Source organism: Acetobacter thailandicus, assembly GCF_011516655.1.
In the GTDB taxonomy this organism is placed as follows: Bacteria; Pseudomonadota; Alphaproteobacteria; order Acetobacterales; family Acetobacteraceae; genus Acetobacter; species Acetobacter thailandicus.
Window position 1 is genome coordinate 517,159 of sequence record NZ_WOSV01000001.1, and the last position, 57,671, is coordinate 574,829.

At 50.8% G+C, this 57,671-nt stretch carries 50 protein-coding genes, 2 tRNA genes and 2 pseudogenes (1 of these 54 running past the window's edge); 24 read left to right on the plus strand and 30 right to left on the minus strand.

Annotated elements, in window-relative coordinates; translation table 11 throughout:
- Positions 1-474: 474 nt before the first annotated feature.
- The 7 genes from pal (at position 475) to thiD (ending at position 8,801) form a co-directional block, all read left to right on the plus strand.
- Positions 475-960 carry a peptidoglycan-associated lipoprotein Pal gene (pal, locus tag GOB58_RS02350; protein WP_086553816.1) on the plus strand — a complete coding sequence of 162 codons (486 nt, stop codon included), beginning with the start codon at positions 475-477 and terminating at the stop codon, positions 958-960.
- A gap of 132 nt (positions 961-1,092) precedes the next feature.
- On the plus strand, positions 1,093-1,959 hold the full coding sequence (locus GOB58_RS02355; RefSeq protein WP_173559213.1) for a tol-pal system YbgF family protein: 867 nt from the start codon (positions 1,093-1,095) through the stop codon (positions 1,957-1,959).
- A gap of 62 nt (positions 1,960-2,021) precedes the next feature.
- Complete coding sequence (gene tilS / locus GOB58_RS02360; RefSeq protein ID WP_173559214.1) at positions 2,022-3,239, plus strand: tRNA lysidine(34) synthetase TilS; 1,218 nt, start codon at positions 2,022-2,024, stop codon at positions 3,237-3,239.
- Positions 3,240-3,460: 221 nt separating this feature from the next.
- Complete coding sequence (ftsH, locus tag GOB58_RS02365; RefSeq protein WP_086553818.1) at positions 3,461-5,392, plus strand: ATP-dependent zinc metalloprotease FtsH; 1,932 nt, start codon at positions 3,461-3,463, stop codon at positions 5,390-5,392.
- A gap of 50 nt (positions 5,393-5,442) precedes the next feature.
- On the plus strand, positions 5,443-6,504 hold the full coding sequence (folP, locus tag GOB58_RS02370) for a dihydropteroate synthase (protein WP_242005185.1): 1,062 nt from the start codon (positions 5,443-5,445) through the stop codon (positions 6,502-6,504).
- A 116-nt stretch (positions 6,505-6,620) separates the two neighbouring features.
- Positions 6,621-7,970, plus strand: coding sequence for a phosphoglucosamine mutase (gene glmM / locus GOB58_RS02375; protein ID WP_173559215.1), 1,350 nt, complete (start codon positions 6,621-6,623; stop codon positions 7,968-7,970).
- Between the two features lie 33 nt (positions 7,971-8,003).
- Positions 8,004-8,801: a bifunctional hydroxymethylpyrimidine kinase/phosphomethylpyrimidine kinase gene (thiD, locus tag GOB58_RS02380; protein ID WP_265792811.1), complete on the plus strand. Its 798-nt coding sequence runs from the start codon at positions 8,004-8,006 to the stop codon at positions 8,799-8,801.
- On the opposite strand, the gene GOB58_RS02385 is transcribed toward thiD, so the two are convergent.
- The gene (locus tag GOB58_RS02385; RefSeq protein WP_086553821.1) at positions 8,791-9,528 is read right to left on the minus strand and encodes a response regulator transcription factor; all 738 of its coding nucleotides are present in this window, start codon (positions 9,526-9,528) and stop codon (positions 8,791-8,793) included. The genes thiD and GOB58_RS02385 overlap by 11 nt on opposite strands.
- A 528-nt stretch (positions 9,529-10,056) precedes the next feature.
- On the opposite strand from GOB58_RS02385, the gene tsaE reads away from it, so the two are divergent.
- The 6 genes from tsaE to GOB58_RS02415 all read left to right on the plus strand — a co-directional run bounded on the left by tsaE (position 10,057) and on the right by GOB58_RS02415 (position 20,401).
- Positions 10,057-10,527 (plus strand): tRNA (adenosine(37)-N6)-threonylcarbamoyltransferase complex ATPase subunit type 1 TsaE, encoded by a 471-nt coding sequence (gene tsaE / locus GOB58_RS02390; protein ID WP_086635955.1) that lies wholly within the window; start codon positions 10,057-10,059, stop codon positions 10,525-10,527.
- A gap of 3 nt (positions 10,528-10,530) precedes the next feature.
- Positions 10,531-13,674, plus strand: a complete 3,144-nt coding sequence (gene addB, locus GOB58_RS02395; protein ID WP_173559217.1) for a double-strand break repair protein AddB — start codon at positions 10,531-10,533, stop codon at positions 13,672-13,674.
- Positions 13,671-17,237, plus strand: a complete 3,567-nt coding sequence (addA, locus tag GOB58_RS02400) for a double-strand break repair helicase AddA (RefSeq protein WP_173559218.1) — start codon at positions 13,671-13,673, stop codon at positions 17,235-17,237. The genes addB and addA overlap by 4 nt, the downstream gene beginning before the upstream one ends.
- A gap of 252 nt (positions 17,238-17,489) precedes the next feature.
- Positions 17,490-17,816, plus strand: coding sequence for a thioredoxin TrxA (gene trxA, locus GOB58_RS02405; RefSeq protein ID WP_086553825.1), 327 nt, complete (start codon positions 17,490-17,492; stop codon positions 17,814-17,816).
- 297 nt (positions 17,817-18,113) lie between these two features.
- Positions 18,114-19,049, plus strand: coding sequence for an acetyl-CoA carboxylase, carboxyltransferase subunit beta (accD, locus tag GOB58_RS02410; protein WP_086553826.1), 936 nt, complete (start codon positions 18,114-18,116; stop codon positions 19,047-19,049).
- 44 nt (positions 19,050-19,093) lie between these two features.
- Entirely contained in the window at positions 19,094-20,401 is a 1,308-nt protein-coding gene (locus GOB58_RS02415) for a bifunctional folylpolyglutamate synthase/dihydrofolate synthase (protein WP_194299605.1), read from the plus strand.
- A gap of 64 nt (positions 20,402-20,465) precedes the next feature.
- On the opposite strand, the gene GOB58_RS02420 is transcribed toward GOB58_RS02415, so the two are convergent.
- From GOB58_RS02420 to GOB58_RS02445, 6 genes are all read right to left on the minus strand, one after another.
- Positions 20,466-21,557: a glycosyltransferase family 4 protein gene (locus tag GOB58_RS02420; protein WP_265792816.1), complete on the minus strand. Its 1,092-nt coding sequence runs from the start codon at positions 21,555-21,557 to the stop codon at positions 20,466-20,468.
- A 21-nt stretch (positions 21,558-21,578) separates the two neighbouring features.
- A complete protein-coding gene (locus tag GOB58_RS02425; protein WP_173559220.1) occupies positions 21,579-22,250 on the minus strand; it encodes a glutathione S-transferase family protein in 672 nt (223 codons plus the stop codon).
- 12 nt (positions 22,251-22,262) lie between these two features.
- Positions 22,263-23,345, minus strand: a complete 1,083-nt coding sequence (gene mnmA / locus GOB58_RS02430) for a tRNA 2-thiouridine(34) synthase MnmA (protein ID WP_086553829.1) — start codon at positions 23,343-23,345, stop codon at positions 22,263-22,265.
- A 36-nt stretch (positions 23,346-23,381) separates the two neighbouring features.
- Positions 23,382-23,696 (minus strand): ferredoxin family 2Fe-2S iron-sulfur cluster binding protein, encoded by a 315-nt coding sequence (locus GOB58_RS02435; RefSeq protein ID WP_086553830.1) that lies wholly within the window; start codon positions 23,694-23,696, stop codon positions 23,382-23,384.
- Positions 23,697-23,762: 66 nt separating this feature from the next.
- The gene (locus GOB58_RS02440) at positions 23,763-24,929 is read right to left on the minus strand and encodes a cysteine desulfurase family protein (protein ID WP_173559221.1); all 1,167 of its coding nucleotides are present in this window, start codon (positions 24,927-24,929) and stop codon (positions 23,763-23,765) included.
- A 35-nt stretch (positions 24,930-24,964) separates the two neighbouring features.
- Positions 24,965-26,122 carry a cysteine desulfurase family protein gene (locus tag GOB58_RS02445; RefSeq protein ID WP_173559222.1) on the minus strand — a complete coding sequence of 386 codons (1,158 nt, stop codon included), beginning with the start codon at positions 26,120-26,122 and terminating at the stop codon, positions 24,965-24,967.
- Between the two features lie 206 nt (positions 26,123-26,328).
- Between GOB58_RS02445 and GOB58_RS02450 the strand changes: the two genes are divergently transcribed.
- Both GOB58_RS02450 and GOB58_RS02455 read left to right on the plus strand, forming a co-directional pair.
- Positions 26,329-26,469 carry a hypothetical protein gene (locus tag GOB58_RS02450; RefSeq protein WP_173559223.1) on the plus strand — a complete coding sequence of 47 codons (141 nt, stop codon included), beginning with the start codon at positions 26,329-26,331 and terminating at the stop codon, positions 26,467-26,469.
- Positions 26,470-26,584: 115 nt separating this feature from the next.
- Positions 26,585-27,250: an alpha/beta hydrolase gene (locus GOB58_RS02455; RefSeq protein WP_086553833.1), complete on the plus strand. Its 666-nt coding sequence runs from the start codon at positions 26,585-26,587 to the stop codon at positions 27,248-27,250.
- 53 nt (positions 27,251-27,303) lie between these two features.
- Here GOB58_RS02455 and GOB58_RS02460 read toward each other — a convergent pair whose 3' ends face one another.
- Both GOB58_RS02460 and cysS read right to left on the minus strand, forming a co-directional pair.
- Positions 27,304-28,080 (minus strand): RNA methyltransferase, encoded by a 777-nt coding sequence (locus tag GOB58_RS02460; protein ID WP_173559224.1) that lies wholly within the window; start codon positions 28,078-28,080, stop codon positions 27,304-27,306.
- Positions 28,077-29,423, minus strand: a complete 1,347-nt coding sequence (cysS, locus tag GOB58_RS02465) for a cysteine--tRNA ligase (RefSeq protein ID WP_242005186.1) — start codon at positions 29,421-29,423, stop codon at positions 28,077-28,079. The genes GOB58_RS02460 and cysS overlap by 4 nt, the downstream gene beginning before the upstream one ends.
- Positions 29,424-29,578: 155 nt before the next feature.
- On the opposite strand from cysS, the gene GOB58_RS02470 reads away from it, so the two are divergent.
- Positions 29,579-29,653: transfer RNA gene (locus tag GOB58_RS02470), tRNA-Thr, on the plus strand.
- 173 nt (positions 29,654-29,826) lie between these two features.
- Here GOB58_RS02470 and GOB58_RS13025 read toward each other — a convergent pair.
- From GOB58_RS13025 to GOB58_RS02490, 5 genes and pseudogenes are all read right to left on the minus strand, one after another.
- A pseudogene (locus GOB58_RS13025) lies at positions 29,827-30,004 on the minus strand (IS5/IS1182 family transposase); the annotation flags it as partial.
- A gap of 100 nt (positions 30,005-30,104) precedes the next feature.
- Complete coding sequence (locus tag GOB58_RS13315) at positions 30,105-30,362, minus strand: T6SS immunity protein Tdi1 domain-containing protein (RefSeq protein WP_173559276.1); 258 nt, start codon at positions 30,360-30,362, stop codon at positions 30,105-30,107.
- Positions 30,358-30,804 carry a GAD-like domain-containing protein gene (locus GOB58_RS02480; RefSeq protein ID WP_173559226.1) on the minus strand — a complete coding sequence of 149 codons (447 nt, stop codon included), beginning with the start codon at positions 30,802-30,804 and terminating at the stop codon, positions 30,358-30,360. Before GOB58_RS02480 ends, GOB58_RS13315 begins: the two co-directional genes overlap by 5 nt.
- Before the next feature lie 901 nt (positions 30,805-31,705).
- Positions 31,706-32,023 (minus strand): annotated as a pseudogene (locus tag GOB58_RS02485) (IS481 family transposase); the annotation flags it as partial.
- A gap of 350 nt (positions 32,024-32,373) precedes the next feature.
- Positions 32,374-32,538 (minus strand): hypothetical protein, encoded by a 165-nt coding sequence (locus GOB58_RS02490; RefSeq protein WP_173559227.1) that lies wholly within the window; start codon positions 32,536-32,538, stop codon positions 32,374-32,376.
- A 368-nt stretch (positions 32,539-32,906) separates the two neighbouring features.
- On the opposite strand from GOB58_RS02490, the gene GOB58_RS13030 reads away from it, so the two are divergent.
- The 3 genes from GOB58_RS13030 (at position 32,907) to GOB58_RS02500 (ending at position 34,432) form a co-directional block, all read left to right on the plus strand.
- Positions 32,907-33,254: a MobA/MobL family protein gene (locus GOB58_RS13030; RefSeq protein WP_265792825.1), complete on the plus strand. Its 348-nt coding sequence runs from the start codon at positions 32,907-32,909 to the stop codon at positions 33,252-33,254.
- Positions 33,255-33,384: 130 nt separating this feature from the next.
- Positions 33,385-33,618 carry a MobA/MobL family protein gene (locus GOB58_RS13320; protein ID WP_242005188.1) on the plus strand — a complete coding sequence of 78 codons (234 nt, stop codon included), beginning with the start codon at positions 33,385-33,387 and terminating at the stop codon, positions 33,616-33,618.
- 676 nt (positions 33,619-34,294) lie between these two features.
- Complete coding sequence (locus GOB58_RS02500) at positions 34,295-34,432, plus strand: hypothetical protein (protein ID WP_173558961.1); 138 nt, start codon at positions 34,295-34,297, stop codon at positions 34,430-34,432.
- Between the two features lie 109 nt (positions 34,433-34,541).
- Here GOB58_RS02500 and GOB58_RS02505 read toward each other — a convergent pair whose 3' ends face one another.
- The 16 genes from GOB58_RS02505 to GOB58_RS13190 all read right to left on the minus strand — a co-directional run bounded on the left by GOB58_RS02505 (position 34,542) and on the right by GOB58_RS13190 (position 49,681).
- Complete coding sequence (locus tag GOB58_RS02505) at positions 34,542-35,354, minus strand: glycosyltransferase family 2 protein (RefSeq protein ID WP_173559228.1); 813 nt, start codon at positions 35,352-35,354, stop codon at positions 34,542-34,544.
- Between the two features lie 365 nt (positions 35,355-35,719).
- On the minus strand, positions 35,720-36,397 hold the full coding sequence (locus GOB58_RS02510) for an RluA family pseudouridine synthase (RefSeq protein WP_173559229.1): 678 nt from the start codon (positions 36,395-36,397) through the stop codon (positions 35,720-35,722).
- A complete protein-coding gene (locus GOB58_RS02515; protein ID WP_173559230.1) occupies positions 36,394-38,988 on the minus strand; it encodes an FtsK/SpoIIIE family DNA translocase in 2,595 nt (864 codons plus the stop codon). Before GOB58_RS02515 ends, GOB58_RS02510 begins: the two co-directional genes overlap by 4 nt.
- 122 nt (positions 38,989-39,110) lie before the next feature.
- Positions 39,111-40,118 carry a glycosyltransferase family 2 protein gene (locus GOB58_RS02520; protein ID WP_173559277.1) on the minus strand — a complete coding sequence of 336 codons (1,008 nt, stop codon included), beginning with the start codon at positions 40,116-40,118 and terminating at the stop codon, positions 39,111-39,113.
- Between the two features lie 96 nt (positions 40,119-40,214).
- Positions 40,215-41,114 (minus strand): dTDP-4-dehydrorhamnose reductase, encoded by a 900-nt coding sequence (gene rfbD / locus GOB58_RS02525; RefSeq protein WP_173559231.1) that lies wholly within the window; start codon positions 41,112-41,114, stop codon positions 40,215-40,217.
- An 11-nt stretch (positions 41,115-41,125) separates the two neighbouring features.
- The gene (gene rfbC / locus GOB58_RS02530; protein ID WP_086635943.1) at positions 41,126-41,683 is read right to left on the minus strand and encodes a dTDP-4-dehydrorhamnose 3,5-epimerase; all 558 of its coding nucleotides are present in this window, start codon (positions 41,681-41,683) and stop codon (positions 41,126-41,128) included.
- Between the two features lie 43 nt (positions 41,684-41,726).
- Positions 41,727-42,608, minus strand: a complete 882-nt coding sequence (rfbA, locus tag GOB58_RS02535) for a glucose-1-phosphate thymidylyltransferase RfbA (protein WP_173559278.1) — start codon at positions 42,606-42,608, stop codon at positions 41,727-41,729.
- A gap of 23 nt (positions 42,609-42,631) precedes the next feature.
- Entirely contained in the window at positions 42,632-43,687 is a 1,056-nt protein-coding gene (rfbB, locus tag GOB58_RS02540; protein ID WP_173559232.1) for a dTDP-glucose 4,6-dehydratase, read from the minus strand.
- Positions 43,688-43,971: 284 nt separating this feature from the next.
- A tRNA-Thr gene (locus GOB58_RS02545) sits at positions 43,972-44,046 on the minus strand.
- A gap of 66 nt (positions 44,047-44,112) precedes the next feature.
- Positions 44,113-44,526 (minus strand): RNA polymerase-binding protein DksA, encoded by a 414-nt coding sequence (dksA, locus tag GOB58_RS02550; protein WP_086553842.1) that lies wholly within the window; start codon positions 44,524-44,526, stop codon positions 44,113-44,115.
- Positions 44,527-44,704: 178 nt separating this feature from the next.
- The gene (locus GOB58_RS02555) at positions 44,705-46,012 is read right to left on the minus strand and encodes an O-antigen ligase family protein (protein WP_173559233.1); all 1,308 of its coding nucleotides are present in this window, start codon (positions 46,010-46,012) and stop codon (positions 44,705-44,707) included.
- Between the two features lie 53 nt (positions 46,013-46,065).
- The gene (gene ssb / locus GOB58_RS02560) at positions 46,066-46,602 is read right to left on the minus strand and encodes a single-stranded DNA-binding protein (RefSeq protein ID WP_086553844.1); all 537 of its coding nucleotides are present in this window, start codon (positions 46,600-46,602) and stop codon (positions 46,066-46,068) included.
- A gap of 117 nt (positions 46,603-46,719) precedes the next feature.
- Positions 46,720-47,319 carry a 16S rRNA (guanine(966)-N(2))-methyltransferase RsmD gene (gene rsmD, locus GOB58_RS02565; protein ID WP_173559234.1) on the minus strand — a complete coding sequence of 200 codons (600 nt, stop codon included), beginning with the start codon at positions 47,317-47,319 and terminating at the stop codon, positions 46,720-46,722.
- Positions 47,320-47,321: 2 nt separating this feature from the next.
- The gene (locus tag GOB58_RS02570; RefSeq protein ID WP_173559235.1) at positions 47,322-48,092 is read right to left on the minus strand and encodes a pseudouridine synthase; all 771 of its coding nucleotides are present in this window, start codon (positions 48,090-48,092) and stop codon (positions 47,322-47,324) included.
- 127 nt (positions 48,093-48,219) lie between these two features.
- Positions 48,220-49,146, minus strand: a complete 927-nt coding sequence (gene yddG / locus GOB58_RS02575; RefSeq protein ID WP_086635959.1) for an aromatic amino acid DMT transporter YddG — start codon at positions 49,144-49,146, stop codon at positions 48,220-48,222.
- Positions 49,147-49,546: 400 nt separating this feature from the next.
- Positions 49,547-49,681 (minus strand): hypothetical protein, encoded by a 135-nt coding sequence (locus tag GOB58_RS13190; protein ID WP_255375959.1) that lies wholly within the window; start codon positions 49,679-49,681, stop codon positions 49,547-49,549.
- Positions 49,682-49,927: 246 nt separating this feature from the next.
- Here GOB58_RS13190 and GOB58_RS02580 point away from each other — a divergent pair, with 246 nt between their 5' ends.
- The 5 genes from GOB58_RS02580 to GOB58_RS02600 form a co-directional block, all read left to right on the plus strand.
- Complete coding sequence (locus GOB58_RS02580; RefSeq protein ID WP_173559279.1) at positions 49,928-50,362, plus strand: nucleoside deaminase; 435 nt, start codon at positions 49,928-49,930, stop codon at positions 50,360-50,362.
- Positions 50,363-50,554: 192 nt separating this feature from the next.
- Positions 50,555-52,123 carry a Do family serine endopeptidase gene (locus tag GOB58_RS02585; protein WP_086553848.1) on the plus strand — a complete coding sequence of 523 codons (1,569 nt, stop codon included), beginning with the start codon at positions 50,555-50,557 and terminating at the stop codon, positions 52,121-52,123.
- A 262-nt stretch (positions 52,124-52,385) separates the two neighbouring features.
- The gene (locus GOB58_RS02590; protein ID WP_173559236.1) at positions 52,386-53,498 is read left to right on the plus strand and encodes an efflux RND transporter periplasmic adaptor subunit; all 1,113 of its coding nucleotides are present in this window, start codon (positions 52,386-52,388) and stop codon (positions 53,496-53,498) included.
- Positions 53,491-56,580, plus strand: coding sequence for an efflux RND transporter permease subunit (locus tag GOB58_RS02595; protein ID WP_173559237.1), 3,090 nt, complete (start codon positions 53,491-53,493; stop codon positions 56,578-56,580). The genes GOB58_RS02590 and GOB58_RS02595 overlap by 8 nt, the downstream gene beginning before the upstream one ends.
- A protein-coding gene (locus GOB58_RS02600; protein WP_242005189.1) for an efflux transporter outer membrane subunit crosses the window boundary here: on the plus strand, positions 56,577-57,671 show its 5' portion. Its footprint extends 447 nt past the window's final position; only the first 1,095 of its 1,542 coding nucleotides appear in the window; it begins with the start codon at positions 56,577-56,579; its stop codon lies beyond the right edge, outside the window. The genes GOB58_RS02595 and GOB58_RS02600 overlap by 4 nt, the downstream gene beginning before the upstream one ends.

Genomic DNA, 57,671 nt, shown 5'->3' on the forward strand with positions numbered 1-57,671 from the left:
TTAGTAAATATAATTTTATTATATAATAAATAAGGATATTTATCTGTTTTTTATTGTAAATATAAAGAAAAAATTTATAATAAAACAAAACATCTTACCATAAAATATAAATTAATATATTATTTTAATATCGTGATGTTTTTTGTTTTTTTTGATACTGTTGCGATTGAATTTTTCTAATATTTTTATTGTTTTTTTTTGAAATACTCAGCCTTGTATCGGTGTTTTTCCTGCGGTTTATGACATGATTGTGCCATTTTCGTATGTTCTGCGAAGATGGCAGCGCTTGACCGCTTACTGGAGTTATGGCTAACGCAATGTTAGTCTCCATACGGTTGTCGACTCTTCAGGGGTATCTCAAATGAAGGGTGGAAAAATACGCGGAGATGTACAACAATATTCTGTGTATCTACTTCGACACTGTGTTTGATTAACACAGTTCCCGCAGGGAACGACAGTTCAGGATCCGAAATAATGAGACTACACCTTGTTGCTGCATTGAGCGCTATGACCTTCCTCACGGCGTGTGCCCATAAAAAGGTTGATACGGGTGCTTCTACCGGAGACGCAACACTCATTGCACCGCAGACAAGCGGTCCGGTGCCAGGTAGCGAGGCTGATCTGGTTGCGAGTGTGGGTGACCGCGTACTCTTCCCGTTCAATCAGAGCGGTCTGACACAGGATGCGCAGGCAACCCTGCTGAAACAGGCAGCCTGGCTGGCAAAATATCCTCAGGTTAATATCGAAATTGCAGGTAACTGCGATGATCGTGGTACCGAGGAATACAACATTGCTCTTGGTCAGCGTCGTGCAAATGCTGCACGCGACTTCCTGGTGGCTCATGGTGTAGCATCATCGCGCATTACGACCATTTCTTACGGTAAAGATCGTCCGACCGATCCGGGTGATGACGAAAGTGCATGGGCGCAGAATCGTAACGCAATTACTTCTGTCAAATAATTTTGACATTTAGTATTTGACGTAACAGAGCGGGTTCGGAGATAATCTTCCGGCCCGTTTTTGTTATTGTGGTCGTTTTTCTTTCAGTTCATGTGTAAAGTCTGACAGATTTTCAGCAAGGTGAGGTATCTCATGATACGCCGTTTTATACGTTCTGTTTCTGCTTGCGGGCGTATCGCTGTTCTGGGGGCTATGTTGCCTGTTGCGGGCGTGTCTGCCGTGTCCTGCACTGCCTATGCGCAGGATGCTGAGATGAGCAGAGAAGGGCTTGCCCTTCACAATCAGATTCTGGCGCTTCAGCAGCAGGTATCAGCGCTTAAGCAACAGATGGCCAGTTCGGGGGAAAGTGGCAGCACTCTTGCTCCGCCGTCTTCAACTCCGGCGACCTCATCATCTGGCAGCAATGACCTGACAGCACAGCTGCTTGATCGTGTCAGCACACTTGAGCAGCAGCAGCGTGACATGCGGGGCGAGCTTGACCAGCAGGTTAACTCTCTGCAGCAGCAGGTAGCAACTTTGTCAAAACAGCTGGCTGATGCTCAGTTTGCCGCTCAGAATGGCGGCGGTGGTTCTGTCAGCGCAGCTGCTCCGGCAAAAACAGCTGAAGCAGCCCCTTCTACACCAGATGCATTACTTGCTGCTGGTAAGGCTGCTTTGCAAAAGCGTGATTATACGACAGCGCATGATAATGCTGAGGCCGCGCTGAAAAATGCCAGAGGCAGCTTTAAAGTTGATGCTCAGTTTTTGCTGGCTCAGTCTCTGGCCGGGCAGAAACAGTTCAGGCAGTCAGCTATTGCCTATTATGATGCTTATCGTCAGTCTCCTAAAAGCGCCCGTGCGCCAGATGCGTTGCTTGGGGTAACGGCATCTTTGCTGGCTATGGGAGATAAAAAGCCAGCCTGTCAGGCACTGGCAAAACTGAAGCAGGAGTTTCCGTCTCCTGCTGAACGTGTTTCTCATGCAGCAGCAATTTATACGGCCCGGGGTGGCTGTTCATAATTTCTGATCTGGCTGATCCTTTTTCGGTTGCTGCAATAACGCCTGCACAGTTTTGTGCTGTTATGGAGCGCCTTGGCCCGTGGGTGCCTGACCGCGCGGGTATGAGCCCGGTCGCTCTGGCTGTTTCCGGTGGTGGCGACAGCCTCTGCCTTGCCTGGCTTGCCTCGTTATGGCGTAAAAATCTGCTGGCTTTGATTGTTGACCACGGGCTTCGCAAAGACTCGGCAGAGGAAGCCAGGCTGACCGCCCGCCGGTTGCAGGCTCTTCATATTCCATCACGGATTATTACGCTGACTCATCTGAGTAAGGGCAGTGGTATCGCAGAGCGTGCGCGTTCTGCGCGTTATGTGGCACTTCGTCAGGCCTGTTATGAGGCGGGGTGTACTGATTTGTTACTTGGCCACCAGGCAGATGACCAGGCTGAGACAGTAGCTATGCGTCAGCGCGCCGGGAGTGGTTGTGATGGTCTTGCTGGCATGGCTTCAGTCACAGCTTTGCCTGAGGTGCGCCTGGTAAGGCCGTTGCTTGGTTTTTCGCGTGACGCTTTGCGGCAGACATTGAGAGAGCAGCAGATTGAGTGGGTCGACGACCCCTCTAATGAAGATCTGACAGCTGAGCGTGTCAGAGTGCGCACGGCATTTCGTCGCGATAGTACCAGTCGTACAGCAGGCTGGGTGCAGGCAGCGCAGCAGGGCAGTTTGCGTATGGTGCGTGAGACTGAACGAATTGCAGCACTGGCACAGCAGAGCGCTCTGTTGCCTTATGGCTGGGCCATTGCCGGTGAAACTTTACCTCAGCCTGAAAATTTGTCGTTGCTGATCCGCGCTGTTGGGGGCCTTATTTACCCACCTTCTGTTGCTGCTGTTGAGCAGCTGTATCTGCGTCATTGTGAAGCCACGCTCGCTGGTGTGCAGCTGGTACGCCATAAGACACAGTGGTTTTTGATCAGAGAGGCTGCCGCGCAGCAGGGGCCTGTTGCCCTGGCCGACCGTGCAGTGTGGGATAATCGTTTTAGGGTTAGTCTTCCTGCCGGGCTGGATGGAGGGGAGATTACAGTAGCGGCTGCGGGTTTCGGGCTTGCCCGTGAGCAGCGTTGCGGGTGGCCTGCGCGTTTTTGCGCAACATTACCGGCTTTGTGGCGCGGCGGGCAGCGGATTGCGGTTCCGCATATTGGGTTATGTGATGATCCGGTATTACAAAATATCAGGCTGATATTTGCTCCGCCTGTACCGGCAGGGGGCAGAACGGTGTACGATCCTGTTTGTCCGGTCAGTCCTTAAATATTGCGTATGGCAGCTATGAGTTCTTTTCGTATCGCCTTACTTTTTTCAAAACAAAGACATTCTCTGTGCAGAAAAGCGGATTATCCCCTAGGAATGTGCAGATGATCACCCTATTTATAATCTGAATAAGTTGCAATTTTCGGCATCTGCTGCACAGATGATATTTTTACAGGACCTTTCTGGCGCTTTGCCAAGACGAGTATGGAAACACAGCCACTATGAATAATTTAGGCCGTAATCTGGCTCTGTGGGTTGGCATCATTGTGCTGTTACTCTTTCTGGTGAATGTTTTTCAGCCAGGAAGCACACAGCATGCCTCCCAGCAGCTTGCCTATTCTGATTTTGTTACTGATGTCGATACAGATCATGTCAGGTCTGTCGTCGTGCAGGAGCACAATATCTCTGGTGTGCTTAAAGATGGCACATCCTTTGAAACATATGCCCCCGATGACCCAAATCTGATTCCTAAAATGGTCAGTAAGGGCGTGCAGGTCAGTGCAAAACCGCTTGATCGTGATGGCAGCCCGCTGCTGCGTTATTTCCTTAATGCGCTGCCTATTATCATTATGATCGCAGCCTGGCTGTTCGTAATGCGCCAGATGCAGGGTGGTGCCGGCCGTGGTGCAATGGGCTTTGGTAAGTCCCGCGCTAAAATGCTGACAGAAAAGCATGGTCGCGTTACGTTTGATGATGTCGCCGGTATTGATGAGGCAAAGGGTGAGTTACAGGAGATTGTTGATTTCCTGAAAGACCCGCAGAAATTTACCCGGCTGGGTGGTAAAATCCCCAAAGGTGTTCTGCTGGTTGGCCCCCCCGGTACAGGTAAAACCCTGCTGGCCCGTGCTATTGCAGGTGAAGCCAATGTGCCTTTCTTCACCATTTCCGGTTCTGACTTTGTCGAGATGTTTGTCGGTGTTGGTGCGTCACGTGTTCGTGATATGTTTGAGCAGGGTAAAAAAGCAGCTCCCTGCATTATCTTCATTGATGAGATCGACGCAGTCGGGCGTCATCGTGGCGCCGGTCTTGGTGGCGGCAATGATGAGCGCGAGCAGACCCTGAACCAGATGCTGGTTGAGATGGATGGTTTTGAGAGCAGTGAAGGGGTAATCCTTATTGCTGCAACAAACCGCCCTGATGTGCTCGACCCCGCATTGCTGCGCCCTGGTCGTTTTGACCGTCAGGTTGTTGTGTCAAACCCTGATGTTGCAGGTCGTGAAAAGATTTTGCGTGTGCATATGCGCAAAGTGCCACTGGCCTCTGACGTTGACCCACGTATTATTGCCCGCGGCACTCCTGGTTTCTCTGGTGCTGATCTTGCCAATCTGGTGAATGAAGCAGCCCTTGCTGCTGCGCGTCAGGGCAAGCGTACAGTTGCTATGCGTGAGTTTGAAGACGCCAAAGATAAAGTGCTTATGGGTGCTGAGCGCCGTTCACTCGTCATGCATGAGGATGAGAAGAAGCGCACGGCTTATCATGAAGCCGGCCATGCCGTGACAGCTGTTCTGGTCCCTGAGAGTGAGCCTATTCATAAAGCAACGATCATTCCGCGTGGCCGTGCTCTGGGTATGGTGATGCGTCTGCCAGAAGGCGATCGTCTTTCTATGAGTCGCAAAAACTGCATTGCCCACCTTGTTGTGGCAATGGGTGGTCGTGTGGCTGAAGAGGTTATCTACGGCAAAGATAATATCTGTAATGGCGCTATGGGCGACATTCAGATGGCAACCAGAGTTGCCCGCAGCATGGTTACCGAATGGGGAATGAGCGACAAAGTTGGTATGATCGCTTATGCCGGTGACGATAATGGCAGCGCAGGTATGTTTGGCAGTGCGAAGAACTTCTCTGAGCATACAGCTATGGAGATTGATTCGGAAATCAAACGCCTGATTGATGAAGCCTATGAGCAGGCCCGTGACTATATGCATGGCAATATTGATGCTCTGCACAGGATTGCTGAAGGTCTGCTGGAGTTTGAAACGCTGACGGGCGAAGAAATTCGCCAGCTTATGAGAGGTCAGCCGATCGAGCGTAAAGAAGACGATGATTCCGGGCCGGTGAATCGTCGGGCTTCTGTTCCGCAGGTTATTGAAGCAGAAGTGAAGCCCTCAGGCAGTGATGATGGGCCTTCAGTTCCGGCGCCTCAGCTGAGCTAACGCTGCTGGTGACTGAACAGCTTTAAGATTAAGAACGGGGCGGCAGTTTTATGCCGCCCTTTTTTATTGTGGATGAGATGATGGATTTTACGCGTTTAGCTGAACCTTCAGGGCTTATTTATGGTTCCGTAGCGAGGGAGGCAGTGCGGGCTGGTCATGCCTTACCCCTTGCTGGCGGGCCTGCCGCTTTTACACTGGTTGATCTGATTGATGGTTATACGCGTAGCGGGTTTATGCCTGTTTCGTCTGTGCCAGCCGGGTGGCAGCCGCAACTTGAGCGTATTTCACGTGCGCCTGTCAGCGATGTTGTGTCATTGAACAAGCAGGTTATGGGTATTGTTAATCTCACACCTGATAGTTTTAGCAGTGATGGTCATGCAGGTAATGCTGAGCATGCAGTTGCAGCCAGCAGGCAGAGTGTTGAGCAGGGTGCGCGTATTCTCGATATTGGTGGAGAAAGTACACGTCCTGGCTCAGCGGTGATTACCCCCCGGGAGGAATGGCAGCGAATTGGAGAGACGGTTTCTGCGTTACGAGAGCATTTACCCGATACGATTTTGTCAGTGGATACGCGTCATAGCTTCGTTATGGAGCAGGCTCTGGAAGCTGGCGTTCATATTATTAACGATATTTCAGCGCTCGATGACCCCGATGCTTTGCCGTTGCTTGCGCAACATACCTGTGGCGTTGTGCTGATGCATATGCGCGGAACTCCCCAGACTATGGGAGCGTATACTGATTATCAGGATATTGGGTACGATACGGTACGTGAACTTGGCGAACGGTTAAAATATGCTGTTGAGGGGGGGATAAAGCCTGGGCGTATTATTATTGACCCAGGTTTTGGTTTTGCAAAAACAACAGAGCAGAACATGCAGCTGCTGGCGCGTGTGGCACTGTTTACTAATCTGGGGTGTCCGATTCTGGTCGGTGTGTCGCGTAAGCGTATGATCGGTACGGTAACAGGTGTTACTTCAGCTGCGCAGCGGGATGCTGGTACACACACAGCGTCACTGGCAGGACTTACTGCGGGCGGTTGTATCGCGCGGGTGCATGATGTCGCTGGTATGATGCAGTCTCTTAATACCTGGCAGGCGTTACAGAATTTTTAAAACGTCTGAGTTTATAACAGATACATGGTTTCGCGCTGAGGTAAATCGCTCTAGAACACAAAGGTCATTGTGCAGCATACGATGGCCGAAGAAAACCGGAATGCAGGAGAGCTGGGATGATACGTCAGAAACGTCTGTTTGGTACAGATGGCATTCGGGGTACAGCTAATCAGACCCCGATGACCGTAGAAACAGCTCAGCGTCTGGGTCAGGCTGCAGGTCTGCGCTTTACGCGCGGTGACCATCGTCATAGCGTACTGGTTGGCAAAGATACGCGTTTGTCAGGGTATATGATTGAAAGTGCCATGGTTTCTGGCTTTCTCTCAGCTGGTATGGATGTAACCTTTGTCGGGCCGCTGCCAACACCTGCTATTGCGATGCTGACCCGCTCTTTGCGTGCTGACCTTGGGGTGATGATTTCAGCCTCTCATAATCCCTTTGAGGATAACGGCATTAAACTATTTGGTCCTGATGGTTTTAAACTCTCGGATGCTGATGAGCACGAGATTGAAGACCTGATGGAATCTGACCTGACAGGTCGCCTTGCCGCCCCCGATAAAATCGGAAGAGCCTCTCGCCTGAATGACGCAGCCGGGCGTTATATTGAACATGCCAAGGCTTCTTTCCCGCGTAAAATACGCCTTGATGGTATGAAAATCGTCATTGATTGTGCCAATGGTTCGGCTTACCGGGTGGCCCCGACAGCCCTGTGGGAGCTGGGTGCGGAAGTTATTCGTATTGGTTGCACACCTGATGGTGTGAATATTAATGAGCAATGTGGGTCGACTTACTCTGAAACATTATGTGCTGCGGTCAGGCAACATAAAGCGCACCTGGGTATTGCTCTTGATGGTGATGCTGATCGTGTTCTGATTGCAGACGAAACAGGTCATCTGATTGATGGTGATCAGATTCTTGCATTAATTGCACAGTCCTGGAATCGTGAGCATCGCCTTGAAGGGGGAGGGATTGTTGCGACTGTAATGTCGAACATGGGGCTTGAGCGTTTTCTTAATGATCTGAATATCGGTCTTGAACGCACATCAGTGGGTGATCGCTATGTCGTTGAGAGAATGCGCGAACGCGGCATAAATATTGGTGGCGAACAGTCAGGCCATATGGTGCTGACTGATTTTGGTACCACCGGAGATGGTCTTATCGCGGCACTGCAAATTCTGGCATTTCTTGTTGAAGATGGCCGTCCCGCCAGTCAGGTGTGTCGTTTGTTTAAGCCTTTCCCACAGAAATTGCAGAATATACGTTTTACAGGGGTAAGCCCGCTTGAGCGTGAGAGCGTTAAGGAAAAGCAGGCAGAAATAGAGAAACAACTAGCTGGCCGTGGCCGTCTGGTTTTGCGTAAAAGTGGTACAGAGCCTTTGATACGTGTGATGGTTGAAGCTGAGGATTCTCTCCTTGTTGAACAGGCCGTTTCAGACATGTGTGGTGTTATAGAAGCCACCGAATAAGAGAAGAAGATGCAGAAAACGGAGCAGCCGGTCGTGCGTGTTCTCTCCATTGCGGGGAGTGATTCCGGCGGCGGGGCCGGTATACAGGCTGACATTAAGACCATAACGACCCTGCAGGGCTATGCCATGACGGCGATCACAGCCCTGACCGCACAGAACACGCATGGTGTTGATAGTATTTTGCCTGTTCCACCTGAGTTTTTACGGCAGCAGATTCATGCTGTCCTTAATGACCTGGGGACGGATGCTTTTAAAACCGGTATGGTTGGAGGAGCTGCAGAAATACGCGTGGTGGCTGAAGAGATACAGCATTATGTCTCGCGTTTTCCTGATGTGCCGGTTGTGGTTGACCCTGTTATGGTAGCAAAAGGTGGTGCAGCACTTCTGGCTGAGGAAGTGCTCGATACGTTACAGAACGTGTTATTACCACAGGCAACAGTTATTACGCCTAATATTCCTGAAGCGATTTGCCTGGTAAAGCAGGATATCACAACAGTAAACGAGATGCGTCAGGCAGCTCGCAGATTGTATAATGCAACCGGTGCAGCTGTTGTGGTGAAAGGCGGGCACCTGACAGATGATACACTGGTTGATGTTTTATTTGATGGCGTTAATTTCAGTGAGTTCTCTGATACGCGTATTAATACGCGTCATACACATGGCACAGGCTGTACACTGGCCAGTGCGCTGGCAACACGACTGGCACAGGGTTACTCTCTTTTTGACGCTGTTCATCAGGCCAGAGCATATGTCAGGCAAGCTATTGTAATGGCTCCTGGTTTAGGGGGGGGAGCCGGCCCTTTGTGGCATCAGGTCGCTTTTATGCGATAGCCTGCTGAGCATTTATCGAAGAATATGCAGGGACTGCCCCCTGTTCGCTTATAGCCATCGGGGTTTTAAGAATATAGCCTCTTCCCCAGATGGTAGTAATAAGTTTTCTGGCACCGGCATCAGCCAGTTTTTTACGAAGTTTGCAGATAAAGACATCAATTATTTTGATGTCTGGCTGATCTTGTCCATTATAGAGGTTATCGAGAAGAATCTCTTTGGTAAGAGTAATATTTTTACGCATCATAAGAAGTTTGAGAGTAGAGAACTCTTTGTTTGTCAGATGAACGGGACGCCCGGATACTGTAACGGTCTGTGAGTTCATATCCATGGTCAGGTCACCAATCTGCGTCACAGAACTTGCAAAGCCGCCTGAACGACGCAGAATAGCCTGAATGCGGGCAATAAGCTCATTTATGTCGCATGGCGTTGCAATATAATCATCAGCTCCATTAGCAAAAGCTTTTATTTTTGTATGGGGTTTATCGATATCAGATAAAATAATAATCGGGGTTTCCAGCCTTGTTGAGCGTGCTGTGTTAATAATATCAAACCCATCCATATCTGGCAGCATCAGCTCAATAATTGCCAGACCATAATTATAGTTACGCATCATTTCGAGTGCATCATGCCCCGATGAGCACACGTCAGTAATGAAGCCAATGCTGTTAAGTTTAGTTACAATTTCTTCCGTAAGAGACTGGTTATCCTGAGCAAAAAGAATGCGCATATTGTTTTCTCCGTGGAAGGAGCAAAATTACGCCCCTGGGTTGTATTAACAATCTTATAATATACTTTTAGGTGTTTTTATATAAAATAAACACAAATAAAACATTAAATTAATTGCATATAAAATAAATATTTTAAGGTTATTTTTATATTTATTGTATTTTATACAATAAAAACAATAGGAAAAAAAATTCTATTATTTTTTAAAATTGATATTTTTTATATATACATAAAATATATATGATTATTAAGTATTTAATTATTTTACTTTAATTTGATATTTAATGTTATTTTAATATGATTATTATTTTATTAAAATAATATCTATTGTACATTTTTCTTTAGATAATTCAGTGGGTTCACATTGTATGTGCGTAGTTAGCAGGGGGTATAATTTTACCTTTGTTATTGGTAATATGCTCATTTTAATATTATATTTTAGTAAATTGTGTAATTGCTGTGTGCCTTGCAATATCTTCTTAGATATCAGACCTTAAAACAGAAGACTGTCAGAGAAAGCGATTGCAGAATGAGTGCTCAGACTGGCCTTATTACTCTTGGTGATGAAAATGCTACCGGCCGTCTGGCGTGCATTCTGGCTGCTCAGGCACGCCCAGGCGACGCTCTTTTACTGTCTGGTCCACTCGGCGCCGGAAAAAGTGTGTTCTCCAGAGCGTTTTTGCGGGCTGCCTGCCGTGATGAGGCGCTTGAGGTGCCGAGTCCTACCTACACTCTTGTTCAGGCCTATCAGGCCCCTGATTATGTTGTGTCGCATTTTGATCTCTGGCGACTGGGGAGCGCTGATGAGCTTGAAGAGCTCGGCTGGGATGATGCGCGTGAGGGTGTTGTTCTTGTCGAGTGGCCCGATAAGCTTGAAGAGTTTCTGCCAGATAATGCCTTGCATCTGACGTTGTCTGTTCAGGCTGACGGTACGCGAATGGTGTCTGTGCAGGGGTGGGAAGAGCGTCTTTCTCCAGGCTGGCACAGGGCAGGAGGCTGAAACATGGCGCAGGGGAATGTGTCAGGTCAGGCACGGCTGGCAACGGTTCCGGCGCATCTGCCCTTTCTTGATCAGGTAGCATTACGCTGGTTGCACACTGCGCATTGGGACCCTGAAAAAATGGGAGAGGGCACTATCGTGCTGCCCGGTCGTCGTGCTGCCCGTGGGCTGACAGAAGCTTTTATGCGTCATATGGACGGCAAGCCGATGCTGCTGCCACGTATTTTGCCGGTTAGTGCGCTTGATGAGGCAGAACTTGGTTTGTCTGGCGGTGTTGGCGGCGGCGAGGGGCTTCTTCTTCCTCCGGCTGTTGATGGCATGACACGTCTTACGGTTCTGACACGTCTTATTTTGCAGGCTGATCAGGCTTTTGGCACCCGCCCGTTGCTTGATCAGGCCTGGCCGCTCGCAAAAGCCCTGGCCGAGCTGATGGATGAAGCTGAGTGGGCTGATGTTAACCTGACTGAGCGCCTGCCGGATGCCGTGCAGGAGGGTTTTGCTGAGCACTGGCAGAAGATACTGCAATTTCTCGATATTGTTACGGCTGCCTGGCCTGCATGGTTGCAGGCGCAGGGGGTTATGAACCCGGTTGCCCGTCAGGTTGCTTTGCTGCGTGCACAGGCGGCATTATGGCGAAAAAAAGCAGCGGCTGATGAGCAGACGCCTTTATGGGCAGCAGGCTTTACAAATATTATGCCCGCAACAGCTGAGGCGTTGCAGGCTATTCTCGCCAGCCCTCAGGGGTGTGTGGTTGTGTCTGGCCTTGATACAGATATGCCTGATGAAATTTTTGCGACCTTACCTGATAGCCATCCACAGGCCGGGCTGAGTTGTCTGCTGAAAGATCTGGAGGTCAGGCGGAGTGATGTGCAGATCTGGCAGGGTGAGGGAGGGTATCCTGAACGAACGCAGACTCTGGCCCGTGCGCTGTTACCTGCCGCAGCTCTGGAGGACTGGGTTAAGCCTGGACCATCAGCTTTACAGCAGGTTGTTCGTCTTGAAACAGCCGGGCAGCAGGAGGAAGCAGTCGCTGTCGCCATGATTATGCGTGACGTTGTTGCTCAGCCCGGCAAACGTGCCGCCCTTATCACGCCAGACCGCGCTCTGGCTGCCCGTGTCGTGACGGAGCTGAGCAGATGGGGTATTCTGGCGGATGACAGTGCCGGGGCGTCTCTTATCGGTACACCGGGCGGCGTGCTTTTGCGTCACATTGCCCGCCTGGTTGAGAGCCGCTATTCCCCCGTGGCGCTTCTGACACTTCTCAAGCACCCTCTGGTTGCCTGCGGTCTTCCGCCCGGGGTGTGTCGCGCATCGGCCCGTTTACTCGAGCGTTCTGTGCTGCGCGGGCCCGCACCTCCTCCCGGTTTTGCAGCTTTGCGCCATGCTGTTGAGGTCTCCGTTGCTGACTGGGAGCGTAAGGAGCAAAAAGCTGGCAAAATCAGTGCCGGTAATGATGCCGACCGTCCCTTTGGTCCCGAACCTCTGCTGAAATTTATGGATCGGCTGGCCCGTTGTCTTGAACCTGTTATGGCCTGGCCGGACGAAAATGCGGAAGAAACACAGTCTGATGGCCCTGCGCCTGCTCCCTCCTGCGGGTTTAAGGCATCTGTTCCTGACCTGCTGACAGCTCTGGTGCAAACAGTGGAGCGTCTGGTCGCAACGGACACGGAGGAGGCCCCTCAGCGTTTGTGGCGCGGAGAGGAAGGAAATCTTCTGGCGCGTAAGCTCACAGATCTGATTATGGCGAGTGATATTTTGCCGCATCAGCCTCCGGCTGTGCTTGACGGTCTGTTGTGTGCCGTGCTGGCCGAAGAGCGTGTTGCCAGTCGTTACGGGGGTGACCCTGCAGCGTTGCATCCGCGTGTGTTGATATGGGGTTTGTTTGAAGCGCGTTTGCAAACGGCTGATACAGTCATTCTGGGCAGCCTGGTGGAAGGGGTCTGGCCCCCTGTGCCTGATGCCGGCCCGTGGATGAGCCGTCCGATGCGACAAAAAGCTGGCCTGCCTTCACCTGAGCAGGAAATCGGGCAGGCGGCACATGACTTTTTCTCCTGTGTTGCTGCGGGGGGAGAGGTAATTTTATCCTGTCCCCGGCGGCGTGAAGGTGTGCCGGTTGTTCCTGCACGCTGGCTCACCAGGCTGAATGCGTTTCTGGCAGGGCGTCAGATGCACCTGCCTTTTCACCCGGCGGCCCGCTGGCTCGAAGCACTTGATCAGCCCGAAGGTGCTGCTCGCCCTGTGCGTCCACCCGAGCCAAAGCCACCTGTTGCATTGCGCCCGCGTCGTCTGAGTGTGACGGAAATTGAGACATGGAACCGTGACCCTTATGCTCTTTATGCCCGCCATGTTCTGAAGCTGGACGTGTTGCCTGAGCTTGAAGAGGCTGCCGATGCTTCAGATTATGGTGTCATTGTGCATGCTGCTCTTGAGCAATGGTTCAGAAAATATGGGGTATCTTGGCCTGTAAACGCTGAAGCCGGGCTTAAGGCGATTTTTCGTGATGTGTTGTATGCGCATATTTTGCGCCCGGCGTTGCGTGCCTGGTGGGAGCCGCGTCTGATGCGTATTGCCTCCTGGGTGGTGCAGGCTGAGGAAGCTCGCCGTGAAGCGGAGGGGAACCCGCAGCGCATCAGTACAGAGCTGCGTGGTAAGGTTGTCATCCCTGATGCGCCGGCCGGTGCTTTCTCGCTCGTGGGGCGTGCTGATCGTATTGACCTTGATGCGCAGGGCCGGGTGCTGGTGAGTGATTATAAAACCGGTACACTTCCAACTAAAAATGAGGTGTTGTCAGGCTGGAGCCCTCAGCTCCCCCTTGAGGCAGCAATGGTGCTGCGTGGTGGTTTTTCTGGTTTTGCACTGGAAGCTGATAAGGCCTCTCCTGAAATAGGCGGGCTGGTGTACTGGCAGCTGACCGGTGGTGCCGAGCCAGGCAAAGAAGTTCTGGTTACAGCCCCTAAAGATGAGTCTCTGACAGATGTTGCTGAGCAGATATGGGAAAAACTGCGTGAGCGCGTTTTTGCCTATGATGACCCTGAACAGCCTTATCTCTCGCACCCGCACCCGGGTAAGGAACCACGTTTTGCTGATTATGCCCGCCTGGCCAGAGTGCCGGAATGGGGGGTTGCCAGCCTGGATGAAGAAGAATGAGTGGCTCTTATAGTATCGCAGAGGTTATCGCTCAGGCAAATGCCCAGCAGGGGCTGGCCTCTGACCCGGCGGCTTCAGTCTTTGTGTCTGCTTCTGCAGGGAGTGGTAAAACAAAACTACTGATCGACCGCCTGTTGCGTCTCATGTTGCCGCGCGAGCTGGAGACTGGTGAGATCGTACCTGGTAGCCCTCCTGCCCGTATTTTGTGTCTGACTTTCACCAGGGCTGCTGCGGCTGAAATGGCTATTCGTCTGCAGCATCGTCTCGGGCAGTGGGTTACGTATTCTGACGAGGCTCTTAATAAAGACCTTGCCGCTCTTTTTGTGCCGTGCACACAGCAGACACGTCAGCAGGCCCGTGCGTTATTTGCTGAGGTGCTTGATCTGCCTGGTGGAATGCGCATTGGCACCATTCATGCGTTTTGCCAGTCGCTGCTCAGGTCGTTTCCGCTCGAAGCCGCGATGAACCCTTACTTTACCGTCCTGGAGGAGACTGATGCCGCCCTGGCGCTGAACGGATGTGTGGAAACTGTGCTGAGTGGACAGAATACCGCCCTGCTTGCCCCGCTGGCCGGAATTATGCGCGCAACAGATTTTGTCGGGCTGGCAGCGTCTTTACGCCGGGATGAAAAAAGCAAAAATCTTTTTCAGTGGGTCTCAAAAAACCCTGACGGTATCCGGTCTGTTTTTGCACGGGTTTTGCGGCTGCCGCCTGAGGCTGTGCAGGGCTCTGATACCGATCAGCTGGAAAAAGCCTGCACCGGTTTTGCCGGTGAAGAAAACCTGCGCTCTTTTCTTGGTGTTTTGTCTGAGGAGGGTACAGAGGCTGTCAGACGTAATACTGTGCAGCTGCTTGACTGGCTTTCACTTTCTGCCAGGCAGAGGGCAGAGCAGTGGGATGTATGGCGTAATGGTTTTCTGACCAGGCAAAATAAGCCGCGTAGTACCGGGCTGATTACGAAAAAGCTGAGTGAAAAATATCCGCAGCAGGCTGAATATCTGTTGCGCGAGGCAGAGCGTATCCTCGCTGTTGATGATGTTATGCTCGGCCGTGAGCTGGTGTCGCTGGGGGCGGCTCTCGTGCAGATGGTCGCTCCGGTTTCTGCCCTTTATACCGAGCGTAAAACCCGTCGTGGACTGGTTGAATATGAAGACCTGATTCATAACACATTGCAGTTGCTGCGTGAGCCCGGCGCCGCATGGGTTATGTATAAGCTTGATGGTGGTATCGACCATCTTTTGCTTGATGAGGTGCAGGACACCTCAGCTGAGCAATGGCGTATAGCCGGTGATCTGACAGAGGAGTTTTTTGCAGGTCAGGGCGCGCGTGAGGAGGAGGCTGGCCCGCGTACCGTGTTTGCCGTGGGGGATTATAAACAGTCAATTTATGGGTTTCAGGGGGCTGACCCCGAATCTTTTCGTACTTGGCGTGAGCGGTTTCAGCAGCGGGCTGAAGGAGCAGGACAAACCTGGTATGACCCGGCACTGACGGTTTCTTTTCGTTCAACCTTGCCGGTATTAAAGCTGGTTGACGCTGTTTTTTCTGTGCCAGAGGCTGCTCGTGGCGTGGTTGATGAAGGTGCGCCTCCCATGCAGCATCTGAGCGCCCGGGTGGGGCAGCCCGGGCGTGTGGAGTTATGGCCGCTGACTGAATCCGTGCGTGAAGATGAGGATGAGGTCACCACCCCCTGGGATAAGGTGGACAGAAATACGACACGCCAGAATGCCCGGCAGAAGCTGGCTGATACCCTGGCTCGTCATATTGCTCATGAGCTGGCATCTCCCCCCGCGCCAGGTGAAGAACCTCTGACACCAGGGGATATTCTTATTCTTGTCCCGCGTCGTTCGCCTTTTGTGACAGCACTGATCCGCGCACTGAAAATTCAGAATATTCCGGTCATGACCCTGGTGAGTACAGGACTGGCTGATCAGCTGGCGGTGCAGGACCTTGTTGCGCTGTGTTCGGCGCTGCTTTTGCCGCAGGATGATCTGACGCTGGCATGTGTGCTGACATCTCCTCTTGGCGGTGTGTCAGATGACAGCCTGATGGCTCTGGCTACCGGGCGTAAACCGGGGGAGCCTTTATGGTCTGCCCTGCGTGAGCGCCATGCGCAAAGACCAGACTGGTCACGGGCATGGGCGTTACTCGACAGCCTTTTTCACCGGGTTGATTATCTGACACCGCATGAGCTGCTGTCTGAAGCGCTCGGTCGTGGCGGAGGGCGGGCGCGTCTGCTTGCACGCCTGGGGCCTGAAGCGGCTGAAGCGATTGACGAGCTGCTCTCTGCGGCCCTGCGTTATCAGGAGATGCACCCGCCGTCCTTACAGGGCTTTGTGTTCTGGATTCAGAATTCGCAGGAGAGTGTTAAGCGCATTGCTGAGGCCGGTAGTCAGTCTGTCAGGGTAATGACGGCACATGGTGCGAAAGGGTTACAGGCGCGCCTGGTGATTTTGCCTGATACTGTGAGTAAGCCACGTTATGAAGAGCGGGTTTTGTGGAGCAAAGACAAGCAGACAGGTGTCGATGTGCCGCTTTATGTGCCGCGTAGTGCTCTCTCTACAACTGTGACTCGGTCATTGCGCGCCCGTGCTCAGGCTAAGGCCATTGAGGAATATAACCGCCTTTTATATGTGGCACTGACCCGTGCGGCTGAGAGGCTGATTGTCTGTGGCTGGATGCCAGCACATTCCGTCCCTGCTGAAAGCTGGTATGAGCGGTGTCGCCAGGGGTTTGAAGCTGCCGGAGCCATTTCTCTCCCCTGTGAATCAGGCGACCAGGGCGGTGAAATGCTTGTGATAGAAGAGAGCAGTGCAAAGGGTCAGGAAGACTCTTTAGCTGTCGTTTCCGTTCCCCCCTCTCTGCCGCATAAAGCTGAGGCTCCGGTTTTGCCTGGCTGGATGGGCAGTGCCCCTGACTGGAAGCCAGTTTTGCCTGAGGCTGAGTCAGCTTTGTCACGACCATTAGCTCCCAGCCGTCCTGATGATGTCATGCTGGGGCCGTTGCCCGCGACAACCTCGCCTCTGGATATCACTGGTATTACTCCCGCACAGGCGCGTGAGGCTGCTTTTGCCCGTGGGCGATTAGTACATTCTTTACTGCAGTATCTGCCTGAGCATCCGCAGGAGCAGTGGATGGCTCTGGCAATGAAATGGCTGAAGCGTCCTGTTGCAGCCGGCGGGCAGCCGGATGAGGCCGATACGCTTGCTCGTCAGGTGATAGAGGTGCTGTCTATGCCTGAGCTTGCCCCTTTATTTTCCGGGCAGGCCCGTGTTGAGCAGAGGCTTGCCGGTGTGGCCGGTGGTCAGGTGATTGTAGGGCAGGTAGACCGGATGTGTGTCTTGCCTGACCGTGTTTTGCTGTGTGATTTTAAAAGTGGCCGGCATGTTCCACGTTCTGTTTCAGCGGTGCCTGTGTTGTATCTGCGGCAGATGGCAGCTTACCGGCTTTTGTTGCAGGGGCTTTACCCTGACCGGCCGGTGACCTGTGTCCTGGTCTGGACAGAAGGTCCGCGTGCTGATGTTCTGCCAGACGAACTACTTGATGAGAATATTATTTATAAGTAAAATTTTTTATAACGAATTGCGGGATTAAATTTTATTTTATAGTGTGGGATGTTATTATTTGAATAGTTATTTTCTTTTATAATTTTCGCAGGACTGCATGGAAGTATTTTATTTTTCTGGCGGAAGTGTGTGCGGGACGTGAGCACCTTGAACCTTGCCTTAAGCATCCCTAGTGTTAATGAGATGTGAAACTGAAAGTTCAGAATGCTCTGTCTTTTACAGGGCATGGGCGGGGACATACGGGAGAAGATTATGAGCGAACATACTGTTGCAGTGAACGATTCTGATTTTGCCACAAACGTGCTTGGCGCTTCGGGTCTGGTTCTGGTCGATTTCTGGGCTGAATGGTGCGGCCCCTGTAAAATGATTGGTCCGGCTCTTGAGGAAATTGGCAAAGAATATGCCGGTAAAGTCACCGTTGCCAAAATTAATATTGATGAAAACCCTGAAACTCCAACGAACTATGGCGTTCGCAGCATTCCGACACTGATGCTGGTACGCGACGGGAAAGTTGTTGAGACTAAAGTTGGCGCTTTGCCAAAAAGCCAGCTTAAGGCATGGGTTGAAGGCGCTCTCTGAGCAGATTGCTCTTTGCTGAAAGGCTGAGGGTAGTGTTAGCAAACAGGAGGCAGGCAGTTTGTACATGCCTTCTGTTTTGCTTTACCTCTCAGAAGTAAAGATGCTACGATCAGCCCTCTGACGTAGCCTGCAAGACGAAGAATTTTGAAGACAGATTAACGCTGGATCCTGCCGGTGTAACCGGTTTTTTGCCTTCAAAAGCTTGGCAGGGGAGCATAAACGGCGTAATGCTGCGCGCCTGATCTGGTGTACCAGACGAATCATTTAATTTTCACTTTTAAAGTTGCAAGGGTCAATATGAGCTGGATCACTGAATACGTCCGTCCTAAAATTCGTGGCCTTTTGCGACGTGAAGTGCCGGATAATCTGTGGACCAACTGTGACTCCTGCAGCCAGATGATTTTGAGCAAAGAGCTGCACAAAAATTATAATGTGTGTCCGCACTGTGGTCATCATATGAAGGTTCTGGTTGCTGATCGTTTTGCCTGGACATTTGATAACGGAGAGAGCGCACGTATTGATCTGCCTTCTGCTCCGGTTGATCCGCTCGGTTTTCGTGATCAGAAGCGCTATACTGACCGCCTGAAAGATGCCCGTGCCAAAAGCCAGGTTGATGAGTCTTTTGTTGCCGCGCATGGTTTGATTGGTGGTCACCCGGCGGTTGTAGCCGTGATGGCGTTTGAGTTTATGGCAGGCACAATGGGTGCAGCTTTTGGTGAACGTTTTGTCGCCGCTGCCCGCCTGGCTATTTTACAAAAATCTCCTCTGGTTATTTTTACGGCTTCAGGTGGTGCCCGTATGCAGGAGGGTGCACTGAGCCTGATGCAGATGCCCCGTACAACAATTGGCGTGCAGATGCTCAGAGAGGCCGGTCTGCCTTATATTGTTGTGATGACAAACCCCACAACAGGTGGTGTGACGGCTTCGTTTGCTATGCTGGGTGATGTGCAGATTGGTGAGCCAAATGCGTTGATTGGCTTTGCTGGTCCCCGCGTTATTCAGGACACGGTACGTGAGAAACTGCCCGAGGGTTTCCAGCGTTCAGAATATCTTGTCGAACATGGTATGCTTGATATGGTGGTGGCGCGTCACGAGATGCGCGAAACACTGGGACGTATCATTGGCATGCTGATGCGCCAGCCTCCGGTCAGTGTAGCTAAAGACGAAGGTCCGTCAGAAGCTGTGCCGCCGGCTGCTGTTGCAGAAAGTGCAGATGTTGCTCCCTCAGAGTGAGTGAGACAGACAAAACTGTGACTTCTTCTTCGTCAACATCGTCTATGGCCGAATTTACAGGCCGCACGGGCGTTATTCTTGAGCGGTTAAATCGTCTGTATCCGGCCCTGATTGATTTATCGCTGGGCCGGCTTGAGCATCTTTTGCAAAAACTGGGCAACCCGCAGGATCATTTGCCGCCGGTTATTCATGTTGCGGGCACTAATGGTAAAGGCAGCACCTGCGCGACTCTGCGTGCTATTGGTGAGGCTGCCGGGTGGCGCGTGCATGTTATGACTTCGCCTCATCTGGTGCATGTTACGGAGCGTTTTCGCGTAGCCGGGCAGCTGGTCGATGAGACGGTGCTGACAGACGTGCTTGAAGAAATTGAGCGCGTCAATGAAGGTGCTCCTATTACGGTTTTTGAGGTTCTGACAGCCGCTGGTTTTCTGTTGTTCTCACGCACACCGGCTGACCTGGCTATTATCGAGGTCGGGCTGGGCGGGCGCTGTGATGCGACTAATGTGCTCAAAAAGCCGGCAGCCTGTATTGTGACTTCGGTCTCAATGGATCATGAAGCCTTCCTGGGGAATTCTCTGGCTGCGATTGCGGCAGAAAAAGCAGGTATTTTTAAACCTGGTGTGCCTGCGGTTACAGGTGCACAACCTGACGAAGTGCGTCTTGTGCTTGAGGCTGAAGCATTACGGACGGGAGCGTCTCTCAACCGTCGTGGTGTTGAGTGGCAGATTGGCGTATCTCCCTGCCAGACTTCTCTTATTTACTCTGATGCGCTGGGAGAGGTTGTTTTACCACTGCCTTCTCTTGCTGGTGCCTGGCAGGTTGAAAATACAGGTCTGGCAGTTGCTGCGCTGCGCGCTACGGGTCTTACTTTGCCTGAAAAAGCCTGGCAGGGTGTAGGGCAGGTTTTCTGGCCTGCGCGCATGCAGCGTCTTACAGGGCAGCTGGCGCAGCATGTTCCGGCTGACTGGGAGGTCTGGCTTGATGGCGGGCACAACCCTGGTGCAGGTCATGCTTTGGCAAAAACACTGCAAAACTGGGATGACAGGCCACTGCATATTCTGGTGGGCATGAAGCAGACGAAGGATGCCACCGGATTCCTGAAGCCTGTTATGCCTTACGCTACAACTCTCTGGGCTATCCAGGAGCCGGCACAGCATCTGGCATTACCTGTGGCTGACATTATTGCTGCGTCAGGTGGTAAGGCACGTTCAGGACCCGAGCTGGTGCAGGCGCTGGAGGCATTAAAAGCTGAGGCAGCAGAAGGGCAGAAGCCTGCCCGTGTGCTTATTTGTGGCAGCCTGTACCTGGCTGGTGTGGCCTTAACCCAGGATGGGTGGTCTCCCGAAAGCTGACGTGTGAGCTTTATATTGTGCAGGTCAGGGCGGGCCTGCACAATGAAGAGTATCAGCAGAGCACTTACTGACTGTGTAAAATACTCTGGTGTAGCTTTGCGCGCTGCTGCTTTATAGCTGTGACATCAAATGTGCGGGCTCGTTTGAGAGCTGCCTCTCCCATACTCTGACGTAACCGGGCGTCATCTGTCAGGCGCAGCAGGCATTGTGTCAGGCTGCTTACGTCATCAGGGTTGCAGTACAACCCTGCCTCACCGACAACAGCTGGCAGGCTGCCTCTGTCTGAGACAATCAGAGCAGCACCGCTGGCCATAGCTTCGAGTGCCGCCATGCCAAAGGGTTCAGCCCATCGGCTGGGCACAACAACAATGGCCGCACGGGCCATAGCTGTGAGCACTTCATCATGAGGTTTATAGCCTGGAAGTGAGACGCCTGCCGCTTTCGCCTGCGGCCTGAGCCGGGCAAGGAAAGAGGTTTCTGGCGAGTCGGGGCCAAAACGATCGGCTCCGATAATCTCAGCGCGCCAGTCAGGGCGTATTAAAAGAGTGTCGCGACAGGCTGCGACAAAAGTATCAACACCTTTATCTGCGACCACGCGCCCCGCGAATAAAATGAGTTTATCCCGCACAGGCGGGCGGGGTGGCATATCAGCCATAGCAATACTGTTTGGTAAGATGCTGACAGAAGCCGTGACATTCTCACTCAGAAATCGATTCCTGATCCATTCAGAGACAGCTACAACCTGTACAGTGCGGGCCAGCTTAGTGCGCTCTTCAGTTGTACGGGCACACCTCATAAAGCAGGGGTCATTGTGTAAAAGGAGCATAACCGGCACGGACGGGCATAATTTGCGTAAGAGCAAGGCCAGGTCAGGACGATTGTGAACCTCGAGCAGGTCCGGCTTCAGTTTTTTTACAGCGCGGGCGACGGCAACAGCATAGCGTCGGGTCAGGCTGTAAGGGCGAAAAGCTGGTGTAACAGGAACAAAATGAATCCCAGGAAAAGCCGCACCGAGCGGGGGCTGTCCAATAATAGTTTCTGTTTGTGTGGCCATTCGTCGCACCAGTAGTGCGATAGCACCGGCTTCTCCCGCTGCAAAACGCTCTGAGGGCGGGAGAACCGTTATAACATGTAAAGCATCAGCTTCGTGCGGCACAGATCAGGCCTTTATCGCCAGTCAGTCGATCTGCTCATAACGATCAAGCTGCCATTCTTTGGGTTCGCGGGCGGCTTCATCATACCATTGCTGCATCAGCGGGTGCTGTCTGACGGCCTGCATATAGGCTTTGGAGGTTTCTGATAGTTCTGTCACACCATAAGACAGAAAGCGGGAGATAACAGGGGCAAACATCGCATCAGCAATACCAAACTGTGCGCCAAACAGATAAGGGCCGCTCTGACCATGCTGGTTACGGCACTGTGTCCATATCTGATCAATGCGGGTTATGTCTTTAATCAGCTCTTCATCTGGTGGTGTGCTGAGTTTTTTATCGTGCCGGCCGAGGTTCATCGGTAAAGATGAGCGCACACCTTTAAAGCCCGAATGCATTTCGGCACTGACTGAGCGGGCCAGCGCACGGGCTGCCCGGTTTGCCGGCCAGAGAGAAGGCTCAGCTTCAGCGCAGTATTCTGCGATGGAGAGAGAATCCCAGACCTGAATACCATTATGCTCAAGATAGGGTACGCAGCCATTGGGTGACAGGCTTTTGAGGGCAATTGTCTGCCCCCCGCCTTTCAGGGGGACGACCTCGATATCGACAGAGAGCCCGGCCAGTTTTACGACCAGCCACCCCCGCAGCGACCAGGAGGAGTAGCGCTGTGTACCAATAACCAGACGTCCCTGTGTCATCTCTTTTTTCCTTCAGGCAGCAGATTCGGTTTCAGTGCGGCAGATAAACCCGCCACCAAGAATACGTGTTCCCTGGTAGAATACGCAGGCCTGGCCCGGGGCGGGCATAGCAGGTTCTTCAAGCTGTACCAGAGCGCCCTGAGGTACAGGCCTGATACGTGCGGCTCGGGGCACTTCGCGTGCGCGCATCTGCACAGCACATTCAATGCCCTCAGGTGGTGCATCAACCAGCCAGTTTACATCTCTGACAAGCAGAGATTCGACATAAGAGTGTGCACGCGGGCCAATAATAACGCGGCGTTTGCCTGGCTCTACGCCCACGACCATCTGCCGCTGCCCGTCAAGCCAGGCGGCATTGCCCAGTCTTTTGCTCTGGCCAACGGTAAAACGCATAACGCCATCATGTTCACCAACGATTTTGCCCTGGCTGTCAACAATTTCACCGGGGCCAGCCATTTCCGGGCGCATACGTTCAACCAGATCAACGTAGGAGCCGTCATTGACAAAGCACAGGTCCTGGCTGTCAGGCTTGCCGGCAACAACGAGGCCATAGCGTTCAGCCTCAGCTCTCACTGCGGCTTTATCGGGCATGTCACCCAGCGGGAAGCGCAGAAAATCAAGCTGATCACGGGTGGTTGCAAATAAAAACCATGACTGATCACGTGCACTGTCTACTGGGCGGTGCAGCTCAGCCCCATGGGGGCCTTCAACACGACGTACATAATGGCCGGTTGCCATTGCCTCAGCACCAATGTCACGGGCCAGGCCAAGCAGATCAGTAAACTTTACACCCTGGTTACAGGCAACGCAGGGCACAGGTGTCTCACCCGCTGCATAGGCATCAGCAAAGCGACCGATTACACTATCCTGGAATCGTTTTTCCGCATCAATGACGTAATGTGCAAAACCAAGCCGGTCAGCAACTGCACGGGCGTCACGAATGTCCTGACCGGCACAGCATGCGCCTTTTTTGGCCGCGCTGCGGGCATCGTAAAGCTGCAGGGTCGCACCCACGACCTCGTGCCCTTCTGCCTGAAGCCGGGCAGCAACGACTGAGCTGTCCACCCCTCCCGACATTGCCACAAGAATACGCACTGGCTGCGCCCTCCTTTTGCTTAAAATTAAAATGCCTCAGGATTTGCGAGGCAGACGAACAACCAGCCCGTCGAGCTCGTCTGTCATAACAATCTGGCACCCCAGACGAGAGGTTTTTTCGAGTCCGAAAGCCAGGTCAAGCATATCTTCTTCGTCATCAGTTGGTGTGCTGAGTTTTGCGGCCCAGTCGGGGTCAACAATCACGTGGCATGTTGCGCAGGCCAGTGATCCTTCACAGGCCCCCTCAAGATCAATATCATGTTTATGTGCAATTTCCAGCACAGAAAGACCAACCGGTGCATCAACTTTGTGCTCAGTTCCGTCCTGTTCGATAAACATCATATGGGGCATTTGTTTTAGTGTCCTGCCAGTATTTTGTTGCTACGCGCTGTCACTCTGACGCGTTATGATTACACTTCAGATACGCTTGTGCGTACCTGTTTTGTGGGTAGCCTGTGCCAGTAGCCTGATGGCATTTTCCACCTCGGCTGTTGAGGTAAAGCGTCCGGGGGAGAGACGCAAGCTTCTTCCCGCTTCTTCATGTGTTAAACCCATGGCTTCAAGCACGTAAGAAGGGGCCAGATCTGCTGATGAGCAGGCTGAGCCGAGAGAGGCTTCGACTCCTTTTGCGGTTTCCAAGACATGCAGCGCACTGATGCCGGGGGGAAGGCGGACGCTGAAAATACCGGGCAGACGTGGTGCTGCTTCAGCGTTGAGCTGTGCCTCAGGTAGTAATGAGGCAAAGGTTTTCATGGCGACAGCATGTAAATGTGAGAGATGTGCCGCGTCCTGCTCCTGGCGGTGCAGGGCAATGCGGCAGGCCTCTCCAAAGCCAGCCAGTAAAAAACCAGGTAACGTGCCTGAGCGCATGCCGCGTTCCTGTCCGCCACCTGAAAAAAGCGGCATAATCCGTACACGCGGCCTGCGCCTTACATAAAGAGCTCCTGCGCCTTTGGGGCCGTAGATTTTATGTGAGGAGAGTGATGCCAGAGACAGACCATATTTGTTAACATCAAAGGAAATTTTTCCGGCTGTCTGTGCAAGGTCAGCGTGAAGAAGTGCGCCCGCCTGTTTTACCAGAGGGGCCAGGGTAGCGTAGTCATGCAGTACCCCGGTTTCATTATTGGCACCCATCAGTGAGACGAGAGCTGTGGGGACCTCCAGAGCGCGGGCCAGCGTGTCAGGGGCCAGGCGGCCGTCAGTGCCAACTGGCAGAATAACAGGTTCAAACCCCTCAGCGGCCAGGTCAAGCACACTTTCAATGACACATTTATGCTCAGTGGCAGCTGTAATAATACGCTTTCGCGGGTTTTTCTGTGAGGCCAGATAGCGAGCGGCTCCTTTAATGGCCATATTATTGGCTTCTGTCGCACCGGACGTAAAAATAATTTCTCTGGTGTCGGCACCAATCAGACGTGCAACATGCTGCCGGGCCTCTTCAACCAGGGTGGAGGCACGTCTGCCGCTTTCATGCAGGGTGCTGTGGGGGTTGCCGTTGTCATGTAGCAATGCTGCCTGCATGACGTCCATCACGCCTGGGTCACATGGCGTTGTGGCAGCATGATCAAGATAGAGGGCTGCCATTTTGTTTCCTTACGGTTTTACTCGTGTTCCTCAGGTTATATCAGAGTTGAAAGTTTTAGCCCTGAAGCGGCTTTCCGGGCCATATTTTCATAAACCTGAATAAAACGTGTGACATCTTCTTCCTGCACATTCCAGGGCAGTGACACACGCAGGGCCTGTCCGGCCTGTGCTTCAAATCCCATTGCCTGCAACACGTGAGAGAAGGCGACTTTGCCGGAAGAACAGGCAGAGCCGGCCGAGACACAAATGCCTTCAAGGTCGAGTCTCATAAGCTGCTCCTGCGCCAGGCGGCCAGGCAGAATGAGGGAGGATGTATTATGCAGGCGTGGTGCCTGTGCGCCTGATACAACAGCACCCACAGCACAGGCAGCGTGTTCAATACGGTCGCGCAGAGGGCTTAAGTTACGCGGAGTTTGTAAAGCTGTACGCAGGGCTGCTGCCATGCCGGCTATTGCGGGTAAAGGTTGTGTGCCGCCCCTGCGCCCCTGTTCCTGCCCGCCGCCTTCAAACAGAGGAAGAACCCGGCCCGGGGCAGGGCCCGCCAGTAATAAAGCGCCCGCCCCTTTGGGACCGCCGGTTTTATGGCCTGAAAGAGCAAAGCTGTTGACCCCTGATGCGGTGACGGAGAAAGCTATTCGTCCGGCAGCCTGCACGCCATCTACATGCAGATGCGCACCATAACGCTGGCATAACGTAGCAATATCAGTAATCGGGTGCAGCACACCGGTTTCGTTGTTGGCCAGCATCAGGCACACAAAAGCTGGCGTATCTGAGGCATTCAGGGCCTGTTCCAGTCCGGCGAGGCTTACAGTGCCGTCTTTTTCAACTGCGAGCCAGGTGACGTCTGCCCCTTCAGGAAAGCCCTTGCGTACAGCATCATGTTCTGTCGCACCGACAAGGAATCGTCTTCCGGCACTCAGGCCATGCATGGCCAGAACATTTGCTTCTGTACCGCCTGAGGTAAAAATGCAGTTAAGGGGGACGACCTCAAAAGCCTGGGCTACGTCATCACGGGCCTGTTCGAGCATAGCACGGGCCATGCGTCCGGCCCTGTGCACAGAAGAAGGGTTGCCGGTCAGCTCTGCCGCTTCAAGAAAAGCATCGCGTGCCTCGGGGCGCAACGGTTCGGTTGCATTGGCATCTAAGTAGATAATGGGTTGACGCTGTGGGCTGCCTGCTGAAGTGGAAACCATTTTTTACGCTCCTGCTGTGACAGCTGTTTTATCTGATCTTGCAAAAACACAGCAAGACTGACGATTTGTGTGGAAATCTGAGGGGCGTACACGCTATAACCGGCCCGGTAGGTCGCATCTTACAGAGCGGTAATAACTGTTGTGATGCAACAGAGAAACATTTTCTGCGTTCTTATCATAACGGCGAAGAGAGGAGTAAAGGCGTGATGAGTGTATCAGATACGATCAGCACCGTTCTCTTTAATCTCCCGCCTTATTGCCGCGGCACTATACGTCGCATGCTGTTTTTGCCTGTGTCTGTTTGTGTACCGGCAGGTAAGGGGCGGTTTTATCGCCCGGTAACCTAGTCTGAAGGCTGCCTCCTCCGAAGTGTATAACGTGGCATCGTATCATTTCGGGGTCAATGAATTAACCTGAATATACCGTGCCCCCGGGTATATTCACAGCATATACGGAAGATTAATGCCTGAGGTTATGTTTGCCGGTCCTGACGGCCGCCTTGAAGGGCGCTATTTGCACTCTAACGAACCCAATGCGCCTCTCGCACTCGTGCTGCACCCGCACCCGCTGCACGGTGGCACAATGAATAACCGTATTACCTACGCTATGTATCGCTCATTTGAAAAAATGGGTTTTTCGGTCATGCGTTATAACTCACGTGGTGTCGGCCGCTCACAGGGGCGCTATGACGGTGGTATTGGTGAAATTTCTGATGCAGCAGCAGCCCTTGACTGGATGCAGAGCATCAACCCCAATGCCAGTGGTTTATGGATTGCCGGTTATTCTTTCGGTGCTTTTGTTGGCATGCAGCTCCTGATGCGCCGCCCTGAAATTACCGGCTGGATCAGTGTTGCGCCACCCGCCACACATTATGATTTTGGTTTTCTGGCACCTTGCCCCTGTGGTGGTCTGATGATTGCCGGCGGAAAAGATGACATGGCACCTGAGCCTGCCATTCATAAACTGGTTGATAAGCTCAACACTCAGAAAGGTGTTGCTGTCGATTACCGTATTTTCCCTGATGCAGATCATATTTTTGCAAAACAGGCTGACAAAATTACGGATGCGCTTGAAGATCACGTTAAGACAGCTATGGGCACACGCACTATGCTGCTTGCTGCTGACTAATGCCTGCATCTTTCGGACAGGCCTTATAACGGCCTGCCCGAAAAGGCATAGCGCTATTTTTCGCTCGTTTTGCGGCGGTTTGCCAGTTCGCGTACAACACCATGCAGGGTTCTGAGTTCCTGCTCTGTGACTTCCCCTCTCGTGAAAAAATGACGCAGGTTTCTGACCATGCCAGGGCGCTTTTGTTCACTGCGCCAGAACCCGCACTCATCCAGTTCGCTGATAAGATGCCCCATAAAATTTTCAAGCTCACCCTTGGTGGCAATATGGGTTTCGTTCGTCATCAGCTCGCGGGCATCTGTCTGATCATTTATCATCCACCATTCGTAAGCCATAATCATAACGGCCTGTGCGAGGTTAAGTGACATAAACGCAGGGTTAAGCGGGTAACGAATCAGCCCGTCAGCTCTTGCCATGTCCTCCGTGTCCAGCCCAGCCCGTTCTGGGCCGAACATCAGGCCAACTTTCAGCCCCCGGCCTGTTGCAGCGTGTAATTCAGCAGCACCGCCGCGCGCCGTCATGATCGGTTTAATCACATGGCGCGGCCTTGGGCAGGTGGCATAAACATGGTGCAGGTCAGCCACAGCGTCATCAACTGTTTCATAAACCTGTACCGCATCCAGAATACGGTCTGCACCTGAAGCAGTGCGCCATGCACGTTCCTGCGGCCAGCCGTCGCGCGGGGCTACAAGGCGCATGTGAAATAATCCGCCATTCGCCATGGCACGGGCAGCTGTGCCGACATTTTCAGCCAGTTGTGGCCGCACAAGAATAACTACCGGTGTGTTACCTTGTGGGACCAGAGGGGCCCCGCCGTCACGGCCGGTCATGCGCGCCTCCATTCGGTGCCGTCTCTGGTGTCTTCAAGTATGATACCCATGCCCTGGAGCTGCTCACGCAGAGCATCGGCCTTTGCAAAATCACGTTGTTTTTTTGCCTCAAGACGCAGGGTAATCAGAGCCTGGATTTCGGTATCCTCATCTGAGGATTCACCCCTGAACCATTTTTCGGGGTCTTCACTAAGCAGGCCAAGCATGTCTGCACCTGCTTTGAGTGCGCCTGCGGCAGTGCGGTCACCTGCCAGAGCTTTACTGGCAAGTGCATGAAGCTCAGCAATGGCAGCGGGTGTGTTCAGATCGTCGGAGAGGGCTTTAAGAACGCCTTCGGGTGCTTCTGTGCGGGGTACCGGGCCAGCGGCCAGAGCCCGGTAAAAACGGTCAAGCGTTTTGCGTGCCTCAAGAAGGCCAGCCTGCGTATAGTTGAGTGTTGAGCGGTAATGTGCGCTTAGCAGCAGCAGACGCAGAGCTTCAGCCGGGGCCTGCTTCAGGACATCGCGAATAGTGAAAAAATTGCCCAGTGATTTAGACATTTTTTCGCCTTCGACCAGAAGCATGGCATTATGCACCCAGTAATTAGCGAACTTGCCACCAGGAAAGCAGCACATGCTTTGTGCACGTTCATTTTCATGATGAGGGAACATCAGGTCAGATCCTCCACCATGAATATCAAAGCTTTCACCCAGATAGCGGTGTGACATGGCTGAGCACTCTATATGCCAGCCAGGGCGTCCCCGGCCCCATGGGCTGTCCCAGCCGGGCTGATCTTCGGATGAAGGCTTCCAGAGGACAAAGTCACCCGGATGTTTTTTATAGGTTGCAACCTCGACACGTGCCCCGGCGACCAGTTCTTCAGGGTTGCGCCCGGATAAGGCACCATAAGAGGGAAATGATTCGACCGAAAACAACACATGACCATCGGCCTCGTAAGCATGTCCCTGAGCAACCAGACGCGCTATCAGGTGTTGCATCTCGTCAATATTATGTGTCGCACGTGGCTCGATATCAGGGGGAATCACATTCATCGCAGCCAGATCAGCGTGGAACTCATGTGTCGTGCGTTCGGTCAGGGTTGCGATATCTTCATTATTATCGCGGGCCCGGGCGGTAATTTTATCATCGACATCGGTGATGTTACGTACGAACGTCACGCGCGGGTAAAGATGACGCAGTGTGCGTACCAGTACATCGGCCGTTAGCATGGCCCGCAGGTTACCTATATGCGCCAGGTCGTACACTGTCGGTCCACAATAGTAGATTTTGATGTGTTCGGGGTCAAGAGGTACGAAGGGAACAGTCGCACGACGCTGGCTGTCATGCAGGGAGAAATGTGACATGGATCCTGGCTCTGAATACGGCATAGTCTCCCTTGATGCGTCAGTCATTAACGGGATGCAATATCGAAATTTTTTAAAATTCTCAGATAAAGCGTAAACTCTCTCTTGACTCAGATGCAAAATTACAGTTTTAATCCGCCCGCAAGAGCAAATGTGCCCTTATAGCTCAGTGGTAGAGCAACCGCCTTGTAAGCGGTAGGTCGTGGGTTCAAATCCTACTGAGGGCACCATTTTTCACACAAAATACTATAATAAATTTTTTTGGTTGTGATTTAATAACCAGTAAAAATTTCAATTTTTATAGTTTGCCAGCCAGGCTCAGGACTCATTCTTTAATGGTATAAGATGAAACGTGCTGCGATATGAATTGCGGACATGGAAGTATGAGCCCCACGATTATATCTGGTCGCCCCTGATCATCGCACAAGACATGAAGTTTTGCGTTTAGACCGCCTTTGGTTCGTCCGGTATGGCGGAGAAAAGCTTCTTTTTAAGCAGGGCAGCTCCAGCCGGATGAAGTGATTATACAAAGTCTTATGTGGGCCATACGCTTTGGGGGCATCTTTCCATTGAAGCCCGTTGAATTACAACGTCTCGTTCAATTCAATAAATTAACAGGTCTTCAGCCTAACGTAGAGGGTAAACAAAAGTCAAAACACATGAAGAGATATAAATTATCTTTTATGATGTTTTTTCGCCAGCGTTACGGACAAACTCAACATTTCGCTGCTCATTTCGGCGAAGAATACGTAAATTACCCATCTGAGCCAGTAGTATAAAATGAACCCGAGCATCAACGATCTGAATATATTTTACCGAGGCAGACCCACCAAGCGCAAGCGCCGGAAAGAAACCATAGCATTTATCTAAAGTCACTTCGCCAATTTTATCAATGGCTTCTTCAAATAACGAAGGATATTTATCATCAGATGGTTCAATATAAAAAAAATTCTGAAAATTTAGATCCCGCTATTATAGCATTAAAATGAAATTTCGTTGCACCAAATTTATTGAAGTCACTTTTTGGTATTCTCATTGTTAAATAAGGAAGATTTATTTCACAGGTTTGAAAATATTCATTCCATATAACTAGGTGACCAAATGCAGAATATCCAATTATATGAGTTTTCTCTGGAATAATTTCAGGATCACCAGAGAATAAAATATTTACTATTTCAGAATAGTCAGAAGGGATACAAAACTGGAATTTTCCACTCAACCATGTACCAATACCGTGCTCTCTCCAGAATAAAATAAGGTCATCGGGGAGCTTATCCTTATAATTTTCGCAAATACTCTTTGGAACATCTCTTTTGTAACTTAATTCTCCATAGTCTTTTATATATTTTCTCACATCAAATTTTGGATCTATATCAGCCACTTTTTCCTCATCAGCATTCACGAAGATCAATATTTATTATCTTCTGTTCGCCAGGATTAACTCCGTCCCGTCCAAGGTCAGAATATAGGTCAATATTATTGATAGTTTCGTCAGTAGACATCTTATTGATACCATTCTCCTGTCCTTTGTCTGGCGTCAGAGTGAAAGTAAGAATACTGTGATATTTTGTTCCTTTGGGAATATTGAGAGTAAAACCCGGAACCGGGTAGAGAATCTTGTCATATTTTTCTCTGTAATGAGCGCTCATAATCCAATTTTATTTGACACTGTCATGCTTATATAATAAAATTATAAAACATTTATGATAAACGTTCTTTTAAAGAAGAAATAATTAACTCTTCAGGTGTTGAAAATTCTTCCAAATCAAAAATGTTTGCTTTTTTCCATAAATTATGTTTATTATCATAGACATAATACTCAATACTATCATCGTAACCATAAAATATATAATCTTTATTTATATTAATATTTGAATAATAATAATTATTAAAATTTATTATTGAATCTATGTAATTTTCATTAGAGTTATTATAAATAGATACTCTGTAAAAAATAAGACCATTACAATAGAAACCATTTGTATATAACCATATATCCTCCAATACTTTTGGTAACTGACAATTAAATTTATTTTTAAATATCTTTTTTAATATATTTATATCATCTATATTTGATTTATGTTCATATTTATTATATATTTTTTTTGCTTTCTTTTATGAGTTTTAAAATTTCAGAATTCATAATTATTGATCTTTTGATAATTTCGAAGATAGTTCGTTTGAAGGTGGTAAAATAATTATACCTTTAGGGGGATTTTGATATCTGCCAAAGTCATTTTTGTCTTTTGATCCATTTCTTTTGGTGCATTTTCCGTGACGTGCAGACAGCGATGCAGGGCCGGGCGTGTCAGATGAGGAATGCTGGCCTGCAATGCGTAAAGGCAATCATCCAACGGCAGTAAGGTGTGCCGACGAAAGGCCACGATCATCGCTTCGTCCGTCGCGGACAGAACCGTTGAGCGCGGCTCTTTGGGGCCTGTCTTCTGATCCTCAACCGTTTGACGCTTCTGCCATTTTGCAATTGTTTTCGGATTGATCCCGAACTCCCTGCTCAGCGCCGCGTGCGAAGCTTGCGATCGCTGTATTGCTGCTCGCACGGCGTGCGTGGTCGTGGCGCTCTCATGACGTATCTGTCCCATAAGGCTCCTTTCCACTCTCGTTAAAATATCACACCATCAAACTCCGGGACCAAACAATATGGTGCAAGACCTGCACGAATGTTCTTCTTACTCTTCTTTACGACCTCAAAGGCTCTGTCATGGGCCTCAGATGATACGTGAAGAGATGATTTTATGGTGTGAAAGAGAAGCTGGAAGCCATCAGACCACCTAAGTTCAAAGATATAGATTAACAATAAAAATTATTATAAAACAATAAGTTAATTGGAATTATTTAATTCTCATCTGATGGAGGTAATAATCATTTCACAGCTCTTCCATCTTTTGATGGGCATAGAAGTCGATTGTTCTCTTTGACAAGTTTATGTCCATCAATCTGACGCAGCCCAAAGCCTGAAGTAAACCTGTTTTATCCATTTGGAATAATCATACAGTGCTGAAAAGACTTGTTTATGTGTCTGATCTGAACATTCTACGCTTTTTCTGAGTTCTTCAAAAGCACGTAAACCAATATATTCTTCTTCAGAATCTACCATATGATTATCTCTGAACAGGTTTTGCGTCAGGTCGGGGAACCACAAAGCAATTTTTTTCTAAAATGCTTTAATATCCTGGGGGCGTTCAAGGCGCTTTCAGAGCGTTTCAATCATAAAGGAAAAACGCTCTTCATACTGCGCGGTTTCTATTAATGTTGCACCCAGAATAATTTTCTGACGATCTGCTATTGTTTTGTTGGTTCTGTTACAGGAAAAACCCCGGTTTGAAGAAGGTTACTTTAACAGCTCTTGTGAATGAAAGCTTATAAAATATCCTCATTACTAAGAGCGTATTTATGCAAAGTCTTCGACTTTGCATGCTGTGCTGATAAACTCATCTTATATTCTTCTGACAGAAAGCCTGATCCGTGGCGATTTTTCGTTTTTCCGTTAAAACTGTATCGCGTAGTATCGGGAGAAGTGCTGTAGCGGCTGCGACTTATCGGGCAGGAAATGATATGCTGACGAATGAACGTGATGGACGTCAGCATAATTACTCAAAGCGGGCAGGAGTAGGTGATAGTTTTATCATCACTCCTTCAGGCTGTGAGTTGGCCTCAGATCGTTCGACTTTATGGCACGAGGCGGAGCGGTCTGAAAAACGTTCAAATCCAGTCACAGCCCGTGAATATGTGATTGCTCTTCCTGCTGAACTGAATGCCAGAGACAGAGCAGAGCTTGCACGGATTTTTGCCTCTTCTGTCGTTGAGCGTTAAGGGGTTGTTGCTGATGTTGCTTTGCATGCCCCTGATGAAGGAGGAGATGAGCGAAATTACCATGCTCGTATTCTCACAACGACATGCGAGGCTGAGGCGCATGGATTAGGCAAAAAAACCAGTATACTGGATGCAGCCAAAACGGGGGGCAGAGATAGAAAGCTTACGTGCCTTGTGGACGAGACAATGCAATGGCGCTCTGTCCAGGAGACATCATCAGTCCCGTATCGATCACCGTAGTTATGAGCGGGAGGAAGAACAAAAAATCATTCAAAAACAAAGAGTAGACGCTAAAAAAAGAAACAGGAGGCTCCTGAATACCGACCTTATCGACCAGGAGAACCAGGTTTTTGAAAGTAAATAATATTAATGGCAAAAAAAGTGAAAACGTATATAAAATCTATAAATAATAAGTAGTAGCATTAATACAAACATAATAAATATGTATTTATTCATAAACTTTATAAATATTAAAAAAAATAAAAAATAAAAAGACATGCAAATATGTAGTGATTATATAATATCACTTTTATCGTATAAGTAACATAAGCTTTCTACAGAACCATCACTTACCATTTGTTCTTTATCATGAACTGATGCAGCCACAATAAAAACAACATATATAATATATATAAATATAAAAATTATATTTTTTATCATTTTTTAATGTAAATTTAGTAGTTGCGTCACATGAGTTCTGTGCATTATTAAATGTTTACCATAAGATGTATAAGGTCTTAGTTTTACATTAGATTTATCGGCATGTATAGAATCTATAAAGTCCTGTTTCTTTCTTTCAGTACCTCTATTGTATCTAGATCCAGCAAGAATAAATTGTTCATCTGTTAGATGCCTAGTATCACAATCTGGATAATCATAAAGAATTAATTTTTTCAAAAGTCTAGCTGCTAAATTAATGTTATAAGTATCGTGAAGCAAACATGATGCCAGTTCATATTGCTCAGTGTATGATAAAGGCTTAGGTGTTTAGTCCCGGAGTTTGATGGTGTGATATTTTCACGAGAGTGGAAGGAAGCATTATGGGACAGATACGTCATGAGAGCGCCACGACCACGCACGCCGTGCGCCAGAGGAAAAACGGCTCAATCCGCTCCATCTGGCGTTCAGACAGCAATAATACGTCACTCACAGCCTCACCTCCATCGGCAAGCCTGTGAATTACAAGCTCTCGCTCAGTTCAGGGAATTAACAGGTACTGAGCCTGAGATTCGCTGACTTTTTAAACTAAAAAGAATAGAAGTATTTACAAATACCTTTTGTTGAGCGCTATGAACTTTTTTTATTTGTTTTCCATGGCTGTTCACGCAGGCGATGAAAGAATAAACCTTTTTGTTCAAAGCGAGACCACAGATAAGTATAGAAGAACCATTTTTTCATAAAAAATGGTGTGTAGCGATATAAAATTTTATCTGTTTTTGTCCATGTTACCCGGCAGCGATCAGCACGACGGGGTGATGTCAGGCACCAGAATCCGATGGGGTAGCGTACGCGGCCTACTTTTAGTAAACATTCAACAATTTCATGGTCTTCGAGAACATAGGGCCATCGTACAGGGTCGAATCCCCCAACTTTGCGAAACAAGGCTGTACGAAATGTTTCGGCATATCCTCCGGCATGGCATTCAGAAGAGAAGAGAGTGGCCAGAGTTTGTATTTTAAAAATGCGAAACAGGCTTTTAAATGATGAGAGCGGGCCTTTAATGTTCGTTGCCATGACAGCAGCGACACATGAACCTTTTCTGCCCTGATATCCTGTATGTGCTTTTGTCAGGTAGTCAGGTGGATAATATGTGTCTGCATCCCAGGTGGCGAAATAATCTGTGCGTACCAGTGCAGTACCTGTGACAAGAGCATGTATTTTGCCAGGTTTTGGTTCATCAATAAGCACTATTTCGAACAAATGACCAAATCGCTCTTTGAATTCTCTGGTCAGAAGAGGGGAGCGGTCAGTTGAGGCATTATTGACCAGGATAATCTGACTGGGTCTTTTTGTCTGGTGAAGCAGACAGGACATACATTGTTCGAGGCAGTCTTCTTCATTGAAGTAAGGAATTACGACAGCCCAGTTTTGTTCTCTCATCGATATTCTATCCGGTGGGGGGAGGAGTGGCTGTCTGGTTAAGCTCTGATGTTTACCAAAAGTTGTAAGAGAATGCTTTCCTCGGGACAAAAAGTGGCGTCTTTAAGGTCGCGTATAACATTCCGCATCAGAGACTAATATATTTGTGTTTGTAAGAATGGCCGCCGCGCCGTGTTATCGTGGCGCAGGGGCAGTTTATTACAGAATAACCTGACCGTGATGCCCAGGGGTTTCTGAGAGAATTATATATTTTAAATCAGGAGGTTGCATGCATGTTTTGAGACGATGCTGCGCTCAGAACACCGGCTTCTGGCTGATGTCTGTTTATCTTTACGCTCTGTATATTTATGACAAAGAAAAAATATTTATGTTTCTTCTTTCCAGCCACATTGAACGAGGGCGGGCTGCATCGCTGCCCTGGGTGGTGCTGTAACTGCAATGCGCGGTGTGAATGGTAAAACAAGGCTCTGCGCCAGAAGGTGCAGTCCGTGTTTGTGTTCTGTACCATAAAGGTTGTCACCCGCAATTGGCCAGCCCATTGCAGCACAGTGCACCCGCGCCTGGTGTGTGCGACCGGTGTGCAGCGTCAGTTCAAGCCAGGTCAGTGTGTCACTACGTCCGAGAACGCGCCAGGAGGTTGTCGCCGGGCTTCCTTTCGGGTCAGTGATTATGCGCCAGCCTTTATGGCGGTCATTTTGTTTGAGCAAAGGCAGAGAGATCGCGCCTGATTCTCCTTCAGGGTGCCCCTGAACCACAGCCCAGTATGTTTTTAATGCAGTTTTGTTAGCAAAGGCTTCCTGCATAGCAATCAAGGGTTGCTTACGCAGCGCGATAGCCAGACAGCCTGATGTGTCGGTATCAAGCCGGTGAGCAAGCCAGGGGCCATCCCTGCGTTTTGAAAGCGCAGGAAAGCAGCTTTCTATGCTGATAGTACCCGCTACATTGCTATGTACAGGAATACCTGCCGGCTTGTTGATGATAACAATCCGCTGATCGTTATACAGAATATCCAGCGGAAAAAGAGAAAAAGACTGAGACATCATTCGTCGCGATGCGCCCCTATCAGCACTTTGCGGCGGCCAACATGGTCAGCCGGGCTGATGATTTTTTCCCGTTCCATTTGTTCAATCAGTTTAGCTGCGCGGTTATAACCAATAGATAAATGGCGTTGCACAAAAGATGTCGAGGCTTTGCCTTCACGGGTGACGATTGATACCGCTTCGTCGTACAGGTCGGACTCTCCGCCATCACTGTTGCCGCCTGAGCGACCTGATGAGCCGGTAGTTGTTTCTTCAGCTGCTTCGGTCAGCACATCATCATCATAAACTGGTTCTCCCTGTTCTTTAAGGAAGTTGACCACCTGTTCTACTTCACTATCTGCAACAAAGGGGCCGTGCACACGTGTAATGCGCCCACCACCCTGCATAAACAGCATATCACCCTGGCCCAGAAGCTGCTCGGCCCCCTGTTCTCCCAGGATAGTCCGGCTGTCAAATTTGCTGATGACCTGAAAGGAAATACGGGTTGGGAAGTTGGCTTTAATAGTGCCGGTAATCACATCAACTGACGGGCGCTGTGTGGCCATGATGACGTGAATACCAGCCGCACGGGCTTTTTGCGCCAGTCGTTGCACACAAACATCAATCTCTTTACCGGCTGTCATCATCAGATCAGCCATCTCGTCAATAATGACCACGATGTAGGGCATCGCGTCGAGCGTCATAGACTGCTCTTCAAACACAGGTGTGCCGGTTTCGGGATCAAAACCTGTCTGCACACGTCTGACAACAATTTCGCCATCAGCGCGGGCTGCTGCTGCACGTTCGTTATAGCCCGCAATATTACGGACCTGCATATGCGCCATTGTCCGGTAACGGCGGTCCATCTCCCGCACAACCCATTTCAGGGCGTTTACTGCTTTAGCCGGTTCAGTCACAACAGGTGTCAGCAGGTGTGGAATGCCATCGTAGATCGAAAGCTCAAGTACTTTCGGGTCTATCATGATCATACGGCATTCATCTGGCGACATACGGTAAAGCAGAGACAGGATCATGGTGTTGATCCCCACTGATTTACCAGACCCGGTAGTACCCGCAACGAGCAGATGAGGCATGCGGGCCAGGTCACTGAATACCGGGTCACCGGCAATATCTTTGCCCAGTGCCAGTGAAAGATGAGCGGGGTCTTTCTGCCAGCCTGGCTGGGTTAGCAGTTCAGAGAGATAAACGGTTTCACGTTTCTGGTTTGGTACCTCAATACCAATCACGTTGCGTCCGGGCACAGTGGCAATACGTACACTCAGCACAGAGAGCGAGCGAGCGACGTCATCTGCCAGTCCGATAACCCTGGCTGAACGGATACCTGCAGCAGGTTCAAGCTCATAGAGTGTCACGACCGGCCCGGCACTCATGCCGACAATAGTGCCCTGCACACCGTAATCGGCCAGAACCTGCTCAAGCAGGCGGGCATTAGCTGTAAGCATTTCCTGCGAAGGACCAAGCTGTCCTTTGGGTGGTGCCGGCTTAATCAGGTTAAGAGGGGGGAGCTCCCAGCCGCCTTTTCTGTTGGGTGCAAGTGCGGCTCCCTGGCTTCCGGTACCTTCTTTACCTGCAAACAGGCGCCCCAGCAGGCCAGATTTATTCTGTGCTGTGTCAGCAACCTGAGGTCTGACCGGGGCCGGAGCAGGAGCTGGCTGCACGGCGGGCGGAGGTGGTTCAGCAGGTCTGAAGGATTCGGCCTGGTGTGTTTCAGGTTCCTGCTCATGATGATGGTGAGGCGTGCCAGGGGGGGGCTCTTCAGAGTGTGTTTCTGTCAGCTCATCGTCATAAAATTCGTCTTCAAATAATTCATGACTGACATGGCTGCTTTTCTGAAATGGCTGCTCTTCATCCCTCACATACTCATCGTGTGTACCGTGTGCTGTTATGTCGCTCTGGTGTTTGCGGCTGGCATAATAGCGAACAAAGCGGGTTGCCAGTTTACCAGGGACGCGGCTGACCATGACAAAACCGCGCCAGAGGGCCATCCATTCCTGGCGGCGCAATCCTGTAGCAAGCGCCAGTAGCAGCCCGGCCAGTAACAGGCCCAGCAGCCAGATCACCATGCCGCCGGCAGGGCCGATTGCCGCCGTGCCGGCTGAGAGTGAAGCCTGAGCGATAGAAAGCCCGATGCCTCCACCGATGCCAGCCCTGGCAGGCCATGCGGGAGTGGGCAGAGCTGTAAAGAGGAGGGGAATGGAGGAGAAGAGGGCGCCGCCAACGGGTAGCAGGCAGAGAAAGGCAGCTACTCTGAAACCAAAAACAGGCAGTGTTTCATGGCCAATCAGTCTGTGGCTCATAAAGCGCCAGCCCCAGGCCATAAGAATAAAAGCCGGAAGAATGGCTGCAAGACCGACACTTTGCAGCAGGGTATCTGAAAATATAGCTCCGGGCAGCCCGAGCAGGTTGGTGGGTGCCTGGCCGGTTGCTGTGTTCAGGGACGGATCATCAGGATTATAAGACACCAGCGCAATGAGCAGGGCGCAGGCGAGAAGGCACAAAACTATCCCCCCGGCTTCTTCAAGGCGCATGCGCAGGGGACTTTTATAGGGTGAAACAGCGTAGTCGGATGAATGGGGAGGGCTTACTCGCACCAAGGGGCTGAATCCTGTCTCTGAATAAATCTGAAAAACAAGGTCAGTGATATGGCAGGGTTACTGACCAGTGAGAGGCAAGTGTATCGTGAAGCGATGTGTCAGATAAGGTCTAAGGACCTTTATTATCTCTTTTTAGGCAGTTTTTTATGGGGGCCAATTAAAAACCACAAACAAAATATGAGGTGCTCAGGCAGAGTATGGCGTCGTAGCCCGCTCATGCGACATAATACAGAGAATCGGGCCAGTATCCCTCTCAGTCCAGGGCGCAGGCTTTTCCGGAGGGCCTGAAGGCTGGCAGTGTTTTTTGCCGTAACAAAGTGTTTGTGCCTCAGAAGTGCTTCTGTATTGCTGTGAAAAATCCTCATGAACACGTTTGGTCCGCGTTTGATTGCTGCCAGTGCTCTTTTAAAAAATAAGGCCGGTGCACCAACTGCGTTGCTGCTGTGCTGACGATAGAGCAGATGAGGCTGGTTATCGGTTATAATGACGCCACCGGCAGCACTGGTGAGCAGATAAGCCCACCAGTCATGCAGAATGTGTGAGAAAGGCGGACTTGCAGCCTTAAGCAATGTACAGGCAGCAGGTGAGAGCATGATGCTGCAGCCTGTGGCAATATTTTGTGTCATCGCAGAGAGAAAGCGGGGATGTTGTGGCAAGGCGGGAGAGAGACCCGTGTAGCGCAGATGGCTGTCTGTCAGAATCTGGCGACAACAATAGAGTGCGGGCCTGTCTTTCCGGGTGTTTTTCAGTGCCTTCAGGCCGGTTGCAAGTTTTTCAGGCAGCCAGATATCGTCCTGATCGCAGAAGGCGATATAGGCACCAGAAGGAACTGCCGATAAAAGCATCGTATAGGAATTGCATATGCCAATATGCTTACCGTTATCCTGCGACAGAAGAACGCAGCGTTCGGGGCCATGCTTAAGTGTGAAATTTTCCATCAGCTGGCGGGTGGCATCTGTTGAGCCATCATCGCGCCATAACAATACCCATGATGTGCAGGACTGGTTTTCGAGCGAGGCAAGCTGCTCTTTCAGATACTGCTCGCCATTATAAACGGAGAGCAGGATAAAAATAATATCTGAAGGGTCTGGTCGCGCAGAAAAGAACTCTGTGTCATTACCCTGACGCATTTTCTGCACGTACAAACCTCTGTTTTTTTCTGTTGGATGGGATAACACAGACCTCATCACAGGGTCGTGTTACGCCCTCCTTTTACAGCGTTGGCGCTATTGTGCAAAAATTTTCTTTACAATTTGTTTAATACTTTTTTCCCAGTGAGGCATTTTGATACCGAATACTTGCTCTAATTTACTGTTATCCATTCGGGAATCAGCTGGTCTTTTGGCAGGAGTTGGCCAGTCCTCAGTGCGAATAGCGGTAACTTCCGGGTTTTTCTGACCGTAGTGTGCAGCTTCCTGCAATGTTGCTACAGCAAGGCCGTGCCACGTTGTGTCACCCGTACCGCATACATGATAAATGCCTGCAAATTCATCTTTCCAGCCATCTTTTTCAATAACAGCGAGTGTTGCCAGAATAGCGCCTGCCAGATCATCAGAACTGGTCGGGTTTCCTTTCTGGTCGCCGACAACTTTCAGAGCCGGGTTTTTAGCGCCGGCATTGATCATGGTGCGCACAAAGTTTTTGCCATGAGCTGAGTAAACCCATGAGGTGCGAAAAATAAGAGTTTTCGGGTTGGCTGCTAAAGCCAGCTTTTCGCCTTCGGCTTTAGTGCTGCCATAGACTGTCTGAGGAGAAACAGGGTCAGACTCGGTGTAAGGCTGGCCTTTTTCACCTGAGAAAACGTAATCAGTTGAAACGTGTATTAGTGGAATATTCCGCTCGGCACACAGGCGTGCAAGTTCTGCCGGGCCGCTGGTGTTGGCACGGGCTGCGGCTTCACTTTCACTCTCAGCCAGGTCAACAGCTGTCCAGGCTGCAGCATTAACCACAGCAACAGGCTTAACGCGTTCGAGCGTGCTGGCGAGCGTTTCCGGGTGGTCAAAGTCAAAGTCAGGGCGGCCTGTACGGTGGATACGTGACCCACCGAGATTAACCAGAGATGTGGCCAGCTGGCCGGTACCACCCGTTACCAGAATGGGGCCACCGTTTTGCAGCAGAATATCCACCAGATTACTCCTCAGATATGAAACCAGCCCTTAGCGGCTGAAAACTCAGGTGCCAGAAGGTCTTTTTCTGACAAAACGGCATCTTCTGCTTTGACAGGCCAGTCGATAGCCAGTTCAGCGCTGTTCCAGATAACGGCGCGCTCAGAAGCTTTGTCATACAGGCCTGTACATTTATACTGCACTTCAGCATCTTCAGTCAGTGTGCAGAAGCCATGCAGAAAGCCTGGTGGAACCCAGAGCTGAGACCAGTTTTCTTCAGAGAGTTCAGCACTGACCCATTTGCCATAAGTTGGCGAGCCAACACGGGCATCAACCGCGACATCCCATATTGCACCTTTGGTGCAGCGTACCAGCTTACCCTGTTCGTGTGGAGCAAGCTGGCAATGAAGGCCGCGAATAACACCCTTCTGGCGTGACAGACTCTGATTATCCTGCACGAAGGGCTGCGTGATGCCTGCATTTTTCATGTGGTTGATGTTGTATGTTTCTGAGAAGAAACCCCGGTTATCACCAAAGCGTGGTGGTGTGACAAGGATAACATCAGGAATAGCGAGACGTTCGGCTTTCATACACTCAAGGTCCTGTTAAAAAGATATGTAAGGGCGCGAGTTATCAGGATTGATCCGGGACTGTGTCTGCCAGTTGCATGAGAAGCCGGCCCAGCTCTGTTTTAATCATACGCTGCGCATGTGCCCGCAGCTGGTCTGCGTTAATGTAACCCATACGATAGGCTACCTCCCCGGGGGAGCCAACCAGCATACCCTGGCGGGCCTGAATGGTGTGAACAAACTGCCCGGCTTCCATCAGGCTGTCAGGCAGACCGGCATCAAGCCACGCACAGCCGCGGCCAAGACGTTCAACCTGTAGTGTGCCTTCGTCAAGGTAGAGACGGTTGAGATCGGTAATTTCGAGTTCGCCACGCGGAGAAGGTTTGACTTTTTTTGCAAAGTCGACCACCCGGTGATCATAGAAATAGAGGCCGGTAATAGCCCAGTTCGAAGCAGGGTCCGTTGGTTTTTCAACAACTGTCAGGGCTTTACCCTGCTCATTAAAGCTGACCACACCATATCGTTCAGGATCCCGAACCTGGTAAGCAAAAACGGTGGCACCGCTTGAGCGTTTTGCAGCGTGCTGCAGAGACAGGCTGAGATGATCGGCAAAAATCAGGTTGTCACCGAGCGCCAGAGCGCATGGAGCACCATCAATCCAGTCTTCAGCAATCAGGAAGGCCTGAGGAATGCCATCAGGTGAGGGCTGAACGCGATATTCAAAGCGCACACCATACTGGGATCCATCACCCAGCAGGCGTTTAAACTGCGGAAGATCAGCCGGTGTGCTGATGATCATAATATCCCGGATCCCGGCCAGCATCAGCGTAGACAGGGGGTAATAGACCATAGGTTTGTCATAAACCGGCAGCAGCTGCTTGCTGGCAGCCAGTGTCATGGGGTGCAGGCGTGTGCCTGACCCCCCGGCGAGAAGAATGCCTTTCATAGGCTTTACTGAACTCGTGGTCATTATGCAGAAGTCCCCAGGCGGTTGCCTGTATAGCGGCGGGCACGAATACCTTCCCACCAGGTTTTGTTGTTCAGATACCATTCAATGGTGAGGCGGATACCCGTTTCGAAGTCGTGTTTTGCCTTCCAGCCGAGCGCGCGTTCTGCGTTGGAGGGGTCAATTTCATAACGGAAATCATGGCCGGGCCGGTCACTAACGTAGCGAATAAGCCGCTCACGCGGACCCTGTGCATCTGGTACCAGCTCATCGAGCACAGAACAGATAGTTGTCACAACATCAAGGTTCGTGCGGGGCTGGCGGGCACCGATAGCATAAGTCTCGCCAGGTTTGCCTTTTTCAACGGCTTTGACCAGGGCCTCGGCGTGGTCTTCGACAAACAGCCAGTCACGCACATTGTCACCTTTGCCGTAAACCGGCAGCTCTTTGCCCTCAAAGGCATTGATGGTGATCAGTGGAATGAGTTTTTCAGGGAAATGCCATATGCCGTAGTTATTTGTCGTATTTGAGACAAAGGTTGGCAGACCGTAGGTATGATACCACGCTCTTACCAGATGGTCAGAGGAGGCTTTGCTGGCCGAGTAGGGACTGCGTGGGTCATAAGGGGTTGTTTCAGTGAAGGGCGGATCGTTTGCTTCGAGTGCGCCAAAGACTTCATCTGTTGAAATATGATGAAAACGGAAGGTCTCGCGATCCTGTTTATCGAGCGAAGACCAGTATTTTCTGGCGGCTTCAAGCAGAGAATATGTGCCAACGACGTTGGTCTGAATAAAAACGCCAGGCCCGTCGATTGAACGGTCAACATGGCTTTCTGCTGCCAGATGCATAACAGCATCAGGACGAAATTTTTCAAACAGGGTGTTGAGCGCTGCGGTGTCGGTAATATTGACCTGAGCGAACTCATAGCGTCCGGTTGACGCCGCATTTTCTATTGTTTCGGCTGACGCTGCATAGGTCATGCAGTCAACATTGAGAACAGAGTGCTGAGTGGCACGCATTATATGACGAATAACTGCTGACCCGATAAACCCGCATCCGCCTGTTAGTAAGATTCGCATCGACACCCCGTTAAGTAAATTATTGGTAATCAACCATAGTAATTTAGACTTTGTCTTATAGCGTATAAGAGCGGGGGGGGCCAGAATGTAAAAATATTCGGGGCTAATATTTTGCGATATACAGGGCTGATTATAATTTTATTTTTTATTTTTCAGGTAGTGCAGAGCGTATGTAATAGTCTGCCGCAAAGAAACGGATGTAATTTTTTACAGAAACAGAAGCAGGTATCTCAGAAATTTATGGAAAATTTCATAATACTATAATTTTTTGGTAAATAATGACCTGGTGCTGCTGGCGAGGATTGAACTCGCGACCTCTCCCTTACCAAGGGAGTGCTCTACCACTGAGCTACAGCAGCGCTCTGGCCGGTTTCTAGCGTTTTGCGCTGCTTATCGCAAGCCTGAATTTCGCTAAAAACCAGAAATTAATCGTCGCGGTGTATTTTTTCCATGCGTTCGTGCTGCTCCTGCGCCTCAATTGAGAGGGTCGCTATGGGGCGGGCTTCGAGACGGCGGAGCGAAATCGGTTCGCCTGTTTCTTCGCAATAGCCATAGCTGCCATTTTCAACGCGCTGCAGAGCAAGGTTGATTTTACCAATGAGTTTGCGGGCTCTGTCACGCGTACGCAGCTCAAGTGCACGGTCAGCTTCAACACTGGCGCGGTCGGTAATATCCGCTTCATGAATGCCGCCTTCAGACAGGCTGGCAAGAGTGTCTCCGGCCTCCTTGAGAAGGTCTGCGCGCCATCTGGTGAGTTTTTGTCTGAAATATTCAGTCTGAAGAGGGTTCATGAACTCCTCATCTTCAGAGGGTCGGTAGTCATGAGGTAGAGTGATCATTGTCAGCCTTTGCAATGACAGGTAGCTGCCCTGAAAGAATGCGCGGCTTATAGCGGCGCTCTCGCAGGAAGCCAAGCGCATTCTATAATTTTCATTTAAAAAATATATTTTTTCTGTGAATTGTGATCACAGGAGAAGTAATTTCAGGCCAGTACCAGAGTTCGGTGTTTCCGATATTTTAATTATATTTTTCTCGTGTGGTACGCTCAGAAATACCGGCAGAGCCAGGATATGCAGCGCTGGCGGCCATCATCCACCCTGCAAACAGAAAAATCCATCCGGCCGTCGGGAAGGTAAATAAGGCACTTGTTGAAGTGACAGGCCAGAGCACGACGCAGCATACAACGAAAAGCATAGTATGCTGAGCATAAGGGGTGCTTAGCAAACCTCGTGCACCGGCTTTAAGCCAGCACACGACCATGAGGCAGAAAGCCAGCAGACCGGGAAGGCCAGCTGTTGTTGAAACCTGCAGATAGTAATTGTGAGGGTGAATATTGCACCCTGCGCCTGCGGGGCTTTCAAGCGCTGGCAGGTTAAAGGCTTTAGGAAAAGAGGAATGCATGCTTTCGTGGCAAAAATGACGAAAGCCATCCATCCCCAGACCCAGAGCCGGATGATTCAGCGTCATAATCGTTGCTTTTTTAAAAAGCTGTCCATAATCGCTTGTTGAGAAATGTCTGAGCTGGTCAGAAAATTTTATGACAAGTTTTGCGTATGTTGCCGGTGAGATAACCGGAAGCAAAGCCAGTACAATAGCAGCACAGACGCCTGTAATAACGAAAGGCCAGCGGAACTGCCTGATAAGCAGGGCGGTCAAAAACAGCCCGAACAGCATCAGCACGGTGCCCATGCGCTGACCTATCAGAATCATTGTGACCACAGAGAGTAGAAGCAGCCCGAGGCCGCAGCACCATAGTAAAGGTTTTTTGCTGCGCAGAGAGGTAATAACAACGGGCATAATGCCCGGGAAGAACAGCATCAGAAACATAAAGCTGGCACGGGGTTTGTAAAAAGGTCCGGTGAGGGAACCATCCACCCAGGGGTGCGAGCCGGTCAGATTGACGCCGGTAAAATACTGCTCCCAGCACTGACTTATGAGCCAGAGTGCCAGAACAAACAGGATGCCACCCAGCACAAGTCGCCGTTTATTTTGTGTCAGGATCCAGTTTTGCGCTGCTGCAGTGATCAGAAAAAGGCGTGGCAGACACAGGGCCTGAGCCAGAGCACCTCTTTCATGAACATGCAGAGAAGAAATCAGGCTCAGCACACAGAGTGCCGCTGCCGGCGTGACCCATGGGCTTTGCAGCCAGCGCCAGTGGCGGGTAATTGCACAGTGCAGCAGAAAGAAACAGCCAAGTGTGGTGGCAGTAATATCGCTTAGCGCGCGGCTGTAGAACATAAACAAAGGCAGCATCATAATGCACAGGGTGCCCCCTGTTGTCAGCCAGGCAGGCAGCTGTGAATGCTGCAACTTTGTAAGGGGCATGTTCTGTACTTTGAAAAAAGCTGCGCGTTATACTGAACAGAGAGAGCTGAGAATCAGAACGGGATTTCATCATCCAGGTCATTGTTGCCGCCGGGGGCATCCCATCCACCCTGTGCAGGGGTGTTCTGGCGTGGGGCCGGGTTATTCTGGCGTGGGGCTGAATACCCGCCGCTGTTACCACCACGGTCATAACCGTAACCACCGCCCTGAGATGAGCCGTCATCATCATCACCGCCTGCGCGGCTGTCGATCAGTACCAGTTCGCCACGGAAACGCTCAATTACAACCTCTGTTGTGTAGCGTTCCTGACCGTCCTGGCCGGTCCATTTGCGGGTTTGCAGGGTGCCTTCAAGGTAAACTTTACGACCTTTGCGCAAAAAGCGCTCTGCAACATCAGCCAGACGTTCGTTGAAAATGACAACACGGTGCCACTCGGTACGCTCACGTCGCTCACCTGACTGACGATCATTCCATGTGTCACTTGTTGCCAGAGAAAACGACACAATTTTCATGCCGTTCTGGCTTGTGCGTACTTCCGGGTCTTTGCCCAGATTGCCAACCAGAGTAACTTTATTGACGCTGCCAGCCATCAGTGACCTCGTGAAGTTGTAAAAAGAAAAATGTCTGCCTCGTGTAGCGCACTCCGTCTTTTTCTTCTACCCCTCACGGTGAGTGGAAGAAGAGAAAGACCTGCGCCCTGGCAGATATTACAGCTGCCAGACAGAGAGGCGGGCAGCCCCATGTTTGCGTTCTGCCAGCAGGGTTCCGTTGAAGGTCACCTGTTCTGGTTCGCTTTGTGGTGCAGGATGCGCAGGGTCTGTGAGCGGAAGAGGTTCATTATCCGCTGTTTCAATAACAGCTATAGCTCCCGGAGCAATCCATCCGCCTTTTGACAGAGCAGCAAGCGCGCTTGCTGGCAGCCCCTGTCGGTAGGGTGGGTCAATAAAAAGCAAAGAGCAGGGTTTTCTTGCTTTTGTCGGGCTGGTGACATCCTTTGTCAGCACGGTGCAGCGCTCCTGCCAGTTACAGTCAGCAATGTTTTTACGTAGTGCAGCCAGTGCGGGACGATCTGTTTCGAAAAAACAGGCGCTTGCTGCCCCGCGTGAAAGGGCTTCAAGCGCAAGCGCACCTGTGCCGGCAAAAGCGTCGAGTACACAGGCTTCGCTGAGTAACCCGGCGCCACCCCATGGCGCATGCACCAGCATATCAAACAAAGCCTGCCTGACCCGGTCTGCCGTGGGTCGGGTGGTTGTGCCGGCTGGCGCTGTCAGCTGCCGCCCTTTGCGTATGCCTGCTATAATTCGCACGTTTAGTTGCCTGTACGTGATTTGCGTGTGGCAGGTTTGGCTGTCGGCGCAGCGGGAAGCTGGTCACGGATAATGCGGCTTTGCACTTCTTCCAGTTCTCCCCGCAGGAGTGTGCCAAGCTGAAAAGGTCCGTAATTTGTGCGAATCAGGCGGCTGACATGCAGGTTAAGACCCATCATGACTTTTCTTACTTCACGATTTTTGCCTTCGCGCAGAGAGACCGTGAGCCAGGCATTATCGCCTTTTTTAGAATCGAGCTGTGCATCAATGGGGCCATATTTGACACCTTCAAAGACGCTGCCTTCTGCCAGCTGTGCCAGCCGGGCCTCATCAACCACGCCAAAGACCCGTACCCGGTAGCGTCTGATCCACCCATTGGAGGGGAGTTCGAGGCGACGTGCCAGTTCACCGTCATTTGTCAGCAAAAGCAGCCCTTCGCTGTTGAGGTCAAGGCGACCAATGCTGATAACGCGGGGCATACCTTCAGGCAGTGACTCAAAAACAGTCTTGCGGCCTTCCGGGTCTTTATGAGTGGTCATAAGCCCGTCGGGTTTGTGGTAGCGCCACATGCGTGTGCGCTCTGGTTCTGCAACAGGTGCATTATCGAGTTGCACCAGGTCATGTTTCCGGACGAAAGTGGCTGGGTGTGTAACCGGTTGACCGTTTAGTTTGACGCGCCCCTGAGCGATAATCTGTTCTGCATCGCGGCGGCTGGCAATACCTGATCTGCTCAGCCATTTTGCAATGCGCTCTCCGCGTTCTTCTTCTGTCACCGTGCTGCTCCTGCCGTCTGGACATCATCATCAAAAATTATGATAGAAAAGATATGCCAGAATCAGAGACGTTTTGCACTCTCTATACAACCGATAATATGCTTCTTTTTAAGGTTTTTCAGCTTTTTCAGGCAACAACTGAAGTCTGGTGCGTTGAAAGCCAGCAGATCAGAGAGCCTGCTGTGACCAGCAGTGAACCAAGCCAGAAAGTATGACCAGGCATCATGTGCAGCAGCAGGCTTGTCATGAGTACAGAAAGCACTGGTGAGAAGTAAGATGCCGTTGCCATAAGGGTCAGGTTGCCGTGCATTACGCCATAGTTCCAGGCTGAGTAGGCAAGTGTTGTTAGTACACCAAAGGTAAGCACCATAATGGCACCGTTAAAATTAAAATGCAGGGGCGGCTGGCTGGTGCTGAAATATTTGATCCATAATACGATGGCTGTCAGTGTCAGAAAGACAGGCACGCCGTTTTTACCCTCAGATATGGCGCGTGTTATTATAGTGTACACTGGCCAGGCTGTGGCTGCGATAAGTGCCAGCCCGTAAGCGACCGGGTTTGTGCCGATATTATGAATGATATGTGTGAATGAAATGCCCCTGTCACCCGATGACACCCACAGAATACCTGTAAGGCTGAGCAGCAGACCCGGGATCATACGCCAGTCAGCGCGCTGGTAGCCCAGCCATACAGCCAGAGCGATTGTAAAAGAAGGCCACAGATAATTCACCGTGCCGACTTCAAGGGCCTGCTGACGGGTCGTGGCATAGCCAATGGCCAGTGCAAGAGCTGTTTCATAGGTGATAAACAGTCCGCCGCCGATAATAAGATAGCGTTTTGAGAGTGCGCTAAAGGCAGACGGGCCGGTACAGAGCACAGCAATAACAGCACTGACTGTGAAGATCAGCGCTGAGCCACCAACAGCCCCAAAGGCTTCAGAAATGCCACGATACAGGCCAACAGTAGCGCTCCACATAAAGACAGCACTTACGCCAGTCAGCGTTGGGAGTTCGATTGTATGACGGGGTAACTGCCCGGATGTCTGAACAGACATAACCACACTCCATGACCATGCGGCGGTCAGTGAAAAGATGGGGTATATGCTGGTTTCTGTTGTGGGATGCAATAGATTTTTATTGTATCTGTATAAGTATTGTTCTCAATTTTATTTTTGGTGATGTGGTCTTTTATTGTTTTAATATCGAAATTAATTTTTATTCTGGTGAATACTTTAAGTATTTTTGTAGATTTAAAAGGGATGTAACCCCTGGTTTATAGCACACGGCAATGCAAAAACCTGTCTGATATGCTCAGGTATAATGTTACGGGAGCAGAAGCTCTGACAATATTATTGCAGTGTCTGTGGCAGCACGCATTATTCAGCTGGCGTACAGTGCCTTTATATTACGCCGCTTCAGAGTAGCAGATTCTGTTATTAGCCCTGATACAGGAAATTAGTTTCCCGCGAGAAAAATACTGACAGAACGTGTTGTGATCGGACTGACCCAGTGATCTTTTTTGGTATCATGAGCAATAGAAAGGCTCAGGCCTAAAGCTGCTGCAGTAAGAACGAGAGTAAGACTATGCATGAGGAAGACCCCTTTCACGGTCGGCTTGTTTTGCCAGATATTCTCAGTTTCCAGCCTGTAAGAGTGGCCGGATGCTCAGGTATCAGCTCAACATTGAGTTACGGTATCTGCATAGCAGGATGACAGAAGAAGCAAGGCAGATGCAAGGAAAATATTGCCTTATTGTTGTCATAATTTGACAGCCATACTCGCTGGCAGCAACAGGCGTAAGGAGACATTTTGCCGAAAGATATTACGGCTGATGCGATGGAGCGCGCTGTTATGCTGGCGCATGAAGCCGCAGCCGCGGGCGAAGTCCCTGTTGGTGCTGTTGTTTTTTCTGCTGATGGTACAGTGATCGGGCAGGCGCGTAATTGCGTTGAAGCCTGGCATGACCCTTCGGCTCACGCTGAAATGCTGGCAATGCGTGAAGCTGTGCAAAAGCGTGGCGGTCGCAGGCTGTCAGATTGTACACTTGTGGTAACACTTGAACCTTGCCCGATGTGTGCCGCCGCTTTGGCGCACTTCAGAATCGGGCGGGTCGTTTTTGGTGCCTATGACAGCAAAGGTGGCGGGGTTGAGCATGGCCCGCGTCTGCCTTACCGGGTTGAGACGTTGCATAAACCCGAGGTTGTTGGCGGTGTCAGAGAGCAGGAGTGTGCTGAAATGCTTAAAATTTTTTTTCAGACCTTGCGAAGGTAAAGCTGAGTCCAGATATCTTTTGGTGTGCAGAGTTTCTTTGTGCAGGGAATTACCTTTTTGCAATGACAGGCTCTTGCCTGCGAGAATCGGATAGTTCTGCGTGACAGCAAGGTCAGGCCGGGCTGAGTGTTGAAGATCGCGTTCGGGTGGCAGACGCAGGCCCGGGCCATGTAAAGGACAGTCAGAAACATAATGTCGGAAAAATCTGCATCAAAATTTTTCGGGCGGTTTCGCCGCAAGCATCTTTTAACTCTTATGGCCGGGGTCGCGCTGGTGACCGATGCTGGCGCTGGTTTCGGGCTGGCTGCACATAATGCAGCCTATGCGCAAACTGTTCAGGGAGGGCTTATTACGCCGAGCAGCCCTGATCAGAAAATCCCTGATTTTGTGCATCTGGTGAAACAGGTCAAACCTGCTGTTGTTTCCATTACCTCTACCATTAAGGCTGATGCTGCCGCTGAAGAAGGTGGTGGCATGGGCGGTGGTGGTATGCCATTCCCGTTTCCATTCCCGTTCCAGATGGCGCCTCAGAACAGCCGTCAGCTGATTGAAGCACGAGGTTCAGGCTTCCTTATTTCGCCCGACGGGTATGTGGTGACGAACAACCACGTCGTTAAAGGTGCGACGAAGGTTAAGGTTACGCTTGATGATGGCACGACTCTTCCCGCGAAGATTGTTGGCCGTGACGGTAAAACAGATATTGCTTTGCTGAAAATTACGTCATCGCAGAAGCTGCCTTTTATTGAACTGGGGAACTCTGATGATGTGCAGCCAGGTCAGTGGGTTGTTGCCGTTGGCAACCCTTACGGGCTCGGTGGTACGGTAACAGCGGGTATTGTTTCAGCGCGTGGCCGGGATATTAACGAGGGCCCTTACGATAATTTTATCCAGGTTGATGCCCCGATTAACCGCGGTAACTCAGGTGGACCGCTGTTTACGCAGGATGGTAAAGTTGTCGGGGTAAATACGGCGATTCTTTCTCCATCGGGTGGCGGTTCCATTGGTATTGGTTTTGCTATTCCGTCTGATACGGTCAGAAGTGTAACGGACCAGCTGCGTAAAACCGGTCATGTTGTGCGTGGCTACCTGGGCGTGAACGCGCAGAATGTTTCTCCGGCGATGGTTAAAGCGCTTGGTCTGCCACCTGCTGCTGATGGTGCTGCGCCAGCGGGTGCTCTTATTGCGAGTGTCAGCTCAGATAGTCCGGCAGAGAAAGCCGGCCTGAAGCCTGAAGATGTTATTGTTAAATTTAATGGTCAGAAGGTCGCAACACCCCATGACCTGGCTGTGCGCGTTGCTTCTATCGCACCGGGGGAAAAGGTCGCGGTTGAGTATGTGCGTGCAGGTAAACCTGCGACAGCAACGGTCACCATTGGTAATCTTGCCAGTGCGTCAAATGACAGCGGTATCAGTGGTTCTGCGCCAGGACCTCATCTTGGTGTGGCACTGACGCCGCTGACTGGTGACATTCGTCGTCAGCTTGGTGTGGGCGATGGTGTTAAAGGGGTTGTTGTAAAAGATGTACAGCCAGGGTCAGCGGCCAGCATGGCTGGTGTGGCTCCGGGTGACATTATTCAGTCTGTCGGTGGCAAGGCCGTTGATACGCCGCGGGCTGTCGTGACGGCAGTACGCTCAGCTCTTGGTGCGAAGAAGCCTGTTCTGCTGCGTATTTTGCGTGATGGCCAGTCGCTGTTTGTTGCTATCTCAGCTGATGGTGATGACAGCAGTTCATCAGATAACGGTGATGATGACGATAACTGACACTGGCGGTTTTCTGGTCGTTTTTTCAAAAAAGAGCGTCAGCCTTCGGGCTGGCGTTTTTTTATGATGTTTTGCTGGTCGAATATAAGCCTTATTTGCAGGGTAGAGAAAACGCGCCTGTCAGGAAAAGAATATCATAATGATGTAGCAGGCGTGTTATTCCTGCTTATGGTAGTTTATACCGTTTCTTTCTCTGGTATGAAGGCCGGGGCAGGGTGAGTATCGTGCAGTGCCTGGTGTGAGAAGGCCGGTAAGAAGTAGAATGATGTCTTTTGTTTTCAGGTCTGTGACCAGAGCTCTTTGTTATACGGCCGTTTCTCTGGTGTTGTATGCTTCCTCAGCGCAGGCTGCGTCAGGCTTTGTTGCCGGTAAGGATGGTATGCTGAGTGTACCTGAGGCTTCGCCTCTGCGCTCTCAGATACAGGTGGCTGCTGTTCAGGTCGGAATGCCACGCGACACACTGACTGTGCCAGGTAATATCGCTGCTGAACCAAGGCGTATTTTTCCTCTTCTTCCACCGGTAACCGGGCGTATTTTATCGGTGTCGGCCACACCTGGTCAGCATGTTGTACGCGGGCAGGAGCTGGTTCGTATTATGTCGGGCGATATGGCTCAGGCAGTGACAGATCAGGAAAAAGCTGAAGCTGGCTTACTGATGGCGCGCAGTGCAATGGTGCGTGCTCAGGAGGTCAGAAAGGCCGGCGGTGCTGCCACAAAAGATGTCGAGGCTGCTCATGCGGCCCTGCTGGATGCTGAGGCTGAAGAAGAGCGTGCCAGGCTGCGTTTGCTTTCCTTAACTGACAAATATGGCGGTGAAGGTGGCGTGCTGGTTTTGCGTGCTCCGGCAAGTGGTGTCATTGCCAGCCTTTCAGCCGCACCTGGTGTTAATATCACAGATATGACTGCACCGCTGCTGGTGATGGAGGATCTGTCAGAGGTCTGGGTCGTTGCTAATATCGCCGAGGTTGATGGTAACGATGTTCAGGTCGGGCAATCGGTGGTCGTGAGCTTGCCTGCACGTGAAGGTATTGCAATTCCGGCGCAGGTTTCATCTGTCGAGCCGGATTTTCATGCCGATACCCGCAGGCTGCAGGCTATGATTGTGCTTGCCAATCCTGATGAAGATCTGAAGCCGAACATGTTTGCCTCAGTGGCTATTCAGATCAAACAGCCGGTAGGGCTGATGGTTCCTCAGTCAGCTCTGCTGATGAATAATGATACCGTTACAGTATTTGTCGAAACAGCTCCCTGGGTTTTTCAGCGCCGGGTCATTACGATTTCTTATGATGAGGGTGAGAATACACAGGTTCTCTCCGGGCTCAGGATTGGGGAGCGCATTATTGTTCGTGGCGGGGTGCTGCTGAACGATGATTGAGAAAATTATCGCTGCCTGTCTGCGCGAGCGTCGTATTGTCTTTTTTGCAATGGCACTTCTGGCTCTGTGGGGAGGCATGGCATGGAAAAACCTGCCTGTAGAAGCCTATCCGGATCTTGGGGCTGTTTCTGTTCAGATCAGTACACAAAGTCCCGGGCTGGCAGCTGAGGAGGTAGAGCAGCAGATTACCGTTCCGCTCGAGCGGCAGTTGTCGGCAACGCCAGGTCTGGTGAGCGGGCGCTCAAGCAGCACGTTTGGCCTCTCACTGATTAACCTGATTTTTAAGGACGGCATGGATGTTTATGCCGCCCGTCAGCGTGTTACTGAGCAGCTGGCACAGGTTAATCTTCCGGCGGGTGTAACGGCAAGTATGGGGCCGGTTACGAGCCCCTCTGGTGAGATTTATCGTTATACGCTTGAGTCTGACAGAAAAAACCTGATGCAGCTCTCAGAAGTGCAGAACTGGTTTGTTATTCCTGCTCTTCAGAAAATACAGGGTGTTGCCGATGTTACCAATTTTGGTGGCTTTACCCGGGAGTATGAGCTGCGCCTTGATCCGCATGCGCTGTACCGCTTTCACATTGGTATTAATACTGTGCTGGATGCGATTCGTAACAGCAGTATCAATGCTGGTGGCGGGCGTGTAACACGAGGGGAGCAGTCTTATATCGTCAGGGGCGTTGGTATGATCCACACCCTTGATGAGATGGGTGATATTCCTGTTACACAGCATGATGGTGTGCCTGTGTTCCTGCGTGAGCTCGGGCGGCTGCAGCTGGGTCACCAGGTGCGTGAAGGTATTCTGGGTAAAAACTCTAACCCTGATACTATTGAAGGCATTGTGTCGATGGTATCGGGCGAGAACGCGTCGCACGTTCTTGCATTGCTGCATACCCGTGTGCAGGAGCTGCAAAAGCAGCTTGATCCGCAGGGTATTCGCATAGTCCCCTATCTTGATCGTGATAACCTGGTAAGTGCCACGACTGAGAAGGTTACTCACACGGTGCTCGAAGGGGTCGGGCTGGTTTTTGTTATTCTTATTTTGTTTCTTGGCAGCCCGCGCAGTGCGATTGTTGCAGCGGTTACAATTCCGCTTGCGCTCGCGTTTGTTTTTGTCGTGATGGGTTTGCTGAATATGCCTGCCAACCTTTTTTCACTGGGGGCGATTGATTTCGGCGTTATTGTCGACGGGGCAATTGTTGTAACTGAAGCGATTTTATGTCTGAGGGAAGCCCGGCCTGACCATACAATGACCTTGCAGGATGTGCAGGGGTTAACAGGGCATGTCGGGCGCGCCATTGTTTTCGCGACACTGATTATCATTGTGGCTTACAGCCCCTTATTTGCTTTTGTCGGGGCTGAGGGGCGTCTGTTCAGGCCAATGGCATATACTGTCAGCTTTGCTTTGCTGGGTGCATTGCTTTGCGCGATTGTGCTGACGCCTTCTCTGGCCTTTATTGCCATGCGCAAGCCGCATCGTATTTTCCACAATAAACCGCTCGAGAAACTCCATTGCTGGTTTCGGGCAGGCCTGGCGCATAGTATGAAACGCCCTGCTATAGCTTATTGCAGCGCACTTTCAGCTTTTGGTCTTGTTGTGGTGCTTGGTATGTATACCGGGCGCGAATTTCTGCCAGATATGGATGAAGGTGCTTTGTGGCTTCAGGTGCAGTTGCCTTCAGGGCTGTCGCTCCAGAAGGCAAGTGATATGGCAGATGAAGTGCGTAAAGCCGTTATGTCTTTTTCTGAGCCTTCTTACGTTGTTACGCAGCTGGGGCGCAATGATTCCGGCACAGATGCCTGGACCCCCTCTCATATTGAGGTGCCTATCGGGCTGAAACCATATAGCGCCTGGCCGAAAGGGGAGACCAAAGCGCAGTTCATCAGCAAACTACGTGATAAGCTGAACACTATTCCTGGTATAGAGTTTGGTATAAGCCAGCCAATTGCCGACGGTATGAATGATCAGGCTGGAGGGGCCCATTCTGCACTGGTTTTGCGTGTTTATGGCCATGACCTGCGTGAGCTGCGCAATATTGGTAAGCAGATTGTCGCGGTTCTTAAACAGGTTCCTGGCACAAAAGAAGCTTCGATTTTTCAGGAACCTGAAATTCCCCAGCTGAATATTACGGCAAACCGGCGTGCGGCAGCCCGTTATGGTATTTCAGTGTCTGATATTATGACGCTGGTTGGCAGCACGATTGGCGGCTCTGCCGTTTCGCAGATTTATATTGCCGACAGAACGTATGATGTCACAGTTCAGATCCCGCATGCTGATGTCAGTAACCTGCGTTCTTTAGGCCATTTGCCACTTATGGCTGACAATGGCGCGCTGGTGCCGCTTGAAATGGTGGCTTCTATTGCCTTGAAAACAGGTGAAGGCACAATTTCCCATGAGATGACACAGCGGCAGATCACTCTGCGCGTGGATAATGGTAAACGCCCGCTTTCTGAATATATGGCAGATGCGCAGGCACGTATTGCAGGTCAGGTGCATTTTGACCCGAGCTTTTACCGGCTTGAATGGGCAGGTGAGTTTGAACAGGCTCAGCGTGCTGCCTCTCGTCTGGTTGTTGCTGTTGCGATTATGCTGGCGATTATGCTGGTGCTCTTATTTGGTGAGTTTCGTAAATTCCGTCAGGCTGCACTGGTGCTTGCTGTTGTGCCGCTGGCGTTGCTGGGTGGGCTTGTGGCTTTGCAGCTGCGGGGTGAAACATTGAATGTAGCAACAGCGGTCGGGTTTATTGCCTTATTTGGTGTTGCTGTGCAGAACGGTATTATCATGGTCTCTAACATCAACCGGCATCGTCGGGAGGGGGCTACGTTATACAATGCTGTGCTTGACGGGGCAGGGGAGCGGTTCAGGCCGGTGCTGATGACAGCGACTGTTGCCAGTGCAGGCATGTTGCCGGCAGCGGTTGCTACCGGCATTGGCACAGATGTGCAGCGCGGCCTTGCAACAGTCGTCGTGGGCGGGCTTGGCATTGCGACATTACTGACCCTGTTTATTCTGCCTACATTTTATTACAAACTAGAGGCCTGGTATGAAAAACGGGCCCCTGAAAATGAGCCTGCTGCATGATGCGCCGTTTTTTTATGACAGGATGCGCACTAAGCGTTTTGCTTCAGGCCGGGTGCGCCGTCGGGCCTGATTTCAGAAAACCCGCGGCACCGGCTGGCGAGCAGTATGGTCAGGCAGGGCGCTCTTCACACGTGGCAGGTGTCACGGGGGAGGCAGAGCAGGCTGCCAGTGGCAGGCAGGGTGTCGGGCAGGTTTTTCATGTCGGGCAGGATATTCCCGCACAATGGTGGCGGCTGTTTCACTCTGAAGCACTGAATGCACTGGTGCAGAAAGCGCTTGATAATAATCCGTCACTTGAGTCTGCACGTGATGCGCTCTCAGCGGCACAGCAAAATAAGCTGGCGCAGCAAAGTGCATTTTATCCCAGCATTTCTGGTAGTTTTAACCCGACACGGAACAAAACGTCGCGCACGTACTCACCGGTCCCTAATAATAACTCGTGGCTTTATACGGTTCATACAGCTCAGCTGAATATCTCTTATGTGCCCGATTTCTGGGGTGGGGTACGTCGTGGGGCAGAGGCAGCTAAAGCACTGCGTAATGCACAGCGTGATCAGCTTCGTGCCGTGTATCTGACACTGACCTCTTCGGTCGTTCAGGCCGCGATTGATTATGCTGCGATCAAAGCCCAGATTGAGACGACCCGTTCGCTCGTCACGCTCCAGCGTGATTTGTTAGAATCGGCTCGCATGCAGGAAAAAGCCGGCGAGTTCTCACGTAATGATGTCGCATTGCAGCATACGGCTCTGGCTCAGAACGAGGCGACACTGGCCCCGTTACAAAAGCAGCTTGAGCAGCAAAAGCATCTGATAGCAGCGCTTGTGGGTGATTCTCCGGATGTGCCTCAGCCTGAATTTACTTTTGATGAGCTGACATTGCCTGCAGACCTGCCGGTGAGTGTACCGGCTCGTCTTATTGAGCAGCGCCCGGACATTCGTACAGCACAGGACAACTGGCATGCAGCCTGCGCGCAGGTTGGTGTTGCTGTGGCCAATCGTCTGCCCAATATCGAGCTGGGAGCAACGCCCGGGTTTGCGGCGGCCTCTATCGCGAAAATGGCCGCTCCCGGATATGGTCAGTGGCAGATTGCC

Coding starts and splice junctions, on each gene's coding strand:
- pal (WP_086553816.1), top strand. CDS start 475: ATGAGACTACACCTTGTTGCTGCATTGAGCGCTATGACCTTCCTCACG.
- GOB58_RS02355 (WP_173559213.1), top strand. CDS start 1,093: ATGATACGCCGTTTTATACGTTCTGTTTCTGCTTGCGGGCGTATCGCT.
- tilS (WP_173559214.1), top strand. CDS start 2,022: ATGGAGCGCCTTGGCCCGTGGGTGCCTGACCGCGCGGGTATGAGCCCG.
- ftsH (WP_086553818.1), top strand. CDS start 3,461: ATGAATAATTTAGGCCGTAATCTGGCTCTGTGGGTTGGCATCATTGTG.
- folP (WP_242005185.1), top strand. CDS start 5,443: ATGCCGCCCTTTTTTATTGTGGATGAGATGATGGATTTTACGCGTTTA.
- glmM (WP_173559215.1), top strand. CDS start 6,621: ATGATACGTCAGAAACGTCTGTTTGGTACAGATGGCATTCGGGGTACA.
- GOB58_RS02385 (WP_086553821.1), bottom strand. CDS start 9,528: ATGCGCATTCTTTTTGCTCAGGATAACCAGTCTCTTACGGAAGAAATT.
- tsaE (WP_086635955.1), top strand. CDS start 10,057: ATGAGTGCTCAGACTGGCCTTATTACTCTTGGTGATGAAAATGCTACC.
- addB (WP_173559217.1), top strand. CDS start 10,531: ATGGCGCAGGGGAATGTGTCAGGTCAGGCACGGCTGGCAACGGTTCCG.
- addA (WP_173559218.1), top strand. CDS start 13,671: ATGAGTGGCTCTTATAGTATCGCAGAGGTTATCGCTCAGGCAAATGCC.
- trxA (WP_086553825.1), top strand. CDS start 17,490: ATGAGCGAACATACTGTTGCAGTGAACGATTCTGATTTTGCCACAAAC.
- accD (WP_086553826.1), top strand. CDS start 18,114: ATGAGCTGGATCACTGAATACGTCCGTCCTAAAATTCGTGGCCTTTTG.
- GOB58_RS02415 (WP_194299605.1), top strand. CDS start 19,094: ATGGCCGAATTTACAGGCCGCACGGGCGTTATTCTTGAGCGGTTAAAT.
- GOB58_RS02425 (WP_173559220.1), bottom strand. CDS start 22,250: ATGACACAGGGACGTCTGGTTATTGGTACACAGCGCTACTCCTCCTGG.
- GOB58_RS02435 (WP_086553830.1), bottom strand. CDS start 23,696: ATGCCCCATATGATGTTTATCGAACAGGACGGAACTGAGCACAAAGTT.
- GOB58_RS02440 (WP_173559221.1), bottom strand. CDS start 24,929: ATGGCAGCCCTCTATCTTGATCATGCTGCCACAACGCCATGTGACCCA.
- GOB58_RS02445 (WP_173559222.1), bottom strand. CDS start 26,122: ATGGTTTCCACTTCAGCAGGCAGCCCACAGCGTCAACCCATTATCTAC.
- GOB58_RS02450 (WP_173559223.1), top strand. CDS start 26,329: ATGAGTGTATCAGATACGATCAGCACCGTTCTCTTTAATCTCCCGCCT.
- GOB58_RS02455 (WP_086553833.1), top strand. CDS start 26,585: ATGCCTGAGGTTATGTTTGCCGGTCCTGACGGCCGCCTTGAAGGGCGC.
- GOB58_RS02460 (WP_173559224.1), bottom strand. CDS start 28,080: ATGACCGGCCGTGACGGCGGGGCCCCTCTGGTCCCACAAGGTAACACA.
- cysS (WP_242005186.1), bottom strand. CDS start 29,423: ATGTCACATTTCTCCCTGCATGACAGCCAGCGTCGTGCGACTGTTCCC.
- GOB58_RS02490 (WP_173559227.1), bottom strand. CDS start 32,538: ATGGTAGATTCTGAAGAAGAATATATTGGTTTACGTGCTTTTGAAGAA.
- GOB58_RS13320 (WP_242005188.1), top strand. CDS start 33,385: ATGCAGCCAAAACGGGGGGCAGAGATAGAAAGCTTACGTGCCTTGTGG.
- GOB58_RS02500 (WP_173558961.1), top strand. CDS start 34,295: ATGGGACAGATACGTCATGAGAGCGCCACGACCACGCACGCCGTGCGC.
- GOB58_RS02505 (WP_173559228.1), bottom strand. CDS start 35,354: ATGAGAGAACAAAACTGGGCTGTCGTAATTCCTTACTTCAATGAAGAA.
- GOB58_RS02510 (WP_173559229.1), bottom strand. CDS start 36,397: ATGATGTCTCAGTCTTTTTCTCTTTTTCCGCTGGATATTCTGTATAAC.
- GOB58_RS02520 (WP_173559277.1), bottom strand. CDS start 40,118: ATGCGTCAGGGTAATGACACAGAGTTCTTTTCTGCGCGACCAGACCCT.
- rfbC (WP_086635943.1), bottom strand. CDS start 41,683: ATGAAAGCCGAACGTCTCGCTATTCCTGATGTTATCCTTGTCACACCA.
- rfbA (WP_173559278.1), bottom strand. CDS start 42,608: ATGAAAGGCATTCTTCTCGCCGGGGGGTCAGGCACACGCCTGCACCCC.
- rfbB (WP_173559232.1), bottom strand. CDS start 43,687: ATGCGAATCTTACTAACAGGCGGATGCGGGTTTATCGGGTCAGCAGTT.
- dksA (WP_086553842.1), bottom strand. CDS start 44,526: ATGATCACTCTACCTCATGACTACCGACCCTCTGAAGATGAGGAGTTC.
- GOB58_RS02555 (WP_173559233.1), bottom strand. CDS start 46,012: ATGCCCCTTACAAAGTTGCAGCATTCACAGCTGCCTGCCTGGCTGACA.
- ssb (WP_086553844.1), bottom strand. CDS start 46,602: ATGGCTGGCAGCGTCAATAAAGTTACTCTGGTTGGCAATCTGGGCAAA.
- yddG (WP_086635959.1), bottom strand. CDS start 49,146: ATGTCTGTTCAGACATCCGGGCAGTTACCCCGTCATACAATCGAACTC.
- GOB58_RS13190 (WP_255375959.1), bottom strand. CDS start 49,681: ATGCATAGTCTTACTCTCGTTCTTACTGCAGCAGCTTTAGGCCTGAGC.
- GOB58_RS02580 (WP_173559279.1), top strand. CDS start 49,928: ATGGAGCGCGCTGTTATGCTGGCGCATGAAGCCGCAGCCGCGGGCGAA.
- GOB58_RS02585 (WP_086553848.1), top strand. CDS start 50,555: ATGTCGGAAAAATCTGCATCAAAATTTTTCGGGCGGTTTCGCCGCAAG.
- GOB58_RS02590 (WP_173559236.1), top strand. CDS start 52,386: ATGATGTCTTTTGTTTTCAGGTCTGTGACCAGAGCTCTTTGTTATACG.
- GOB58_RS02595 (WP_173559237.1), top strand. CDS start 53,491: ATGATTGAGAAAATTATCGCTGCCTGTCTGCGCGAGCGTCGTATTGTC.